The organism is Sorangium sp. So ce887 (assembly GCF_051521455.1).
GTDB lineage: Bacteria > Myxococcota_A > Polyangia > Polyangiales > Polyangiaceae > Sorangium.
Genome location: NZ_CP150354.1, coordinates 5,071,573 through 5,129,243 on the forward strand (window position 1 = coordinate 5,071,573; position 57,671 = coordinate 5,129,243).

Genomic DNA, 57,671 nt, shown 5'->3' on the forward strand with positions numbered 1-57,671 from the left:
CAAGGGGGTGTGACGCCGCAGCGGCCGGCGCGATCCAGCGCGCGGCGCGCCGGTGCCCCGCGCCCGCCGGCCTCAGCGCGTCAGGATCTCGCAGCCGTCCCGCGTGACGAGCACGGTGTGCTCGAACTGCGCCGAGAGGCTGCCGTCCTCCGTGACGATGGTCCACCCGTCGTCGAGCGTGCGGATGTTGTGCGACCCCAGGTTGACCATCGGCTCGATCGTGATGGCCATCCCGGCGCGGAGCCGCATGCCCGCCCCGCGCACGCCGGTGTGCGCGACGTGCGGCGGCAGGTGCATCTTCCGCCCGATGCCGTGCCCGCCGACCTCGCGGACCACGCTGCACCCCTCCGCCCGCGCGAGCTCCTCGATCGCCGCGCCGATGTCGCCGAGCCGCGCCCCGTCGCGCACGACCGCGATCCCCGCGTCCCGGCACCGCCGGGCGACGTCCACCACGTGCCGCGCCTCGGCGCTCGGCTCCCCGAGGAAGAACGTCGCCGAGGTGTCGCCGTGGTAGCCGTCGAGCTCCGTGGTCACGTCGACGTTGACGATGTCGCCCGGCAGGAGCACCTCGTCGCGCCGCGGGATCCCGTGACAGACGACGTGGTTCCGGCTGGTGCACACCGCCGCAGGGAAGCCCTTGTATCCGAGCTGACTCGGGCGGCCGCCTCGCTGCGCCGTGTCCTCGCGCACCCACCGGTCGATGTCCGCGGTCGTCACGAAGGGCTGGAGCCGCGCCCCGACGGCGGCCAGCGTCGCCGCGGCCGCGCGCCCGGCGCGCCGCATCGCCTCGCACGCGTGAGGCCGGAGGATGTCCACGTTCATGCGAGGCGTATGCGCGCGCAGCGCGCGCCCATCCAATACCGTTTTGATCTCGGGCGCCCGCGCGCGGCTCCTCGCCCGGGCGGCGTTCGAGTAGAATCGGTCGCGTGAGCCTGTCGCAGATCCGCTACTTCATCGCCGTCGCCGAGGAAGGCCACGTCGGCCGCGCCGCGCGCCGGCTCCACATCGCGCAGCCGCCCCTCAGCCGGCAGATCCGCGGCCTGGAGGACGAGCTCGGCGCGCAGCTGTTCGAGCGCACCGCGCGCGGCATGCGCCTCTTGCCGGCCGGCGCGGCGTTCCTCGACCACGCCCGCACCATCGTCGCGCAGGTCGACGCGGCCGTCGCCGACCTGCGCAGCTACGGCGCCCCGCCTCCGGGAGACGCGCTCGACGCCGGCCGGTGCCGGCGCTCCGAGCTGGCCTAGGCTGCCTCGCGTGGAGCCACGGGACCGGCATGGGCTACGACGCTGAGCTCGCGCTAGCCGTCGAGGCGGCGCGCCGCGCGGGCTCGCTCCTCCGCGCGGAGTTCCACCGCCCCGGGGGCCCCCGCGGCGCCGGGACGCACGCCGACGCCGACGTGGAGGTCGAGCTCCTGCTGCGCGCCGCGCTCACCCGCGCCACCCCCTACGCGTTCCTCGGCGAGGAGACCGGCGCCCTGGACGGCGCGGACCCGTCGCACCGCTGGATCGTGGATCCGAACGATGGCACCGCGTCGTTCCTGCACGGCTACCGCGGCGCCTCGGTCTCCATCGGCCTCCTGCGCGAGGGCGCGCCGGTGCTCGGCGTCGTCTTCGCGTACGCCTACCCCGACGACCGCGGCGACCTCATCGCCTGGGCGGAGGGCACCGGGCCGATCCGGCGCAACGGCGCCCCCGTCTCGTCGTCGCTCGCCGGCGCTACGCTCGATCGCTACGCCGTCGTGCTGCTCTCGCAGTCGGCGGACTACCTCCCGGCCCGCAACGCCCGGTGCGTCGCCCCCGCGCGGTTCCTCTCGCTCCCGAGCCTCGCCTACCGGCTCGCGCTGGCGGCGGTCGGCGAGGGGGTCGCCGCGGTCTCGCTGAGCCGGCCTCGCAGCTGGGACTACGCGGCAGGCCACGCGCTCGTGCGCGCCGCGGGGGGCGAGCTCGTCGACGACGACGGCGCGCCCATCGCGTACACCGCGCAGGGCGAGGGCGACATCTGCCGCCTGTTCGGCGGCGCCCCCGCGGTCGTCCAGGAGCTCGCGCGGCGCCCGTGGAACGCCGTCATCCACGGCCGCATCCCGGCGCCGCAGGGGACGTACGGCCTCCTGCGCCCGTCCCGCAGCCTGCTCATCGAGGGCGCCGGCGCGCTCTCCCGGGCCCAGGGCTGCCTGCTCGGCCAGCTCGCGGGCGACGCGCTCGGCGCGCTCGTCGAGTTCCGGACCGCGGAGCAGATCGAGCTCCTGTATCCGGGCGGGGTCCAGGATCTCGCCGACGGCGGGACGTGGAACACCCTCGCCGGGCAGCCGACCGACGACTCCGAGATGGCGCTCATGCTGGCGCGGTCGATCGTCCGCAAGCGCGGCTTCGTCGCCGAGGCCGCGCTCGACGCCTACGTGCACTGGTACGGCTCCCGCCCGTTCGACATCGGCAACACCACCGCGGCCGCCCTCTCCGCCGCCGCGGCCGCGCCCTCGCCCGGCGCGCGCCGCGACCGCGCGAGGGCGGCCGCGAGCCTGACCAGCGAGGCGAACGGCTCGGTGATGCGCGCCGCGCCGCTCGGCATCCTCGGCGCGGGCCGCCCGCAGGAGGCCGCGGCCTGGGCGCGCGACGACAGCGCGCTCACGCACCCCCACCCGGTCTGCTGCGCCGCCTCCGCCGCGTTCGTCGCCGCCATCGCCGCCGCCGTGGGGGGCGCCGGCGTCGAGGGCGCCTTCGCGACCGGCCGCGCCGAGGCGGAGCGGAGCGGAGAGCGCGCGGTCCTCGCCGCGCTGGAGGCCGCGCGCGGCGCGCCGCCCCGGAGCTTCTCGCACCAGGCCGGCTGGGTCCTCATCGCCCTGCAGAACGCCTTCTACCAGCTCCTCCACGCGCCCTCGCTCGAGCAGGGGCTCATCGCGACGGTGATGGCCGGCGGCGACACCGACACGAACGCCGCGATCGCCGGCGCGCTGCTCGGGGCGGCGCACGGCCGGGACGCGGTCCCGGATCGCTTCCGCCGCCTCGTGCTCACCTGCCGCCCGCTCCCCGAGGCAGGGGCGAAGCACCGGCGCCCGCCCGAGCTCTGGCCGGTCGACGCGATGCTCCTGGCCGAGGCGCTCCTCGCCTCGGGGCAGCGAGCGCAGCCCGAGGAGAGCGATCTACCGGAGAGCTTCCGGACCGGTGATACCGGTTAAAACAGAATCATTTCAATAATTTACAACCATTTTGTGAGCCTCTCCAGGAGGATGAGAGGTTCCCGGGCGGAGCGACGCGCCCGGGCGCACGGGGAGCGCGCCCCCGGCTCGTCGCTCGAACGGCGGCCGGGAGCGCCGCTCAGCCCCCCGTCGGGCGCTCCAGGTGCCCGCCGAACTTGTGGCGCATCGCCGACAGGACCTTCTCGGCGAAGGTGTGATCGTGGCGGGAGCGGAAGCGCGCGTAGAGCGCCGAGGAGAGCACCTCGGCGGGCACCGCCTCCTCGATCGCCGCCATCACGGTCCAGCGCCCCTCGCCGGAGTCCTGCACGAAGCCGCTGTACCCGCCGAGCTCCGGGCTCTCGGCGAGGGCGATCGCCGTGAGATCGAGCAGCCACGAGCCCACCACGCTGCCCCGCCGCCAGACCTCGGCGATCTCGCCGAGGTCGAGCGCGTACCGGTGCTCCTCGGGCAGGCGCTCGGTGGCCGCGTTCTTCAGGATGTCGAACCCCTCCGCGTACGCCTGCATGAGGCCGTACTCGATGCCGTTGTGGACCATCTTCACGAAGTGGCCGGCGCCGACCGGGCCGCAGTGGAGGAAGCCCTCCTCCGACGTGCTCTGCGCCGCGCGCCGGCCCGGCGTGCGCGGGATGTCTCCCGGCCCGGGCGCGAGCGTCCGCAGGATCGGCTCGACGAGGGCGAACGTCTCGGGGGCGCCGCCGACCATGAGGCAGTAGCCGCGCTCGATCCCCCACACGCCGCCGCTCGTCCCCACGTCGACGTAGCGGATGCCCTTCGGGGCGAGCGCCGCGGCGCGGCGGACGTCGTCCTTGAAGTAGGTGTTGCCCCCGTCGATGATCACGTCGCCCGCGCCGAGCTTCTCGCCGAGCTCCTGGATGACGTGCTCGGTCGGGGCGCCCGCGGGGAGCATGACCCAGACCACGCGCGGCGATGCGAGCTGCGCCACCACCTCGCCGAGCGAGGAGGCCGTCCCTGCGCCCTCCTCGCCGAGCTGCTTCACGCTGTCCTGGTTCAGATCGAACGCCACGACCTCGTGGCCGCCGCGCATGAGCCGGCGCGCCATGTTGGCGCCCATCCTTCCGAGTCCGATCATTGCGAGCTTCATCTGTCACGCTCCTGTGTGCGACGGCGGGCCTATCACGGGGAGCTACGCGCCGCGCGCGGCAGGCGCCGCTCCGATCCGGGCGCTCTTGCCGCAGGCGGCCGGAGGCGGCTACCGCGGCTTCGGCCGGAGGGCGCCCATCACGTGCTCGAGCGCGCTCTTCAGCGTGCTGAACACCGGGATCCCGTCCAGGCTGCCGCCGGCCTCCACGATGTGCTCGACCATCCCCGCCGGGACGCCGGAGACGATGCACTGGCTGCCGAGCAGCCTCGTCGCCGCGAAGAGCCGGAGGAGGTGCTCGATCGTCGAGGCGTCGGTCGCGTGCGCGCCGGTGAGATCGACGATCATGAAGCGGGCGGCGTGCTGGACGACCGCGCCGAGGACCTCTTCCATCATGCGCGCCGCCCTCACGCCGTCGATCGTGCCGATCACGGGCAGCGTGAGCACGCTGTCCCACACCTGGATGAGCGGCGTCGACATCTCGAGCATCGCCTCGTGCTGCGCGCGGGCCCGGTCGAGCTGCCGCCTGAGCTCGAGCTGGACGCGCTCGAGCTCCTCGTTCTGCGCGCGCAGCTGCGCGCTCGCGGCGGCGAGGTCGAGCGAGTTCTTGAGCATCGTGTAGGTCGCCCCGACGTAGAGCGCGTACGTGGTCGCGCTCGCCAGCGCCTTGCGGTCGATCTGGCGCTGGTCTTCCAGGGCGAAGAGCATCGTGCCGATCGTCTTCTTGTAGACCTGGATCGGGACGTGGAAGACGACGTCGGGGTCGTCGGCGAGGAGCCACGCGCGCGCGCTGTCCGCCTCCCGCGCCTCGGCCCACGGCCCCTTGAACCACGCGGCGCGCTGCGCCTCCAGCGCCGCGACCATCCATGCGTCCACGACGACGCCTCCGCCCTCGGGCGCGCCGTACTCGAAGTTGTCGCGCTCGTACCGCGCCGCGATCCGCGCGCCGCCGCCGTCGTTGCCGAGCACGACGCAGAGCCGCTGGGACGGGACGATCCAGCGCGCGCTCGAGCAGACCTCTTCCCAGAGCGATCTCAGATCCGGCTGGCTCGCGAGCTTGAGGAGGATCTCGTTCAGGACGCCGAGGACGATCCACCCGCCGCCGGCCTCCGGGGGCTGGCCAGACTCTGGCATCGGCATCAGCAATCGACGTCGAGCGCGGGGCCCGCTGCGTAGGTCCGTGGTTCGGTGCGCTGCGAGGAGGCCGCGGTCATGACGCTCCCCCGGGACGCTTCCGCGCAGAGCCCCGCCTCGCCGATGCGAGCGACGGGATCAGGACCAGTTCGAATCTCGGCACGGTGCATACTCCTCGCGCGCGGCGCGGTCGCATCCTACCGCGCAACCCGCCCGCGGTGGAGGGTCTCTCGCCCCGCCGGCCGTCGGGGACGCTGCCGCGCTCGCACGCCGCGGCGCGGTGTGCGCCGCGCGCGGCCGTCGCGTGCTACCGCTAGGGCATGAAGATCAAGGCACGTGACGGCAAGGTCTACGAGGTCGCCCCCGCTCCGCCCGGAGGGAGCCACGAGGTGCGGCTCGACGGCAAGGTGGTCGGCTCGTTCGTGCTCCTGGCCGACGAGACGCAGGTCACCGTGAAGAGCAAGCCCGCCACCGACGCGCTCCTCGTGGACATCGCCGATCGGTTCGTCGCCGAGGGCGGCGCGCCCATGGGCATCAGCTGATCCTGGCCGCGCGTCGTTTCCGAGACCGCGCGGTCGCTCTGCCCGGAACCCATCAACGACGTCGACCCGCTGCCCCGCAGCGGCAGCCTGCGCGCAATCTCGCGCGCCGCTCTCCGGCGTCCTCTGGATGTCCTTTCATGGCAACGACATCTCGGAACCTGTGGCAACTGGGCTTCGCGAACCTGGTTCGCGCCCGCGCGCCCTCGAACATCTCCGTCCAGCTCGAGGTTCAGCTCACGGTCGAGCCGCAGCGCGCGGACATGCTGCTGCTGCGAAAAGAGGGTTCGCCGCACGAGGGAGGCGAGGCCAGGGTGCTGCGCGGGCTGTGGCCTCTGCTCGGAACGGACACGCTGCTCGAGTACAAGAGCCCTGCCCGATCCGCATTTCGCCGCGGTGATCTCCTGCGCCTGTGGGGCTACGGCGTGCAGCATCATGTGGCTCAGATCGAGCGGCTGTCGGGCTATCGCGAGCTCACGCTGGTCCTCGTGGTCGCGAGCGTTACGCGCACGCTGGTCCGGGAGCTCGCCGAAATGGACTGGTCGCTGGCGCGCCTGGGCGGAGGTTACGGCCGGATCGACGGCGCGGTGTACGCGACCTATCTTGTCGTCACGGACGAGGTGGCGGAGGCGGAGCAGGACGACTTCTTGAGGATTTTCAGCCATCGGCCGGTGCTCAGCGTGGAGGCGCGGCGGTGGCTGCAGCAGTGGGTGAAACCGGCGAAGGAGGGTACGATGCAAGATGTGAAGGAGCTGGAAGGCTACGATGAGATGCTGCAGAAGCTGCTCGACTCGCTGCCGATCGAGCGGCGGCTGGCCGGGCTGACGCCGGAGGAGCGGCTGGCCGGGCTGGCTCCGGAGGAGCGGCTGGCCGGGCTGACGCCCGCGCATCAGCTGCTGGCGCTCTCCGACGAAGCGCTGCGCGCCTTCCCGGACGAGTACCTGCGCTCGCTTCCGGGCGAGATCCAGGACGCGATCCGGCACCGCATCGGGCGGCCCTCGCGCTGATCGCTGCCAGCGTCTCGGAGGGCTTCCTACGCCTGAGGCCGACCGTCGAGCGCCTCGTCCGGACGTCGGATGTCATCGACGACTCCGCGCCTGCGGAGTCGCTGATCTACGCCGTGTACATCGGCTTCAGCCCGGAGCAAGCGCTCACCAGGTCGCAGCCGGACGCGTGGCTGGAAGGCGACTCGATGTCCCTCTACGTGGACGAGGACCACGTGGGGCGCGACGTGTACATCGCTGAACGCGCGCCACGCCCACACGAAAGAGGCATCATCGCAAAGCCGCGACGCACATGCCCCGCGCGCGACCGGCACCCCCGGACCCCGACCCAACCCCCCCGCGCCCGACGCGTGAACACGCGCACGCCTGGCCCAGCCAGGAGCATTGTATACCGTGAAAAGGAGGGATATAAGGTTGATCATGCGACACATCCGTACAAGCGCCGCTCGCGCTTGCCTCTCCCTCCTCGTGCTTGCTGCGTTACCCGGGACGGCGTCCGGGGCGACGACCGCGATCACGCTCATCATCAACCACGCCGATTGCGGCGACGCCGAGTTCTCGCTGTACCTGAACGGGGTCCACCTCGACACGATCCCGAGCGTCAACGGCTGTGAATGCGGCACAACGACGCTCCAGAGGAGGTTCACCGAGCCCGAGGTGCTCGCCCTCTACAATCCGGCGACGTGCAACGATGTCCGGGTCGATATCGCCGGGGGCCAGAATCTGCTCGTCGGCTTCGCGCGCATCCACCTCGATGGGACCGAAGGCTCGTCGTTCATGTGCCTGCACGACGCGGTCTCCGGTACGTTTCCGTGCGGCGATCGTGACGTCTGCGACGGCTACAACCGCGGGCTGACGTCGCTCGGGAGCCACGACGGGGACGGCGTCGCGCCGGGCCTGGGCACGGGCTGCGACAACTGCGCCAACGTGAACAACCCGGACCAGGCCGACAGCGACGCCGACGGCATCGGCGACGCCTGCGACCCGTGTCCGCGCGGCGACAGCGACGGCGATGCCGTCTGCGACGCTGTCGACAACTGCGGCGCGGCCGCGAACCCGGACCAGACCGACAGCGACAGCGACGGCATCGGCGACGCCTGCGACAACTGCCCGGCCGCCGCGAACCCGGACCAGACCGACAGCGACGGCGACGGCACCGGCGACGCGTGCGTGGACGCGTGCGTCACCGTGCAGCGAGGCACCGCCGGCGAGGTCGCGGACGCCGATATCTGGGAAGCGTTCCCCGACTATGGCGACGGCCGCATCCCCTACAACGACTCGGGCTCCGCACACGGCCTCCGAAAGCAGGCGCTCTACAGGTTCGGGCTCGACAGCATCCCCGCCGGCGCCACCGTCACCTCGGCCGACTTCGGCGTTGTCGCCTACGGCGCCGGCGATCAGCGCGTCCGTATCCACCGGATCACCGCGCCCTGGAGCGAGGACGCCGTCACCTGGAACCGCTTCGCCGCGAGCTACGACGAGGCCGTCGAGGCCGACCTGACCTGGGCCGGCCCCTATGAAATGACCGCCGATCTGACCGGCCTCGTCCAGACGTGGGTCGATGGCTCCGCCCCGAACCACGGCTTCCTCGTCGAGGAGGATCCGCACGGGCGCACGTCGTACAGGTCGAGCGACCACCCCCTCCAGAGCGACCGACCCTGGCTCGAGATCTGCTACTTCGTTCCTTGATCCGCGCCGCGCGGCCTCTCCTCCGCGCCGGCCGCCGCCGCCGGGTAGGGCTTCCCGAGCGCCGCGGGGGGCGTTGCGTCGAACGCGCGCAGGAGCGGGCGGCGCGCCGCGTCGGGCAGCAGCGCGCCGAGGCGCTCCAGGAGCCCGCTCGAGGTGAGCACCAGGACCACGATCATCAGCGCGAACGGCGCCACGCTGAAGACCTGCGCCGGCACCGACGGCAGCGCGCTCTGGCCGAGGCTCGCCATCGACGAGAGCACGCCGAAGAGGCACGCGCCGAGCGCCGCACGCACCGGATCGAAGCCGCCGAAGATCACGATCGCCAGCGCGATCCAGCCGTAACCCGCCGTGTGGCGGTGGCTCCAGCCCGCCTTGAAGTCGAGCGAGTACGCCGCGCCGCCGATGCCCACCAGCGCCCCGCCGACGAGCGTCGCCGCCGTGCGCACCCGCGTCACATGCGCCCCGCGCGCGTGCGCCGCCGCGGGCTGCTCGCCCACGGCCCGGACCAGGAGCCCCGCGCGCGTGCGGTACAGGAATACCCAGGCGCAGGCGACGAGCAGGTAGCTCGCGTACACGAGAGGGTCGCTCCGGAAGAACAGCGGCCCGAGGATCGGCACGTCCCGCAGCACCGGGATCGACATCGCCGGCACCGTCGGCCCGGGCACGCGCACGAACGGGCCCCCGAGCACCGACGAGAGATCCGCGCAGAGCATCGCCAGCACGAAGCCGATCGCGATCTGCGAGCGGCGAAGATGGATCCCGCCGATCGCCACGACCAGCGCGACGAGCGCCCCGGTCGCGGCCGCGGCCGCGAAGCCGGCGAGGACGCTCCCGGTCGTCAGCGCGGCCGCGAAGCCCACCATCGCCGAGAGCATCATCGACCCCTCGGCCGAGAGGTTGATGACCCCGGCCCGCTCGGTCAGCGTCTCGCCGACCGCCGCGTACACGAGCGGGGTCGACGCCGCGAGCGCTGTCGCCAGGAGCGAGAGGAGCTCGCCGCCGTCGTCCATCAGGCCTCCTCCGGCCGGCCGCCGCCGCGCCCCACGCGCGCTTTCCAGGGCGACAGCAGCGCGAGCAGCACGAGCACGCCCTGGAGCACGCCCGAGAGCGAGGACTCCAGGCCGAGCGTCATCGGGAGCTTCAGGCTGCCGACGTTGAGCGCGCTGAAGAACAGGGCGATCGGCGCGACCAGCGCCGCGCGCCGGCCGGCGAGCATCACCACGAGCAGCGCCAGGAAGCCGAGATTGCTCGAGACGTTCGGGAGGAGCCGGTGGAACGTCCCGAGCACCTGCAGCGCGCCGGCGACGCCAGCGAGCGCGCCCGAGATCGCGAACGCGGCGAGCATCTCCCGCGCCGCCGGGACGCCGAGCACCCGCGCGGCCTCCGGGCTCAGCCCCACCGCCCGCAACCGGAGCCCGAAGTGGGTCCGCCCGAGCACCAACGCCGTCCCGACGAGCGCGAGCGCCGCGAGCAGGAGCGCGGCCGGGCTCAGCTCGGTGCCGCCCAGCGTGGAGAGCCAGAGCGCGCTGTCCAGCGGCTCGGTGCCGGCCATGGACGCGACGCCGGGCCGCTTCCACGGCCCGAAGACGAGGTAGAGGACCACCCCCTGGGCGACGAAGTTCATGCCGAGGCCCGCGAAGATCTCGCTCACCCGGCCGCGCGTGTGCAGCGCGCCCGTGAGCGCGCCCCAGAGCACCCCGCCGAGCGCCCCCGCGGCGACGCAGAGCGCGACAACGAGCCCCGCGGGGAGGCCCGGCCACAGCGCGCGCGCCGCGCCCGTGGCGCAGAGGGCGCCGAGGACGAGCTGCCCCTCGACCCCGAGGTGGTACAGCCCAGCGCGAAATGTGAACAGCAGGCCGCTGCCGCAGAGGAGCAGCGGCGCCAGGGTGGCGAGCACCCGCGCCGCCTGATCCGCCGAGCCGAACGCGCCCTCCCACAGGGCCGCGGCCACCGCCGCCGGCGAGGCGCCCAGGAGCGCGCACAGGCCCGCCACGAGCGCGAGCGCCAGGGCGAGCGGCGCGAGGCGGGAGACGACCTCGCCGGGCCACGCCGCCCGCGCGCGCCGCACCCCTGGGGAGCGCGGCGCGCTGGACCCGGAACGGTCGGCGGGCTCGGGGCTCATGGATCGGACCTCGCAGGCGCCGCGGGCTCCGCCGGGGCCGGCGTGGGCTCGTCGAGCTCGCCGCCGATCATCCGGCCGAGCCGGTCCAGGGTGAGATCGGCCACGCTGACGGGCGGCGAGACGCGCCCGCCGCTGAACACGAGGATCCGGTCGCTGTAGCGCATGAGCTCGTCGAGCTCGGACGACGCGAACAGGAGCGCCGTGCCGGCCCGGCACCGCGCGAGGAGCTGCTCCCAGACCCAGCGCGCCGACGCGATGTCGAGCCCCCGGGTCGGCTGCTCCAGGAGAAGCAGCGCGAGGTCGCCGGGGAGGAGCGCGAGCTGGGCGCGCTGCTGGTTGCCGCCGGAGAGCGCCTCCACGAGGGTCTCGGGCCGCCCGTGGATCCGGAACGCCTCGATGGCCCGCTCGGCCGCGCGGCGGATCTCGCGCGGGCGGAGGAACACGCCCGGCCGGGGCGCGCGCAGCGCGACGTGCTCCTCGATGGAGAGGCCCGCGATGAGGCCCTCTCGCCGGCGATCCGCGGGCAGGTAGCCCGCGCCGGCGCGCAGGAAGGCCGGGTAGGGGCGGCCGGTCAGGTCGGCCCCGCCGATCGCGACGCGGCCCCGCCGCACCCCGAGCAGGCCCGCGCAGGCGCGCAGCAGGAGGCGCTGGCCGCTCCCCTCGAGGCCCGCGAGCCCGATCACCTCCCCGCGGCGGACGGCCAGGCGGGCGAGGCGCAGGTCGAGCCGGTGATCGCCGAAGCCGACGTCCTCGAGGGCGAGAGCGACCCCGTCGCCGGCCGTCGGGAGCCGCTCCGGGAGCGCGAGCGCCTTGCCGAACATGAGCGCGACGAGGCGCGCGGCCCCGGCCGGCATCTCCGCCTCGCCCGCCACCTTGCCGTGCCGCAGCACCGTCACGCGGTCGCAGAGCGCCTCGACGTCCGAGAGCTTGTGCGACACGAGCACGATCGCCTTGCCGTCCTGCTTGAGCCGCCGCAGCGCGGAGAACAGGGCCTCCTGCTGCGCCCCGGAGATCCCCGTCGTGGGCTCGTCCAGGAGGAGCGCGCGGGCGCCCAGCGAGAGGAGCCGCAGGAGCTCGAGCTGCTGGCGCTCTCCCAGGGTGAGCCGGGCGACCTGCTCGTCCGGGTCGACGGAGAAGCCGAACCGCGCCGCGAGCGCGAGCAGCTCCTCGCGCGCCGCGCGGCGGGGGAGGAAGACGCCGGCGGCGCGGCCGCGGCCCGGGAGGAGCGAGCGCGCGCCGCCGCCCGCGCGCGCGGCGCGAGGCCGGGCGACGAGGAAGCTCTCCAGGACGGTGAGAGGCGGGAAGTCGAGCGGCTCCTGGTGGAGGACGCCGACGCCGGCGGCGAGGGCGTCGGCCGGGCTCTCGAGCGCCATCGGGCGGCCGTCGAAGCGAAGGCGACCGGCGTCCGGGCGGAGGAGCCCGCCGAGGATGCGAAGCAGCGTGCTCTTGCCGGCGCCGTTCTCGCCGAGCAGCCCGTGGACGGCGCCCGCCTGGATCGTCAGCGACACGTCGTCGTTGGCGTTGACGGGGCCGAACCGCTTCGCGACGCGCTCGATCTCGATCCGCATGGAAGCACCGCGCGGTGGCGGCTACTTGCTCGGACCGGTGATCCCCCGGACCAGCTGAGGCAGATACCAGATCTGCTGGGGCGTCGCGGTCTCGCCGTCCTTGAGGAAGTCGGTGCCGTCCTGGAACTTGAGCGGCCCCTTGAAGAGGTCGAGCCCGTTGGCGAGCGAGAGGACGAACGCGCCGAGCTGCGCCTTCCGCTCGCCCAGCGCGGCGCCGGGCAGGAAGCCGACGACCGACGCCTCGCCGTTCAGATCGCGGAAGTCCGGCCCTTCCCAGACGAACTCGCTCGTGTACTTGCCCGCGCGCGCCTTCTCGATGGCGCTGCGGTAGAGCGGCGCCCAGTTGTAGTAGGCGACGCCGAGGCAGATCCCGGGCGCCAGGTCGCAGCCGGCCTTGTGGTCGTAATGGACGTACTTGACCCGCTTGCCGGCGCCGCTCGCCTTCTTGGCCTGCAGCGCGGCCTCGGGCGTGTCGAGCCCTGTCATCAGCACGTCGAACCCGCTGCTGTAGAAGTCGTCGGCCACCTTGGTGGGGTCGAGGGTGACGCCCGGGATGTTGAACCAGAAGCCGATCCACGTGACCTTGAAGGTGAGCTGCTCCGGCTTCTTCTTCTCGTAGGTCTCCCAGCAGTACCGCGCGCCGAGGTACGCGGCGGTGACGAGCCTCCGGGTCTCGTCGTTCACGAGCGGGCCGAGATACCCGATCTTGCCCGTCTCGGTGCCGAGCGCCGCGGCGCACCCGGCGATGTGCTGAGCGGTCTCGATACGGCCCATGAGGTTGCCGAGGTTCGGCTGGGGCTTGTGGTTCTTGCCCTCTTTCCAGGCGTAGTCGCCGGAGACGTGGAGGACGGTGACCTGCGGGTGCTTGCGCGCTGTCTCGAGGGCGTCGTCCTTGTAATCGTCGGAGTTGTAGACGACGAGCTTCGCGCCGCGCGAGATGAGGTCGTCCGCGACCTGGGAGCCCTTCACGTTGGGGCGATCGGCCGGGTTCACCTTGTCGACATACTCGAAGCTGACCTCCGGCATGCCGGCGAGGACCGACCGGATGCCGTCGTAATGGGCCTGGTTCCACCCCTTGTCGTTGTAGGGGCCGACCAGCACCATGCCGACCTTGTACGCCGCGGCCGGCGGGGCGGACGGCGCGCTCGCCGAGGCCGCGGCGCCGGGGGCGGCGGTCTTCTCCGCGGGCGGGCTCGTGCTCGTTGACGAGCTCTGGCACGCGCCGGCGAGCAGCGACAGCGCGACGGCCAGAACGGAGGGGGCGGAGGGGCGGGGAACCGCGGATGCCGCGGGCGACTTCGGCGGGCGAGGGATCACGCGGTCATCGTGGGCGGGAATGTCGCAGAGTGTCAAGAACCTGCGGTGGCGTCGGCCGGGCCGCCCCGGCGGCGGAGCGCGGGGCGGCGTCCGGCGTTTGCCCTGAAATCACCGCGGAATCGTGATCACGTCCTCGCAGGTGAAATCGACCCCCAGGGCCGCCTTCGGGTCGGCCTGGATCGTGGCGCACGTGCTGTCGCAGAGCACGATCTGCGCCGGGTTCTCGGCGCTGTCGTACCGCCAGGCGTCCTCGGTCGCGCACTCCTGGTCGTAGGTGAGCGCGGTCGGCTCGCCGTCGCCGCTCGTGGTCGTCACGCGGACCTTCTGCGCGTCGAAGCTCCTTCCGTCGGGCGCGGGCGGGATCCCGACCGTGCAGGAGACGGACGCGCCGCGGATCGCGTCGACGGCGGCCTTGAAGGCCGCCGTGGTCGCCGCGGGGTTGCCGGTGTCGATCAGGTAGGCGTGGTCGGTCCCGCCCGCCACGGCGACGTCGTCCATGCCTTCCACGGTCTCCGGCGCGCCCTCGATGGGCGGGTTGGCGACCCCGATGACGTACGTCGGGACGCCGTCATCGAGCGCGCTCGCGGCCTCGTCCGCGACGAGATCGACCTTGTTGTAGCGCGAGCCGCAGCCCTGCGGATACCCGTCCGTGACGAGGACGATGGCGTATCTCCCGGGCGTGTCCATCCGCTGCGTGGCGACGTACGAGATCGTCCCTTGCATCACGAACAGCGTGGGCGTGCCGCCGCGCCAGTCGTTGGTGGTCTCCGGCGTGACGGCGTCGATCGCCTCGGCGAAGGCGGGCGAGGGCAGCGGCGTCATCGTGACCTCCGGTGTCAAGTAGGTGTCGGCCGTGCACTTGGTGTCGGTGTCGCCCTCGCTCGGAAAGAACCTGAGCGACGCGTTGAGCCCCTGGGACAGGGGATCGTCGAAGAACTGCTTCGTCGCCGCGACGACCGGATCCCACTTGAGCGACTTGTCGTGCCAGGGGTCGTCGCCCATGCCCATGCTGCCGGACACGTCGAACGCGAAGGCCAGGTAGACGGGCTCGATATCGGCCTTGGCCGTCTCGGTGGCGCACGCCCCGCCTTCGCCCGAGGAGCCGCCGTTGCTCGTGCCGCCCGGGCTGAGATTGCCGCCGAAGCCCGGTAAGCCCCCGAAGCCCGCGCCCCCTTCGCCCGCGCCCCCTTCGCCCGTGCCGCCGTTCGTGCCCGAGCTCGAGCTCCCGTTCCCGGAGCCGGCCTGCGAGCTCCCGTCGCCGGCGCCATTGCCCCCACATGCGACACCGATCGCACCCACTGTCAGCAACACAATGGTCATCGTGGGTAATTTCATCAGCTGGATCCTCCATGAGCGCGGTCCGGCGCGGTGTGGCGCGCCGGAGCCGTCAATGGTGCGTGAGATATACAAAGCAGACGCGGCCGCGAAGCTGGCTTCGTGATGCCGTGGCCCGGGCAGCATAGCTGACGGAGCTGCCCGCTGGCCTGCGTCTGGTGGGGAAATGATGCTCCCCGGCAATGCGGCCCGGCAATGGGGTTACCGCGGCCCAGCATTCCTTGAAGTGTGGTTTCTTGTCTCACTGTCGCTCAGTGGACGGCGCCGGGTGCGGTGGCGAGGGGACGGTCGAGCGCAATCGCCTGCATCGTGCTGTGCGTCGGTTGTCCCAGGGGTGACCTCCCGGGAGGTGAGCGGCTCCGATCGCCCGAGGATCTCAGGACACCGCCGCCGCTGCCGCAGCCGGCGGCGCCTCGACCGCGGCGCGCGCGGGGCGGAGCGGGTGCGTCTCGACGCGCCAGATGCCCTCGTCCGTCAGCCGGATGGCCGCGAACCGCGCGACGCCGTCGAGGTGGCCGTCCGTCTCGTGGCCCAGCGTCGACGAGGGGTGCGCGTAGACGCTGACGCGACCGCCGCTCTTCGAGCGGTAATGGCCGAAGAACGCGAGGTGCTTGTGCCCGTGCAGCACGAGCGCGCTGTTCTTCTTCGGGTTCTTCTGCTGATACGCCGCGAGCATCTCGAGCAGGCGCGGGCCATCCATCGCGATCATGAACGTGTCGTTGAGCGAGATCGGCCCCGCGAGGCGCGCCACGTGGTGGTGCAGGAGCACGACGACCGGGCCGGAGCCCCGCCTGAGCGCGCGGGCCAGGCGCCGGAGCTGACCGCCGCCGATCTGCCCGATCGCGTTCGACCCCACGAAGCGCGAGCGGTAACGGTTCGAGTTGAGACCGAAGATCCGGATACCCCCCTCGAGATCGAGCCGCCTCGGATACAGGCCGGCGATCGCGCGCAGCCGGCGCCGCGCGCGCTTGCGGGCCGGGATGTGCAAGGGGGGCTGGAAGGAGCCGCGCTCGACCCGGGTGAGCACCTCGATGAAGCGCTGCTCGCGCTCGGCCCGCTTCGTGAGGTACGGATCGGGCGACGTGCCGATGTTGATGGCGATATCATGGTTGCCAGGCACCATGAGCACCTGCGTGGAGGCAGGGATGCCGGCGAGCGCCGCCTCGAGCTCGGCCCACTGCGCCTCTTCTCCCAGGTCGGTCATGTCGCCCGTCAGCGCGACGAGCGGCGGCCTCATGGCCGCGATCTCCGCGACGAGCCGCCGGAGACGGCCTCTCAGATCGGCGGTGTCGGGGCGAGCGAGCCCCTCGGGCCACGCGGCCGAGCTCTCCTCGATCTCGTACGGCTCGCGGCCGTTCGCCGTGAGGTGCAGATCGGAGAGCTGGCAGAGCACGAGCCGCCCGCCGGGGATCGCGTCCCCGGGGTCGGGGAAGAGCGTCGCCGCGCCGCCATAGCGCAGGATCACCCGGGTCGCCTCGCCCATGGCGAACGCGAGCCAGGCATAGAGCGAGATCCCGAGGGCGAGCAGGGCGAGCGCGACGCAGCCGACCAGGACGAGCACCGCGCCGCCCCCGAAGGAGAGCCTGCCGCCCGCAGGGAACCACGCGCGATCGGACCCGACGGACGAGGCGAAAGGCCCGTCCGGCCGCGCAGAGACCCAGCTCGGGACCCCGATCTCCAGGAGATGCACGATGAGCCCGCCGGCGAGACTGATCGCGGCGACGAGGAGAACCAGCAGGATCACGCGATCGCGGACGACGTCGATGACGTCGACGACCTCGCCGAGCCGCCCCCGAAACGACGATCCGAAGTACCGGCTCCCGTAGGAGATCTTCTTCCACGTCTCGGGCCGCCACACGCGGCCGCGGCTCGCGATGCGCGAGACGACCACGGCGGGGGCGACGATCAGCGCGAACAGGATGAGCGCCGGCAGGAGCGCCAGGTAGAGAATTCGGAGGGCCGCCCTGCGCACGATGCCCCATTTGACGTGCCCCGGGCAGGACCGTCAAGGCGTCGCTCGGGCCGGCAGGCGATCGCGCGCGCTCTGAAGTTGCCGAAATCGACGGATGTCCGTAGCAGTAAGCGCGAGGTCGCACGCCGATGTCCTGCCCCGAGACGCCGAACGATCCGGCCTCCGCGCCGCGACCGCCCGCGCCGAGCGAGCCGCCGCCGGCGCTCTCGACGGGCGTGCGCGCCGACAGGGCGCGCGGGTGCGGCCGCGGAAAGACAGCGGCCCTCGTTGCCGCGGGCGCGCTCGTCGCGGGCGCCGCCGTGTGGACCGGCGCAGCCGCCGCCGTGTGGACCGGGGCACGCGCGCGCCTGTCGAGAGCGCCGGCGGCGCGCGCCACAGCGCCGCTCCTCGCAGGCGCGCTACCGGAGCGCCCGCCCGCCGCGTCGGCCGCGTCGGCGGAGCGCGTGGCGCCCACCATGGATGACGAGGACATCGCGCCTGCCACGCTGGACGAGCAGCGCGCCCGGCTCTTCGCGCGGATGCGGCGCGAGCTCGCGCTCTCCGACGAGGCGAGGCGGCAGGTCGAGGCGATCTTCGCAGCGTCGCCGGTGCTCGGCCAGGGCAACCCCGCGCTCACGCGCCACCCGATGTCGCGCTCGGAGTGCCGCCGCATCCGGGAGATCGCGGGCGTCGAGCGGGCGCGCGAGCCGGCCTGCGGCGCGCCCGGGATGGTGCCGCTCTTCGACCCCACGCGCGGGCAGACGGCGGAGAACGCCCCTGTCTGCATCGATCAGCTCGAGTTCCCGAACATCCCCTGCGAGTACCCCGTGGTGCACGTCCGGGCGCGCGAAGCGGCGCTCCTGTGCAGGGCGATCGGAAAGCGGATCTGCGATGCGCACGAGTGGGAGGGGGCGTGCGCCGGCGCCCTGAGGAAGCCTGACGTCGAGTACGAGTGGGAGAGGCCCCGGAGCGAGGCGAGCTGGCATCACAACCTCCTGCGCGAGAAGGTGTGGAGCTACGGTCCCGAGAAGAACCACGCGCTCTGCGGCACGGAGAGCTCCCGCACGCCGGGATGCCCGGGCGGCGGGTGGGACCGCTGCGGCTCCAACACGTATCCGGCGGGCGCCTTCCCCGCGTGCCGGAGCAGCCTCGGGGTCTTCGATCTGCACGGCAACGTGGCCGAGCACATGAGCCTGCCCATCCTGCCCGGGGAGCTCGCGCGGCGCGGCGATCGGGGCTTCACCGAGATGAAGGGCAGCTGGTTCGCGTTCTCGTCGATGGAGGTCCACGCCGACGACTGCCGCTTTCGCGCGCCCGACTGGCACGCGACGCGGCTCATGAGCAAGGGCAGCCACGCGAACTACCACCTTGGATTCCGCTGCTGCAAGGACATCGCGCCGCCATAGAGCCCGGGCGGGTCGACGGCCAAGGCGCCGAGGACGGCAGAGAGGAAGAAGAGGCGAAGAAGAGATGGAGCGTGGAGGGGCGCCGTTCAGGCCTTGAACGTGTCGTAACGACCGGCTCGGGGCGCGACGCGCGCCTCGAGCGCGCCGCGCTCGGCGGGCGGCATGGGGAAGGGCAGGGCCCTCGCGCCGAGGTTCTCGCGCACCTCGGCGATCGAGGAACAGCCGATGATCACCGTGTCGGCGTGGCTCGCGGCGTAGCGGATGAGCTCGCCCGGGCTCGCGGCGCGATCCTGGAGCAGGCGGCCCGCGGCCATGATCTTCATGCCGATGACGCCGACGCCTCGCCGCCGCGCCTCCTCGACCACCGTCGTCAGGAAGGGGAGCCGCGCCGGATCCGCGGGGTTGATCGCGCACAGCACGGTGTCGACCGGATAGCGCCGCATCGCCTCGACGAGGATCTGCGGGTCGTGGTGCCCGGTGATCCCCACGTGGCGCACGCGACCGTCCGCCCTGGCCTGCTCGACGGCCTCGATCGCGCCCCCCTTGCCGAAGATCGCGTCGAGCTCGTCGCTCTCGCGCAGATCGTGCAACTGCCACAGATCGAGGTGGTCTGTCCCGAGGCGGCGCAGGCTGTCGTCGAGCAGCCTGAGCGCGCCGTCGCGATCGCGCGCGTGCGTCTTGGAGGCGAGGAATACCTGCTCGCGGGCCCCCGGTCCGGCGGCGCGGAAGGCCTCACCATAGTAGTCCTGGCTCTGCTGGTACGCAGGCGCAGTGTCGCAGTACCGGACCCCGAGGCGCAGCGCCTCCAGGATCACCGGCACCGCCTCGCGGTGGCGACCGGTCGTCCGGAGGATCCCCTCTCCGCCGAGCGACACCGGCTCCACCCGCGCGCCGGTCCGCCCGAGCATGCGCAGCGGCGCCGCCGCCGCGGCATCTCGCGGGGGGGCAGGCGCCCCGGGCGGCGCGCACCCGACAGCCCCGCCCGCCATGGCCGCCTCGGTCGTGGCGGCCGCTCGCAACACCCCGCGACGACCCGTGTCTGCCCCTTCCGTCTCGCTCGGCTCGTTGTTCATGCGTCCTCCGGAGAAAAGTTCTACCAACCCGCCGGCCATACGTAAACGGCGCCTGGATCCACCGAACGCATATTTGCTCACATGAGCTCACTTGCGCGCATCTGGTGGTCTACCGGCGCAGGTGCGCGCCGGCGGGGCTCGTTTCGAGCGCCCATCGCGGAGCTGCGGTGACGGAGGCGGATGGTTACGGCCCGAGTCGATCGATTCTCGTGCTCTGCCTTCATTGGTCACAAACGGCGCATCCTGAGCAGGTCAGGCGCAGAAGGGTCGATATCTCCGGGGCGGTACGGGCGGGTTCTGGCCGGGTCATACGAGCGGCGGAGAGGCGGCGCGCGGCGGCCGTCGGCGCGTCGCCGGAGGGGCCGAGCTGCTCTCGTTCGCGACGGCCGCGGCGCGGGCGAGAGCGCACGTGATCTGCTCGAATGCCCGCGAGAGATGGGTTTGCGCGCCCCGCTCGAGCGCCGGCCGCCGAGGCGGTGAGTTCGCCATCTCCAGCGGATGCACGCAGCCCGCGCGCTGGGGCCGCGGCGCGGGGGGCCGTCCGGCCGGTCCTCGCGTTGAGATATCGGAAAACCAGAGCCGGCGCTGATCCAGAGAATGTCTTTTCGCCGATGCGGCGAGGCCGGCGACGCGAGCTCGCAGCGGCAGTGTCTGCACACGAGCGCTGAGGCACACAGCCTGCTCTTCGGTGAACCCAAGATGGCTCGGGGCTTCCGGCCATCACGGGATATTGAGGAGGACAACACATGCTCTCGATTCATGGCAAGGTGATGGGACTCGCGATGGTGATGGCGGCGCTGGGCACGGGGTGCGCCGTCGATTCGGCGGGCGCCGCGGACCTCGACGAGGCCGGTCTCGACGAGATCGAGCTGGTCGACTCGACTGCCGAGGCCCTCGAGGGGGACGAGGAGGCGAGGGGCGGGTTCCAGGCGCCGAGCAAGGGGCCGCTCGGGCCTAGCAAGGGGGGGCCGCTCGGGCCTGGCAAGGGGGGGCCGCTCGACATCGGCTCGCAGATGCCCACCGATCTCGGCCAAGCGCCGGTCGGCGGGCAGGCGCCGGTGGGTCCGGGCCTGCAGGGGCCGACTGGCCAGATCGGCCAGGCGCCGATTGGCCAGGTCGGCCAGGCGCCGATTGGTCAGGTCGGCCAGGCGCCGATTGGCCAGGTCGGCCAGGCGCCCATGGGCGTGCCGGGTGGCGTGCCGGGTGGCGTGCCGGGGGTCGGTGTGCCGGGCTTCGGCGGAGCGGGCTTCGGCGGAGCGGGCTTCGGCGGGGTGGGCTTCGGCGGGGTGGGCTCGCGCTTCGTCGGCGGCGGCTTCCCCTGCTGCCCCTCCATCAACATCATCAACAACAACCTGTTCTTCGACGACCGCTTCGACCACTGCCGTGACCGCTTCCCGCACTTCGACGACTGCCATAACCGCTTCCCGCACTTCGACGACTGCCATAACCGCTTCCCGCACTTCGACGACTGCCATCGTCACGGCCACCACTCGTCCTTCGGCAACCGCTTCGACGACCGCTTCGACAACCACTTCAACCCCTTCTGCCCGCACCGCCACCACCACCACGACTGCGGTAGGCGTCCGGGCAGCGATTTCGGCTGGTAACGGGCCTTCGGGCTTCGGCAGCTGCTAGCGCCACGCCCGCTCACGCGGCTGGCGGCGCCCTCGACCGCCTGACGGCATGCCTCCGCGGGTGCACGGGCGGTCACGGGAGCGCGCGAGTCGCCCGTCCTCGAGGACCGTGCGGGCGCCGCCCCCTCCGTCGCCAGCCCTCGCGCAGACATCCCCTCGGCCGCCTGGGGTCCACCCCCCAGGCGGCCGGCGGCGCCGGGGACGTGACGGCGGCGGAGGCGGGCGGCCGGCGCCTCGACCTGACGGGGCGCGGCCGCCCCGTTTCAGGGGTGGGCTCCCCTCAGGAGCGCGACCTGTCCCGCCGAGCTGTACGCGAATCCGCGACAGGTCGAGCCGCGAGCGCGCGCGCGTTCGCGGACATTGCTCCCCCGTGCGCAATCCCCTAGAGTGCTCCTAACGCTGTGATCGGCACGATCATCGACGGCAAATATCAGATTCGCAAGCTGCTCGGAGAGGGCGCCATGGGCTCGGTCTACGAGGCCGAGCACACGGGGACCGGTCGTCGCTGCGCCGTCAAGGTGATCAGCTCGGCCGATCTCACCCGCGATCCGAAGGTGGTCAGCCGCTTTCAGCGCGAGGCGCGCGCGGCGGGCGCGATCGACACGCAGCACATCACCCAGGTGCTCGACGCCGGCGTCGATCGCGGCTCGAACCTGCCTTTCCTCGCGATGGAGTTCCTCGCCGGCGAGGACGTCCACCAGCTCATCAAGCGCGTCGGGCCGCTCGCGCCCGACCTCGCGCTGCGCATCGTCGCGCAGTCGTGCCTCGGGCTCCAGAAGGCGCACGAGGCGAGCGTCGTCCACCGCGACATCAAGCCGCACAACCTGTTCCTCGCGCGGCGCGACGCCGGCGAGATCCTCGTCAAGCTGCTCGATTTCGGCATCGCCAAGGTCAAGATGGACCGGGCGAACGAGACCGAGGGCGCCGATCTCACGCGCACCGGGAACCTCATCGGCTCGCCGCTCTACATGTCGCCCGAGCAGGCGCGCGGCCAGAAGGAGATCGACCACCGCACCGACATCTGGTCGCTCGGCGCCGTGCTCTACCAGGCGCTCACCGGGCGAACCCCGTACCATCACATCACCGCGCTCGGCGAGCTCATCATCTCCATCTGCTCGGATCCCCCGCCGCCGGTGCAGGACTTCGCGCCGTGGGTGCCGCCGGAGGTCGCGGCGATCGTGCACCGCTGCCTGCTGCAAGCGCCCGGGCAGCGCTACCAGAGCGCGCAGGAGATGTTCGGCGCCATCCGGCCGCTGCTCCCCTACGGCTGGGGCATCCACGAGAGCATGCTCGTGCCGCTGCCGAAGGCCGTGCACAGGCAGTCCGCGCCGCGGTTCTCGGTGAACGTCAGCATCCCACCGGCGAACCAGAGCGGCGCGTATGCCGCCGTATCGCCCGCGAACCAGAGCGGCGGCTACCCGGCGCTCGCGGCCTCGCCCGCGAATCAGAGCGGCGGCTACCCGGCGCTCGCGGCCTCGCCCGCGAACCCGAGCGGCGGCTACCCCGCGGCCCCGCACGAGCACCGCGGCGGATCGCACCCGTCGTTCGCGCCGCCGGCGAACCAGAGCGGGCCGTTCGGCGCGGTCGTCCCGGCCGGCAACCACGCCGGCGCGGCGACGACCGGGGCGCTCACGCAGTCGCATCGCGGCACGCAGCCCGGCGCGTCGCGGGTGCCGGTCGTGGCCGGCGCCGCGCTGCTCGCCGCGGTCATCGCGGCCGGCGTGTACTTCGTCAGCAGCCGGCGGTCGCCCGAGCCCGTCGCGCCGCCGGTGGCGCAGGCGACCGCCGAGGCGCTCCCGACGCCGGTGTCCACCCCGGCGCCGGCGCCGATGCCGCCGCCGGCCGCGACGGGGACGTCGGAGGTCGTCGAGGCCGCCGAGTCGCAGCCGAGGCGCGTTCAGGTGGTCATCCTGCCTGCCGACGCCTCGGTCGAGATCGAAGGCGCGCGCGCGAAGACCAGGAACGGGATCCTCGAGATCACCGGGCCGCTCGGGAGCGAGCACAGGGTGCGCGTGTTCAAGGGGGCGAACGAGGTGGTGACCGACGTGTTCGTGACCACCAGCGGCGCGCGGCCGCTCAAGATCGAGCTCACGCCGCCTCCCGCGAAGGGCGCTCCGGCGAAGAGCGTCTCCGCCGCGCCGCCGCCGCCTCCCGCGCCGACGACCCCCAAGGGGATCATCGACAACACCGAAGAGTTCGGAAAATAGCAGCAGAAGAACAGGCTGAGTACGGTGCTCGATCGAATGGATCTGCGTACGCGGCGCGGCGGCTCGTGCCCCCTCTCTCTCGTGCGGCATCCGCGGACGGCGCGGCGGCTGCCCGCGCTCTCGGCCGCGCTCGCCATCGCGGTCGCCGCGGGATCGGCGCTCGCGCAGCCGGCGCCGGCTGACGCGGAGGGCGTCGCGCCGGCCGAGGAGGCGCCCGTCTCCGAGACGGACCGGCAGGTCGCGCGGCTCCACTTCGAGAAGGGGCTCGCCCTGCTGCGCGAGGAGGCCTGGAGCCCCGCGCTTGCCGAGTTCCTCCTCTCGCGCAAGCTCTACCCGACGCGCGTGGCCACGAACAACGCAGCGATCGCGCTGCGCAAGCTCCAGCGCTACGACGAGGCGCTCGAGATGTTCGAGACGTTCCTGCGCGACTTCACCATGTCGGCCGCCGAGCGCGCGGTCGCGCAGCGCGAGATCGCCGAGCTGCGCGCGCTGGTGGGGACGCTCGACATCACGAGCGCCGAGCCCGGGGCGTCCATCGTGGTGAGCGGCGAGGAGCGCGGGCAGTACCCGCCCGTCAAGCCGATCCGCGTCGCCGCGGGCGCGCACGTCGTCCGCGTCTTCAAGGAGGGCTACGAGCCGGTGGAGACGCGCGTCGACGTCGCCGGGGGCCAGACGGTCACGGTGAACGCGAAGCTCCGCAGGCTGGTCCGCTCCGGTCGGCTGCGCGTGGTGGAGCGGGCCGGCAAGACGGTCGACGTGCTCGTGGACAACGTGGTCGTGGGGCAGACCCCGTGGATCGGCACGCTGTCGGTCGGCGACCACATGGTGGCGCTGCGCGGCGAGGGGAAGCTCGGGACGCAGCCGACCGCGGCGCCCGTGAAGCCGCAGGACCTCACCACGCTGTCGCTCCTCGCCGAGGACCTCGACGCGTCGCTCCGGGTCGACCCGACGCCGCCCGGGGCGAGCGTCTGGATCAACTCGGTCAACGTGGGCAACGGCGTCTGGCTCGGCCGGCTCAAGGCCGGCGCGCACCGGGTCGAGGTGAAGGCGGACGGGTTCGTCACCGAGGCGCGCACGGTGACGCTGCAGAAGGGCCAGCGCCAGGGCCTGAGCCTCCCGCTCGAGCGCGACGAGGACGCGGAGATCTGGCGCAAGCCGCCGAAGTTCACGCTCGACGCGAGCGCCTCGTTCCTTGTGGCGCCGACGCTCGGCGGCGAGATCGCGAGCGGCTGTCGCTCGGGCTGCTCGAGCTCGATCGGCCTCGGCGGGCTCGGCATGATCCACGGCGGCTACGAGCTCGGCTCGGGGATCGGCGTGGGGATCGAGATCGGCGGCCTCGTCGCGACGCAGCAGCTCGAGGAGCGCCCGGCGGAGCTCAGGCCGATCGGCTACCGGGATCCGCTCGGCGGCACGGCGAGCGACGCGCTCCGCCTGGGCGGCTTTCTGGCCGGCGCGACGTTCGGATACCACTTCGGCGAGGACTTCCCCGCGCTGCTGCGGCTCGGCGCCGGGGTGCTGGTGGGCGAGATCCGCGACGAGCGGACCGGCAGGTTCAGGACGACCGAGGGGGCGTCGTTCAACACGTACCCCGTGGTCGACTTCGCCTCGGCGACGTACTTCTACGTGGATCCGGAGGTGAGGCTGGGTCTGCGGCTCGGGGAGCGGTGGGAGCTCTCCGCCAGCGCGAAGCTGCTGCTCCTGATCGGCCTCAGCAAGCCTGCGTGGGACAGGACGATCGAGCTCGCGGCGGAGAGCGACGGGATCGGCACCTACGCGCCGGAGTCGCTCATGGGGGACGTCGTCCTGATGATCGCGCCCGGGGCGAGCCTGCGGTACCAGTTCTGAGGAGACCGGCGCCGGCGCTCCGATCCGGAGCGCCGGGAGCGTGCAGGACGGAGCGCTTACCGGTCGCGCCGCCGGCGGCGCAGCCCGGCCAGCGCCGCCGCGGCGCCGAGAAGGACGGAGGCGAGCGCGGGGTCGCGCTCGGTGGAGGCGCCGACGACGCCGCAGGAGCAGGACGGGACCGGAGACGGATCGATCTGCGGGACGCACTGGTTCGCCAGGTTGCACACCGTGCCATCGACGCAGTCGGCCACCGACCTGCACGGTGAGGCGCAGGCGTTGCCGCCCGGGGGGCAGCTGTAGGGGGTGCAATCCGTGTCGGCGCCCGCGGCTCGAAGCGTGTGCTCGCCGTCGCAGCTCGGTCCTACCTCCTCGAGGTCGTCACAGACGCCGTCGCGGCAGATGAAGTCCTCGATGCAGTCGGCGTCGGAGGCGCAGGAGGTCTTGCAGGCGCTCTCGTCCTCGCACTTGAAGCCGCCGCAGCGCTCGACCGCAGGCGCCTTCTCCTGGCCATCTCCATCGCAGAAGAAGCGCGTGAGCGTGGCGGGGCCGACGGCGCAGCCCTCGTCCGCGCAGGCGCACACGGAGGTCCTCGCGACCGCTCCTTCCGCGGGGAACCTGCACGTCGCGTCGGCGGCGCCGCCGCAGTAGCCGGCGCACGCGCCCTCGCCGGGGCAGGCCTCGCGCCGGAAAGAGCCGCCGTCGTTGGGATGTGGGGACGCGTGATCGAGGTCGGTCCCGACCGGCGTGCACTTGCCGATGTTGTTCACCACGTCACACGCCTGGCACTGGCCATCGCACCGGTAGTCGCAGCAGACGCCGTCGACGCAGTGGCCCGAATCGCACTGGCGGTCGCGGGTGCACTCGGCGCCGACGGCGAGTCGATCGACGCAGAGGCCCGACCCCGGAGGCGCACCGCCGGCTCCGGCCGACGCGCCACCCGCGCCACCGCCGCCCGCTCCTGCGGATGCGCCGCCTGCACCCGCGCCGCCCGCTCCTGCGGATGCGCCGCCTGCACCCGCGCCGCCCGCTCCTGCGGATGCGCCGCCTGCACCCGCGCCGCCCGCTCCTGCGGATGCGCCGCCTGCACCCGCGCCGCCCGCTCCTGCGGATGCGCCGCCTGCACCCGCGCCACCGCCGCCCGCTCCTGCGGACGCGCCGCCTGCACCCGCGCCGCCCGCTCCTGCGGATGCGCCGCCTGCACCCGCGCCGCCCGCTCCTGCGGATGCGCCGCCTGCACCCGCGCCGCCGGTGCCGGTGGACACGCCGCCCGCGCCACCACCCCCCGTCCCGGGCGATGCCCCTCCGGCGCCGCCGGGCTGGTCGCAGGCGTTCGGATCGCCGACGCCGGCCTCGCACCAGCCGCTCTCGTCACAACCGCAGTCGTCCAGGCAATAGAGAATGCACCTGTTGTTGGTGCCGCAGCGGCCCGGCTTGCAGTCCTTCGTGGATTCGTGAGCCGCCGCGTGACCCAGGCCATCGCACCGGTTGTGCACCTCGATCTGGTTGACGCAGACGATGGGAAGCTCCGTGTCGAGCTTCGCGGGACCGCAGGTGCCATCGCTGCCTGTCCCTTTGCCCGACGCCGTACACGAGAAGCACTCCTGATCGCATGCCTCGTTGCAGCACACGTTCTCCGTATCGGAGCAGTGCCCCGATGCGCACTCCTGACCGCTCGCGCACGGCTCGCCGTTCGCCTTGATGAGCAACTGGGCGCTGGAAAGCACCTGACCGCTCGACGCCCCGAGGCCTCCCGCGACGAGCACAGCCCGGCCCGCACCGAGGTCGGCGCCGGCGTTGACCAGGACCGCCGCGTGCTCCCGCCGAGCTTCCTGACCAAGGGATCCGCCCGCGAGGCTGAGACGGGTGAAGCTCCTGGTCAGCGGATCATAGATCTCGGCGGTGGAGCGCGTGGTCGTACCGTCGAAACCGCCGGCAACGAGGACGTTGCCGGTCGGCAGGAGGCTCGCCGTGTGGAACGCGCGCGCGTCCGCCATCGAGATGGGCCTCGGCTGGAGCTCGAACCCCCGCCGGGTCGGATCGGTCACGCCGTCGTGGTAGATTTCGACGGTGCTGAGGTAAGATCCTCCGGCGAGCCGGGTGCTGCCGCCGACGAGGATCACCTCGCCCGAGTCGAGCGACGTGGCCACACGGTCGATCAGCGTCGCGGTATGGAATCCGCGGAGGGTGTTCATCTGCGTCGTCATCGGCCTCGCGGGGGGCGAGATCACGGAAATTGCCTGGAAAGTTCCCGTGTCCGCGTCGAAGATCTCGGCCGAGGTGAGCGCGGTGCCCGAGAGAACGAAGCCTCCAGCGATGAGCACATCGCCGGCCTTCAGACGGACGGCCGTGTGCGCATGTCGCGACGTCACCATGCTGCCGACGGTGGCGAGCGTGCTCGTGACGGGTGCGCCGCCGCTCGATCCGAAGGAGCCGAACGTGTAGAGGGAGGCGGTGCTCGTGGGCTGGTTCAGCGGCTCCGCCAGGCCGCCGGCGACCAGGACCACGCCCCGGTCGAGGAGGGTGGCGGTGTGGTTGACCCGGCCTATCGAGGCGACCGAGTCCCTGACGAACTGCCCCGTGGTCGGGTTGTAGACCTCGATGGCGGCGACCGGCACACCGCTGGCGCGATGGGTGCTGCCGCCCACGACGACGACGGCCGGCGGAGGGGGCGCTGGGTCCGACGGCGCCGGCCGGGCGAGCGTCGTGGTCGTCGTGGCGGTGTGGGCGCCGCGCGCCTCTTCCATCGCATCGGTGCTCGCGAAGGTGCGATCGAGGGGGAAGTACAGCTCCGCCGTCCGCAGCGCGGCGCCGGACGCATCGAAGCCGCCGGCGAGCAGCACAGGGCTCGCGGGGTTCGCCGGGTCGACCACGGTGGCGGTGTGGCGGGAGCGCGGCGCGATCATCTGGTTCGACGTCGCGATCCACTGCGGGTCGACGAGCGTCGGGTACTGAACGCCGGTGGAAGGCCATCCGACGATCACGGTGCACGCCGGCGCCCCCGGCGGGGTGACCGGCCGGCCCCAGGGGGCGCGAGGGTTCGTGTCCACGGCGCAGCTTTCGACGGAGAGCGAGGCCGGAAGGCGTGCGCCGGTCGCGTCGATGAGATAGGGGGGCGCGACGCGCAGGCGAGGGGAGCCGGCGGCGTCGAGGAACTCGAGCGTGCGCTCCACGAGGCGGAGGCCTGAGACCGCGGTGACGTCGACGCGGTAGCGGAGCTCTTTGCGCGCTGGCTCGCGGTCGAAGACGACGAAGTCCTCGGTGCCGTTCGGGAGGACGCGGTGCAGGACGTCGTGGGCGCTGCCGTCCTCGGTGCGGAGCGCGCCGGCGTAGAGGACCAAGCCGCCGTCGACGGCCGCAGGCACGTCGGCGGCGTCGACGAGGGAGAAGGCGATCGAGACGCCTGACGCGGTGTCGGCGAGGCGCACGGGTCGGGCGGCGCGCAGCGGGAGCTCGGCGGACGCCGCGGCATCCTGGCCGGCGGCGCGCAAGGCGCCGGCCGGGGTCGGCGCGACGGTCTTGACGGGGCCGGGGGAGATGGTGTTGGCGAAGCGCGCGCGGATCGCGGCAATGCGGGCGCGCGCTCCGGGGGACGCCTCGTGGGGCGACGCGGCGCCGGGCGGAGGGGAGCGGCGCGGGGCGCTCTCGTCGGAGCAGCCGAGCACCTGGGGAAGAACGGCGCACGCCGAGAGCAGCGCAGCCGTTCGCAGCCAGAAGCCGAGTCGCAGCACGCGGAGGTTGTTCAAGGGATCGTTCCGGGGTCGGCGCGGCGCGCACGACATGAGGGGGACGGGTTGGGCCATCCTAACAGAAGGCGGCCGAACAGGTGGCGGCGCCCGACCGACGCCGCGGGTGCCTCTCCCGGGGGGCGGCGGTCGCTCCCCGCCGCTCGAGCGCGCGGAGGAGGAAAACCCCCCAGGAGGGGAGCAAAACTGGATAAGCTGATCGGGGCGCTGTCGTATACGGCGCGACCCGTCTGCTGGAGGAGCCGCGATGATCTTCCCCGCCTCGCCTTGGAAGCCCCGACACCACGCGCACGCCGCCGCCGCACGGCGCGGCATCTTGCCGCTGCTCGCGGGCCTGCTGGCGCTCGTGGTGCTCGCCCCGCTGCCGGCGCGCGCGACGGTGTGGGACACCGACAACGACCAGGTCGCGAACGGGATCGACAACTGCCCTCAGATCAGCAATCCGAGCCAGTACGACGGCGACGGCGATGGCTCTGGAGACGCCTGCGACGACGACGACGACGACGACGGCTCCCCGGATGACGCGGACCTCGACGACGACGAGGATGGCATTCCGGACGCGGATGACGGCTGTCCGACGATAGCCACCCCCATGGGAGCGGACCCAGACTTCGATGGCGACGGCGACGGCGTGCCGAACGTCTGCGACAACTGCGACTCGTCCAGCAACGAGGATCAGCTCGACAGCGACGGCGACGGGGCGGGGAACATCTGCGAGCTCGACAACGACGGCGACGGTCACAACGACTTCGCTGACAACTGCATCAACGTTCCGAATGCCGATCAGCGCAGCTCCGATAGCGACGAGTACGGCGATGCCTGCGACAACTGCCCAAGGTCGAGCAACAACGATCAGCGGGACAGCGACAATGATGGCGTCGGAGACAGGTGCGACAACTGCAGAGACGCCCCGAATACAAATCAGAGCAACGTCGACGACGATGACTTCGGCGACGCCTGCGACAACTGCCCATCTCACGCCGACCCTTCTTTTGCCGACAGCGACGGCGATGGCGTGGGGAACGCCTGCGATAACTGCCCCGGGAGGCCGAACTCCGACCAGATTGACCGCGACAATGACGAGATCGGCGACGCCTGCGACAACTGCGCTGACACGTCCAACACCAGCCAGGCAGACATTGACAACGACAGTGTGGGCGACGCCTGCGACAACTGTCGCGCGATCGGGAACGTGGGCCAGCAGAACAACGACAGCGATGCCTTCGGCAACGCCTGTGACAGCTGCCCCGGCACCCCGAGCTTGAACCAGAATGATGCCGACGGGGACACGCTCGGCGACGTCTGCGACAACTGTCCATCCCTCGTCAATGTGAATCAGGCGGACGGTGACGATGACGCCGTCGGCAACGCCTGCGACAACTGCCCTGATATCGCCAACGTGAGCCAGATCGACGGCGACGGCGATGGGCTCGGAAACGACTGCGACAACTGCCCCAACATCGCCAACGCGGGCCAGCTCGATGCCGACGGCGATGGCATCGGCGACGCCTGCGACAATTGCATTTCTGTCGCAAACGCGAGCCAGATCGATGCCGACACCGACACGAGAGGCGACGCATGCGACAACTGCCCGGCGGCTCGGAACGTGGACCAGACGAACACGGACGGCAGTTATTCGACCGGCGATGAGCTGGGAGACGCCTGCGATGACGACGACGACGCCGACGGCGTGCTCGACGACGACGACAACTGTCCCCTCGCTGCGAACACGAGCCAGTGGAACACGGATTCTAGTTTTCCGGGCGGAGACCGGCTCGGCGACGCCTGCGACGCCGACGACGACGCCGACGGCGTGCTCGACGGCGGCGACAACTGCCCGCTCACACCGAACTCGGGCCAGACGAACACCGACCTGAACCTCCCGGCCGGCGACGGCTTCGGCGATGTCTGCGACGACGACGACGACGCCGACGGCGTGCCGGATGTCAACGACAATTGCGTCTTCGCGCCGAACGCTGCCCAGGCGAACACCGACCTGAACCTCCCGGCCGGCGACGGGCTCGGCGACCTCTGCGATGACGACGACGACGCTGACGGCGTGCTCGACGAAGACGATAACTGCCCGTTCAATCCGAACGCGAGCCAGACCAACACAGATCGGGAGTTCGCCGGCGGCGACGCGCTGGGCGACGCCTGCGACAACGACGACGACGCCGACGGGGTACCGGACGGCTCCGACAATTGCGTCACCACGCCGAACCCAGACCAGGAGAACAACCCGAAGAACGGGCCTGAAGATGGGCTCGGTGACGCCTGCGACGACGACGACGACAACGACCGCGTCCTCGACGCGGACGGCGACAACTGCCCCTACGACGTCAACACCAACCAGCTCGATACCGATCGCGACGGCGACGGGGATGTTTGCGACGACGACGACGACAACGACGGCCTCACAGATGCCCAGGAGGCGGCGCTCCAGACCGACCCGACCAGCATAGACTCCGACGGCGACACCATCGGGGACATCGAGGAGGTGGCGAACCCCGACGATCCTGCCGATCCGGCCAACAGCGCCGACGACGATGTGGCCATCGACGCGGTGGATCCGGACAGCGACAGCGACGAGGTGCTCGATGCCGACGAGGCCGGAGATGCCCTGCTGAATACGCCGGCGGTCGACACGGATGGTGATGGGATTCCGGACTACCGGGATACCGACTCGGACAACGATGGCGTGCTCGATGGCCCGGACAACTGCCGGCTCCTGAGCAACCCGCCGCCGGGTCCGGGCGATCGGCAGACCGACACCGACGGCGACGGCAAGGGCGACGTATGCGACGGCGACTCGGACAACGACGGCGTGCTCGACGTCGACGACAACTGCCCACTGCTGCCGAACGCCGGGCAGCAAGACGCCGACGGCGATGGCACCGGGGACACGTGCGATCCGGACGCCGATCCGGACGGCGACGGGGTCGTCAACGAGGACGACAACTGCGACTTCGACGCGAATCCGCCGCCCGAGGTGGGCGAGCCGCAGGCCGACCTCGACGAAGACGGCATCGGCGATGCCTGCGACGATGACACCGACGGCGACACGATACCGGACGCGGTCGACAACTGCCCGCAGATCGTGAATGCCGGCCAGGAAGACGTCGACGGTGACCGCGACGGCGACGTCTGCGACAACTGCCCGCTCCTCGCGAACGCCGGCCAGGAGGACCGAAACGGCGACGGCATCGGCGACATCTGCGATCCCGACGGCGACGGGGTGGTCACCGATTCCGACAATTGCCCGAGCGTCGCGAACCCCGAACAGGACGACGCCGATGAGGATGGCGTGGGTGACGCCTGCGAAATGCCGGAGACGACCGGTGGCGGCGGCGGCGGTATGGGTGGCGCGGGCGGCGCAGGTGGCGTGGGCGGCACCGGTGGTGAAGCCGCGACCACCACGACGACCAGCGGTGGTGGGGAGGCCCCGGATTTCGAGGGTGGCTGCGACTGCCGCATGGGCCATGCCCCGATGCCCCGGGAGGCGTGGGGGGTGCTGCTGATCGTCCTCGCCACGCTTCGGCGGCATCGGCGGCAGTCCCCACGGCGGGCGGCGTGACTGCACACCGCAGCGGCTGGATCACAGGAAATCGATGTTCCGCGATCGCGACAGCGTCTCCTCGACGCAGCGGTCCGGTGATGTAAGTTTATTCACAAAATTTCAAGGAGGACCCTGATGCACGCATCTCGGTGGATCGCTGTGTGGATGGCGTTGGGCGTGTTCGGAAGCGCCGGCACGGGTGTGGGCTGCGGCGACGGCGACACATCGAGCGGCACCACCTACGACTCGACGACGACGACCACCACAGGTGAGGGCAGCACGAGCAGCTCGAGCAGCGGGGGGACGGGCGGTGCCGGCGGCACAGGGACGGGCGGCGCCGGCGGCACAGGGACGGGCGGCGCCGGCGGCACAGGGACGGGTGGCGCCGGCGGCACAGGGACGGGCGGCGCTGGAGGGGAGGGGACCGGCGGCTCCGGCGGCATGATGGATCCGATGTTCGCCTTCACCCTGAACGGTATCAACTACACTGGCGTCACGTACGCGAGCAAGACGGTGTACGTGACCCTGAGCAGCGCGGACGAGACCACGGCGGCGTTGGATGAATCGGTGGCGATCGCGGACGACGGAACATTCACCATCACGGGGCACGTGCTTGGAGGCAGGCCATACACCATGCGATGGTACGTAGATGTGAATGACAACGGTGTCTGTGATGCAGTTCCCAACGATCGCGTGTGGATGGAGGATATACCCGCCGTCGCGGCGGATGTCATACGCAGCGTTGAGCCGAATACCGACTTTTCCGCCTGCCCATAGCGCGCCACGGCGGCGCGTCATCGTCGTTGTCGAGCTCACGCCTTCAACCAGGCGCCTGAATTGCTCGCCACTGCCATGTTTTGGATGAGATCCGAGCTGCCGTGACGTTTGTAGATCTGGATAATATAGCACCCATGGTGCTACGCCCCCGGGGGAGCCCTCTCCTCCCTTGTCTTGGCGGAAGCCGCGCAGCCCCGGTCCGGTCAGAACAACCGCCGTTGCTACCCGTCCCAGCACCCGGGCCCCCCGTCATGGAGTCCGGATGTTGCCCCCCGCCTCACCCCCCAGCTATCGTGGCCAGCCGATGAGGTCTTCCTCCGTCGCAGCGGCAGCGTCCGCGGCCGTCCTCGTGACGCTCGCCAGCGCCTCGCGCGGTCAATCCACCGGCGGCTTCTCCCTCGACCGGTTCGAGCCGGCGCCCGCCGGAGACGTCTTCTTCGGCGTGCCCTCTCCGGCCGCTCCCGGCCACCTCGAACCGCGCGTCCACGCGATGCTCGATTACGCCTACCGCCCCATCCACAGCGGCGGCGACACCCCCATCGACCTCGTCTCTTCGCAGGCGTTCCTCCGCCTCGATGCCTCGCTCGCGCTGTGGGATCGCCTGCTGCTCTCGGTCGACGCGCCGCTCGCCGTCTCCCAGGGTGGTGACGATCCGGGCATCCCCGGCGTCGAGTTCACCGAGCTCGCGGCGCCCGAGCTGGGCGACCTCCGCTTCGGCGCGCGGGTCCGTCTGCTCGGCAGGGACGCGGGCCCGTTCCAGCTCGGGCTCGGCGGCTATCTCTTCGTACCCACGGGATCGCCGGCGCAGTACACCGGCGACGCGGAAGCCCGCGGTGCCTTCCACGCGAGCCTCGGCGGGCGCCTCGGGACGGCGCGCTCCTCGCTCGGCTTCCTGTGGAACGCGAGCGGCGGCGTCGACTTCGGGGGCGGCCCGAACCAGCCGCAGCAGGCCACCTTCGGCGGCGCCGCGGCGCTCCTGTTCGGCGGCGACCTCCTCCAGCTCGGCGCCGAGGTGTACGCCGCTGCGCCGCTCGGCGACGAGCTCCTGCTCTCGAGCACGCCGGTGCAGCGCGAGGACGCGAGCGTCAACGCCGAGCTGCTCCTCGGCGCCAAGCTGCGCGTCCTCGGCGGCCTCACGTTCGGCGCCGCGGTCGGCCCCGGCCTCACGAACGCGATCGGCACGCCGCCCGTCCGCGCCGTCGGCATGGTGGGCTGGGCGCCGCTCCCGGCGCCGGCCCCGGAGCGCGCGCAGGCCTCCGCCGTCGCGGGCGACAAGGACGACGACGGCATCGACGACCACATCGACGCCTGCCCGGACGTCAAGGGCGACCCGTCGCCCGACCCCGCGAAGGACGGCTGCCCTCCGGCGGATCGCGACGGCGACGCCGTGCTCGACATCGACGACGCGTGCCCGTCCACCCCGGGCGCTCGCAGCGCCGAGCCCACGGAGAACGGCTGCCCGGACGACTCGGACGACGACGGCTTCCACGACGGCATCGACGCTTGCCCCAGCGTGCGCGGCGGCCCGAGCGACGACCCGAAGAAGGTGGGCTGCCCGGGCGACGCGGACGGCGACGGCATCGCCGACGCCTCGGACGCCTGCCCGAAGCTCAAGGGGCCAGCGAGCAAGAACCCGAAGCAGAACGGCTGCCCGGACGATCCGGACGGCGACGGCGTCCGCGGCGCCGCGGACGCCTGCCCGAACGAGCGGGGGCACTCCGATCCCGATCCACGGCAGAACGGCTGCCCGAAGTTCGTCCGCGTGAGCGCCGACGAGATCACGACGTCGAGGCCGGTGCAGTTCGTCGTCTACGGCAAGACGCGCACCCAGACGGTCGATCCTGTCTCCGACGAGATCCTGGTCGAGGTGCGCGACGCCATCCAGCAGAACCCGGATATCGAGCTCGTCGAGGTGCAAGGCCACACGGACGACAGCGGGACCGAGGGGTACAACCTGCGCTTGTCCCAGCAGCGCGCGGAGGCCGTCCTCTCGTGGCTCGTCGCCGCCGGGGTGCCGCGGGAGAAGCTCGTCGCCAGGGGCTACGGCTTCGAGCAGCCGCTCGGGGACAACCGCGTCAAGACAGGGCGCCAGAAGAACCGCCGCGTGCAGTTCATGATCATCAAGCGCAAGGGACAGCCGTAGCGAGCAGGCGTCGTCGTCATAACGACGGCCGCGGACGACACAGCGCCCAAGACGCCACACTCCCCGACAGCCGCCACCCGAGGGGCGCCCGAGGATCAAGCCCTCGCAGCCTAGCCAGGAGCCTAGGACGATGCAGCAGCGCCGCGTCCGCACGCGCCCTCCGCGCCCTACGCGACGCCTGACACCCAGTCGTGACCATTCCCTGACAGGCCGTGGACAGGCGCGTGTGTCACCTTGACGAGATGCTCCATACGGTGGCAATCTCAGATATCCATCTTTGTGAGCTCGAGCCGGGTGACGGTCTGTGGATGCGTTACCGTCAGGCTCCGTATTCCCCCGACAGCGAAGTCGCGGCGATGCTGGACGCGCTTCGGGACGAGATGAAGCAAGGCACGGCGCGCGACGCCGGGCGGCATGAGCTCACGCTGGTGCTCAACGGCGATGTGTTCGACTTCGACGCGCCGCGCGTGATCGACCAGCAGAGCGTCTTTCACGACCTCCCGCGCAGCGCCGAGCACGCGGTCCCGGCGATGGCGGCGATCCTCGCGGATCACCCGGTGTTCATCGAGGCGCTGGGCCGCGTCGTCGCGGATGGACACACCGTCGTGTTCATCTCGGGCAACCACGACGTCCAGCTCACGTTGCCCGAGGTGCGCGACCTGGTCCGGGCCCGCGTGGTCGAGGCGGCGCTCGCCGCGCTGGCCGACGCCTCGCACCCCGGCTCGATCTCGCGCGCCGCGCTGGGCGCTCGCGTCGTGTTCCGCGCCTGGTTCCACAAGACGCCGGACGGCATCATCGTGGAGCACGGCAACCAGTACGACGCCTACTGCAGCTACCGCTACCCGATGGTCCCGTTCGGACGGAAGCCGGGCGAGATCCAGCCGACCATGGGCTCGCTCGTGTGCCGGTTGCTCGTCTCACGGATGGGCTACTTCAACCCGCACGTGGACTCCTCGTTCATGCTGTCCGCGTTCGGCTACCTCGCGCACTGGGCGCGCTACTACATGTTCTCGCGCCGCACGCTCGCGGGGGCCTGGGCGCTCGGCGCGCTCCGCACCGTCGTCGAGCTCGTGCGCCGGCGCGAGCCGGAGCGGCGGGCCCGCCTGCGCGAGTGCCTTGCGGCCGCCGCGCAGGAGACGGGCGCCCCGCTCCGCGCCGTCGCCCGCCACGCCCGCCTGTTCGCGCGGCCGGCCGAGGACCGGCTGGGGCTCGTCGCGCGCGAGCTCTGGCTCGACCGGGCCGCCCTGGGGCTGCTCGCGGTCGCGGTCGCCCTCGTGTGGCTGCTGCTCGTGCCGGGCTGGCTCACGCCGGCGGCGCTCGTCGCGCCGGCGGGGCTCGTCGTCTACGAGCGCCTCGTTCCGAAGCTCCCGCTCGACGCGACCTGGCAGCGGGTCAGCCGCGCCGCGCGCCAGGTCGCCCGCGCTCACCGCGCCAGGGCGGTCATCTTCGGCCACACGCACACGCCCGAGGGCACCTGGGAGGGCGGGCTGTTCTTCGGCAACTCCGGCTCGTGGTCCGCCGCCTTCGAGGACATCGCCTGCACCAAGCCGGTCTTCGCCGCGCGCCCCCTGGTCTGGCTGAGGTCCGAGCCGGGCTCGGGCAGCTCCGCGCGCCTCTCGGGCGGGCTCGTGACCTGGAAGAACGGCCGCTTCGAGGTCCGCACGGCGAGCGTCCCGCCCCCTGCCGAGCCGCTCCGCGGGCCGCAGGGCGCCCACCCGCCGCTCCGGTCGCCCGCGACCGCCGCGCTGCGCACGTAGCCTGGCCACGCCAGCCCGAGCGGCCCGGCGCTCTCCGCTCGAATTGAGCCCCTTCCTGACTTGCGCAAGGCGTCCGGCCGCTGGATGCTGCCCGGAGTCGACACGCGTGTCACCGACGAGGAAGCTCCGTGAACTCCACGCTCCGCATCGAAGCCGCCGGTGACAGCCACGTTGGCCGCCAGCGCGAGCACAACGAGGACAGCTTCGCCGTCGATCTGGATCTCGGCCTCTTCGTCGTCGCCGACGGCATCGGCGGCGCCGCCGGCGGCGAGATCGCGTCGCGGATGGCGGTCGACATCGTGCAGTCGTGCTGCAAGGACGGCGAGGGCGAGATCACGCAGCCCACGGGGTACGACGAGCTGACGGCGCCCCTCGAGTTCCGCCTGGTCTCGTCCATCTGGCGCGCCAACGAGCAGATCTTCGACGTCGGGCAGCGCGATCCGCGCTTCTACGGGATGGGGACGACGTTCGCGGGCGTCTACGCCGACGCGACCTCGGCGTGCATCGCGCACGTCGGCGACAGCCGGGTCTACCGTTACCGCCAGCACCGGCTCGAGCGGCTCACCGAGGACCACTCGCTCTGGAACGAGCACCTGCGCAGCGGCGAGGAGCTGCCCGACGACGTGGATCCCCTGCTCGCCCGCAACGTCGTGACGCGCGCGCTCGGGATGGGAAAGACCGTCGACGTCGCCACGCGCATCGAGCGGCCCGAGGCCGGCGATCTCCTGCTCATCTGCTCGGACGGCCTCTCCGGCCCGGTCCCCGAGCCGGAGATCGTCGAGGTGCTCGCGCAGGGCGACGACCTCGCCGCGACGGCGCGCTCGCTCGTCGACCGCGCCAACCTGCACGGCGGCCCCGACAACGTGACCTGCGTGCTCGTGCGCTGGAACGCCGCCGGCTGACGCGCCCCCCTGACGCGCCCTCCCTGACGCGTGATTGCCTTCAGGGCAGCTCGTCGATCCCGAGGAGATCCGCGGATCGCGTCATGTCGTGCGCGAGCGTGCCCGGCATCGCGTCGTCGCTCTCGCGCTCCACGAGCGAGAACAGCACGCCGAACGGGGTCGCGAGCTGCTCTTCGGTCGGCGCCTCGTCGCTCCACCCCTCGGGCAGCGGCGGCAGCGCGTCGCCTTCGATCGCGTCGTACGCGCTCGACAGCCGGTCGAAGCCGGCGACCACCGCCTTGTCGACGTCCGCGCCCTCGGCCCCCTTGGTGAGCAGCCACGGCTGGAAGGCGGCGTAGGTCTCCACGCCGGCCGCGACGTTCGCGCGCATGTCGGCGAGGGTGTACTGCGCGTAACGCGACTCCTCCTCTCCGGTCGCCGCTTTGCTCGTCTTCTCGACCTGCTCCAGGATGGAGCTGATGACCCCGCGGTACGCGGACGGCGCGTCGAGCGCGAGGCCCTCGAAATCGGTCTGCATCTTCTCCGCGTCGGCCCTGAGCCGCTCGCAGAGCTCGTCCTTGAACGCGGCCGCCTCGGCCTCGGTGGCCGGGGAGGCGGCGGGGCTGTAGTTCAGGAGCGGCGACTCGAAGTCGAGGACGGGCTGCGGGATCTCGTCCGCCCAGAGGATGCGCTCGACGGCGTGCACGCCGGTCACCCCCTCGCCGTCGAAGAGGTCGTCGTCGGCCTTGGCCTCGATGAAAGCGTCGTAGCGGGCGTCCGTCGAGGTGTCGAGATCCGGAAAGACGACCGCGATGGCCCCCTCGACGCGCTCGTAGGACTGCCGCGCCTTCTTCCACTCGGCCTTCATGGCGTCGACGGCTTCCTTGTCGCTCGTCGCGCTCCACCCGTCCTCGTCCGGCTCGGGCGCGGCCGCCTGGAGCGCGACCGTGGCGGCGGCGAACTGGTCGAGGTTGTCCTGGATGAATGTCTTCACGTCGACCACTGCCCGCCGCTCGTAATCCGCGTCGGTGTACAGCGTCTTGTTGTCGCTTCCGCACGCGGGAAGCGAGAGGGCGGCGGCGGCGATGGCCAGACCGGACCGCAGGCAGGCGGGGAGTTGCATGGATCTTCGAGCTCCTTGCCGCGGCTCGCCCGGAGCGAGCGCGCGAGGTGGAATGGGCGCGAGCGCGCGCCCTCGAACGTCGTTCAGAGTGAGCGGACGAAGTCGATGAGGGCCTCGCGATCCTCGCGGGAGAGCGCGCGGAACGCGGCGACCGAAGCGGCCGCCTCCGAGCCCGGGCCGTCGTGGAGCAAGATGGCCTGCTCGATGGTCATGGCGCGGCCGTCGTGCAGGTACGAGGTGCTGTGACGCATGCCGATGAGCGGCGCCGTCCGCCAGGAAGCGGAGCTCGCCGACTCGTCGGCCAGCCCGTCGGCGAGGTCCGGGCCGAGGTCGTGCAGGAGGAAATCGGTGTAGACGAGGGCGTCGATGTCGGCGAGCTGCGCGATCGGGTAGTCGGCGCGCGTCCTCAGCGAGGGGACGTGGCAGCCGGCGCAGTCGACCTCGGCGAACAGCGCCTGACCGTGCTCGTCGGCGGGCGCGCGCTTCGGGATCTCCAGCAAGCGCATGTAGTCGGCGACGGCGTTCACCGTGTCGATGGCCACGTCCTCGCCTGGCTTGGCGTCGTCCGTGAGCCCGTCGGGGTTCGGCAGCTCCTCCGGGCGGAGCGGCGAGGTGATGCCCATGTCGCCCTGGTAGGCGTCGGCCGTGAAGTCGTCGAGCGTGGCCACCCGCGCCTTGAACCCGAAGCGGCCGATGAGGTTCTCGTCGCCCTCGGCGAAGGTGTGGAACGACTCGTCCGCGTTCTTCTTCGAGTGGAACACCACGCGGTTGACGCGCCCGCGGATCGCGTCGCCCCGCGCGGCCTGCTCGGACGCGACCCGCTCGATCTCGGCGTCGTCGACCGCCTCCATGTAACCGCGCCCGAACACCGGCGGGCCGAGGCGCTGCGAGAGCTTGATCGTCCCCTCGATCTCGGGTCGCGAGAGCGTCGTCGCCCCGCCGACCGCGTAGGGCCGCATCGTGTGCCCGTAGGGGAGCCCCGCCTGATCCACCGCCGGCGTCACGCCGTCGTCGTCGACGAGGGCCATCTTCTGGACGGCGCCCGGGCCGCGCGCGGCCCCCTCGTGGCACCCCGCGCACGAGGTGCGGATGTAGAGCGGCCCGAGCCCGTCGCGCTCCCGAAACACGAAGTCGAAGAGCGCGTCGCCCTCCTTGAACCGGTCTACCTGCTCCGCCGAGGCGCCGTGCAAAGGGATGTCGCTGAGGTCATCGCCGATCAGCTGGACGCCCGCCAGCGGGTCGCTGGGCGCAGGCTCTCCGCCGCAACCGGCGTTGTTGAAGAGCAGCGGAAGCACGAGAACTGAGGCAAATCGCGACATCTTGTCGACGCATAGCGCAACGGCAAATGAAAGTCAATGTCAACAACGTGGCGTTGTGTGTGCCCGGCGACGCGCCTGACGCCGTCGCGAGGAGATCGCGTGCGGGCGGTTCGTGTCGCCTCGCGAAGCGCGGTGGAGGCCCAGGCGTTACACTGCCGGGCCGGCGCGGACAGGGCTCACGCTGGAGGACAGCGGATGACGCAGCGAGATGACGAGCGGCGCGCGGCCACGAGGGCCCTTCAGGACGGGCTGCGGGAGATCGCGTGGAACGAGGAGCGCCGCGCGGCTCACCAGCAGCTCAGCGCCGGCTGGCTCCGGTACATGGGCCCTGGCTACGGCAACGACATCTGCTCGATGTGCGGCGCGCTCCTCGAGCGGGGCACGGGGTACATGCACTGCGCGCGCTGCCTGGCGACGCGCGGGATCGACGAGCAGGCGCTGCTCCGTGCCTGCGCGGAGGCGACGGCCGGGGACTGGCCGTTCCAGGACCGCCGGCTCGACGGCAGGCGCTGGGCGCACGCGCTGATCGCGTTCTGGCGGAACCACGTCGATCCGATGGAGTCGAGGGCGGTCCCGTACCGGAACAACACGCTCGAGTCCGCCTTCTCCTACATGAAGCGGCGCCTCGCCGAGGCGGGGGTCGCCGAGGTCTGGACGGTCTCTGACGAGAGCCAGCGCGGGCTTGATCCGGCGATGGTCGTGCGCGCCCGCGGCGACGCGCTGGCGATCGGCGTCGCCACGCAGCGGCGCATCGCGACGGCCGAGGACGGGGCGCGCGGCGGGCACGTCGCGCTGTTCGACGAGTTCCTCCGCCTCGCGGGCGAGCGGGAGGGGTTTCTGGTGGTCGAGAAGCTGAGCCGGCGCGCGCGGCGCGACGCGCCCGTCCGGGAGATCGCGGTGAGCACCGCGGAGGGACGGCGCGTGACGCAGCTCCGCTGCATGCAGGAGGATCGGAGCTGGCCCTCGCCGCCGCCGCCGCCGGATTAGGCCCTATCCGTTACTGCCCGAGTTCCTGCTCGATATCGTAGATCTCGGCCGCCACGCCGTCCGCCCCGTTGTACGCCGTCGCGGCCCCGAGCCCTCCGGTCCCGACCTCGCCGATCTCGATGGTCGTGTTCTTGAGGAGAGGCTTACTGACCGCATAGGCGATGGCGATCGAGTGGCCGCCGAGCCCGCCGCCGCCGCGGCCCCCCTGACCGCCCTGACCGCCCGGGCCGCCGACGCAGGCGAAGTTCAGCGCGGTGGCCTTGCCCAGGATGCCGCCTGGCCCGCCCTGGCCGCCCTGACCGCCGTCCTGGCCCTTGCCCCCGTCTCCGCCGTCGCCGCCGCGGCCGGTCTTCAGCACCACGTCGGTGAGCTCGACCGAGGCGCTCCCCGCGAACAGGGCGATGCTCGCCCCGCCGGCGCCTCCGCCGTTGCCGCCGAGCCCGCCGCAGCCGCCTGCGCCGCCGGAGCCCCCGCCGGCGCCGCCCGCCGAGCTCGCGAAAGGACACATCAGCGTGCCCGTGCCGCCCTTTCCGCCGCCGCCTCCGCCGCCGCCCTGGCCCGGCAACCCCGGCAACCCGTTGCCGGCGAGCGGGCCGGTGTACCCGTCCAGGAAGAGCGAGCCGAAGCCGGTCGCCCCCGCGCCCGGAAGCCCGGCGGCGCCATCCGCGCCCACCTCGCCTGGCGTGCAGGTCCTGGAGCTTGTCTCGCCCGTTCCGCCGTTCGCCGCGCCGGTCGGGACCCCATCGCCCCCGTCGGCGCCCGACGCGACCCGACCCGTCCCCCCGGTGCCGCTGCGCGAGTCGTCCGCACGGTCGTCGGGCGTACCGCAGGTGTTGCTCACCGGGACCGCGCCGGCGACCGTCGCAGACGTGCACGCGGCGTTGCCGAAGGTGCCGGACGCCCCCGCCTCGGCAGGGTCGTTCACGAGCGCGTCTCCCGAGGCGCCCGGCGCCGCGTCGCCCGCCTCGAGGATGCACCGGTTGAAGTCGACCGCGATCCCCGAGGTGTTCGCGGCGATCGACGAGCGGCCGGCCAGCCCGGTGTGGGTCGGCAGGATCGAGCGCGCGATGACGTGGATGTCCTCGATCACCGCCACGCCGCTGCCGCCGTGGAACTTGAGCGGCGTCTCGCCCTCGGGAGCGGTAAGCGTGGTCTTCTTCTTGTCGCCTATCCAGCGCCAGTCGTCGCGGCAATCGAGCCCACCGAAGATCCTGTGTCCCCCGGGCACGAGCAGCGGCTCGTCGAACTCTTGGGCGCAGACATAGACGCGCTTTCCCTGGTGCCAGACGAGCTGGAGCGCCTTCGAGATCGTCCGCAGGGGCGCCCCCGAGGTCCCCGCGTTGCCGTCGTTCCCCGTGCTCGAGACCCACAGCCCGCACGACGAAGCGACCTTTTTCTTGTTCTTGCTCGGGACGCAGGCGTCTTCCGACGGGCGTTCGTCGACCGGCATCTCCACGGTGTCGCCCCCCAATACGCAACCGCTGCTCGTCGCCGCGGCAGCCGAAATGAACCCAAGCAGTACCAGTGCATCAACTTTGAATTGAATCCCCATACTATTCTTATTCCGGCCAACCCGACGTGTTTTCCAAGCAAAGCGACATGGCGCGTCCGCGCGGCGCGCTCTCCTCGTCTTTCCTTGTCGTTCCTCGTCACGGCCGCAGTCGCCGCGAATTGTCACCGCCGCGCGCGTCGGGGGCGGCAAGCGCGGCCGCGCGTCCGGAAGGGGGCGTGTCGGGGTCTGCCGAATTGCCCACCGCCGGGGTTTCCGTGCGAACATCGGCCCATGAGCGCGAACCTGAAGGACCTCGTGCGCGAGCTGCTCGAGGCCGGCGGCGGGGAGCCGCTCGAAGGCGGTCGTTTCCTGCCGCTCGTCACGCTCGAGTCGGGCGCGCGGGTGGGGCTCGACACCTCGGCGACCTGGGTCTTCGCGCCCGAGGGCGGCGGGGCGGCTCAGGCCCTGGCGCCCGACCGCGGGCGCGCCTTCTTCGAGGTGCTGGAGTCGAAGCGGGACGACTTCGACGCGAGCATCGAGGCGGCAGCGAAGGCCGCGGGCTTGCCTCCCGAGGAGGTGGCCTTCTCGTTCCCCGCCGCCGACGTCGTCCGTACGGTGCTCGCGAGGGGGCTGCCGAGCATGACGCGGCTCGCGCTCTCGTGGCTCCGGTTGACGGAGGTGCGCGCGCTCCGCGCCGACATCATGGCCGTGTCGCGCGACCCGACGATGCCGGTGCCCGTCCGGAACCTGGCGGAGCGGCTCACGGTCCCGGAGTGAGCCCGCCCCGCGCGGCCGAGACCCCGCCCGGAGGCGGGGTCGGCGCGGGAGGAGGCGAGGTCAGCGCGGAGGGGGAGAGGTCAGACGGCCGCGAGCGCCTCGACCGGGAGGAGGGAGATCAGACGGTCGCGAACGCGTCGACAGGGATGTCGAGGGCGGACGAGTCCTCGCGGCCGAGGAGCTCGGCGGAGAACTTCGCGTGCGGCAGCACGTTGGCCGCGAAGTAGAGGGCCGCGTGCTTCTTGCCCTCGTAGAAGGCGCGGTCCTTCGCGCCGGCGTCGCCCGGCGGCAGGGCTTCCAGCGCCTTGAGCGCGATGACCGCGCCGTCGAGCAGGAGCCAGCCGATCGCGAGCTCGCTCATCATCTCGAGGAAGCGGTTCGCCGAGAGCGGCACCATCGGCATCTTGCCCATCTGGAACCACGAGAGCAGCCGCATCGCGGAGCCGGCGACGGCCTCGTGCGCCTCGCGCAGCTCCTTGACGCTCGCGGCGAGGACGGGGTGCTTGTCGTTCGCCTTCACGAACTCGGCCACGTCGTTCAGGAAGGCCTGCAGGTTGACCCCGCCGGCCTGGCCGAGCTTGCGCCCGACGAGGTCCATCGCCTGGATGTGGTTCGTGCCCTCGTAGATCGAGAAGACCTTCGCGTCGCGGCAGTACTGCTCGACCGGGTAGTCCTTCGTGTACCCGGCGCCGCCGAAGGTCTGGATCGCCGTCTCGCAGATGCGGAACGCCTGATCGGACGAGTAGGACTTCACGAGCGGCACGAGCAGGTCGACCTGGCCCTGGTTGTACGCGGCCGCGCGGTCGTCCTTGCCCTGGTAGACGGCGACCGCGTCCTGGTGGCGCGCGAGCTTGATGATGAGCGCGCGGATGCCCTCCACGCGGCTCTTCATGTCGAGCAGCATCCGCCGCACGTCCGGGTGCTCGACGATCGGCACGCGCGGCGCGGTCGCGTCCTTCCACTGGAGGATCGACGAGCCCTGCTTGCGGTCCTTCGCGTACTCGAGCGCGTTCAGGTACGCCGACGACGCGACCGACACGCCCTGCAGGCCGACCGAGATGCGCGCGCCGTTCATCATCCGGAACATCTGCGGCATGCCCTGGTGCTCGACGGTGCCGACGAGCTCCCCGAGGCAGGCGTCGTTCTCGCCGAAGTTGAGCACGCACGTCGACGACCCGTTGATGCCCATCTTGTGCTCGATGTTGCCGACGAGGACGTCGTTCGGCTCGCCGAGCGCGCCGTCGTCGTCCACCCGGAGCTTCGGCACGACGAACAGGCTGAGCCCCTTCGTGCCCGGCGGAGCGCCCTCGGCGCGGGCGAGCACGAGGTGCACGACGTTCTCGGTGAGATCCTGGTCGCCGCCGGAGATGAAGATCTTCGTGCCGCGGATGAGGTACTTGCCGTCCTTCTGCTTCACCGCGGTCGTCCGCGACGAGCCGACGTCCGAGCCCGCCTGGGGCTCGGTCAGGCACATCGTCCCGCTCCACTGCCCGCCGTACATCCGCTTCAGGTAGATGTCGCGCTGCCGCGGCGTCCCGAAGTGCTCGATCAACTCCGCCGCGCCGTACGTCAGCCCGGGGTACATGTTGAGCGCCGCGTTCGCGCCGCAGAGGAACTCCTCGACCACCGTGTAGAGCGTGAACGGGCCGCCCTGGCCGTCGTAGGCGGGCGAGACGGAGACCGACTTCCACCCGGCCTCGTACAGCTTGTCCCACGCCCCCTTGAACCCCGGCGGGGTCTTGACCTGCCCCGCCTCGATGCGACAGCCGACCCGATCGCCGACCGCGTTCAGCGGGCCAAAGACATCGCACGCGAACTTGTACGCCTCGTCGACGACCATCGAGACCTCGTCGCGCCCCCACGCGTCGTACGGCGCGCTGCCGAGCAGCTCGTCCAGGCGGAATTGCTCGAACAGGAGGAAGCGGATCTCGCGGAGGTCAGCCTTGTAGCGGTTCTGGTGGGTTTGGGCATTCGACATGGGAGACCTCCTCGTTGCCGCGGCGAGGGGCGCTGGCAGCCGGTTCCCTTCCCGGTCTTCCGCGCAGCTGCGGCACAGTTCTTCATTCGCCTAGCATGCCGCCGCGCCGCGTCAACAACCGTCCGTGACAGGGAGGCCATCTTGTGGAAATCAAAGGTGATCAGGGGCTCCGACGGGGGTGTTTTTGGGGACTCCGCACCGGGCGCAACGGTGGTGGATCTGGCGGGCGGCGCGGCGTAGGCTCCGTCGCGATCGAACCATGTCCGACCCGGCTTACATCACGCCCGGCGGGGCGAGGAAGCTGTCCGAGGAGCTCGCGCGGCTCCGCTCCGTGGAGCGGCCGCGCATCGTCCAGGAGGTCGCCGAAGCGGCGGCGCAGGGCGACCGGTCCGAGAACGCCGAGTACATCTACGGCAAGAAGAAGCTGCGCGAGATCGACCGGCGGATGCACTTCCTGACCAAGCGGCTGGAGAAGGCCGTGGTGGTCGACCCGGCGGAGCAGCGCGGCGACAAGGTCTTCTTCGGCGCGAAGGTCGAGATCGAGGACGAGGACGGCGCGCGCCACACCTACCAGATCGTGGGCGAGGACGAGATCGACAGCGCGGTCGGGCGCATCAGCTGGCGCTCGCCGGTCGGTCGATCGCTCCTCGGCAAGCGCGCGGGCGACGTGATCACCGTGCGCCGCCCGGCGGGCGAGACGGAGATGGAGATCATCTCGGTGCGGTACGGCTGAGCGCCGCGCCGGCGTGGACGCGCGGACACCGGAAGAGAGGGAGCAGGAGTCGGCATGAGGATCTTGCACACGATGCTGCGGGTCGGCGATCTCGAGCGCTCGATCGGCTTCTACAGGGACGTGCTCGGGATGCAGCTCCTGTCGCGGCAGGACTACCCGGAGGGCAAGTTCACGCTGTGCTTCCTCGGCTACGGGAAGAACCCGGAGCACGCGGAGCTCGAGCTCACGCACAACTGGGGCGTGGAGAAATACGAGCTCGGCACGGCGTACGGGCACATCGCGCTCGGGGTGGACGACATCCGCGCGGCCTGCGACCGCATCCGCGCGGCGGGCGGGAAGATCACGCGCGAGCCGGGCCCGATGAAGCACGGCAAGACGGTGATCGCGTTCGTCGAGGATCCGGACGGCTACAAGGTCGAGCTCATCGAGGAGTCGAGCCGCAGCCGGTAGCCCTCGGATCGCGGGCGGGCGGGTCGAGATCGCGGAGAGAGCGCCGGAGGGGAGCGGGCGCGGAGCGGCGCGGAGGCTTGAGGGCCCCCGCGCCCTTCTTCGTCGCGCTCGCGAGGCGCTGGCGCTCAGGCGCTGGCGATCGGCGCGGCGTCGTTCGCCGGCTCGGTGGACGAGAGCGCGTCGCCTTCCGCGGCGGCCGCCTCGTCGGCGGCTGCCTTCGCCGACGCCTCGGAGGACGCGCCGCTCGCGGCCGCGGCGGCCTTCTCGGCGTTCGGCCGGCGGCCGCGCGGCTTCTGCAGGAGCGACGGGGCCAGGTCGCCGTCGCCGCCCTCGTGCCAGCGCAGGTAGGCGACGGCGCGGCGGCACTCCTCGTAGGCCTTGGCGACCAGCGAGATCGATCGCGCGCGGCGATCGCTCGCGTCGGTGATCTTCGGCGCCGCCGACGAGCCCTTGCCGGGCTTCGCGGCGAGCGCGGCGAGGAGGCGCACGCCGAGATCCGCGGCGCGCTCGAGCTCCTCGTCCTCGACCGCCGTCTTCGCGCGGACCTTGTCCCAGGAGCTGCGGAACAGCTCGACCAGGGCGATGAGATCGCTCGCGAGATCCGTGTGGCCCTTGCCCTTGCGAATGTCGGCGATGCGCTGCTTGTCGAGCAGGTTCCTGTACGCGAGCGCCTCGGCCGCGACGAGGAGCCCCTCGCGCACGGCGCCGGCATCGTCGGTGAGCTTCTTCGCGTCGAGCTCGCTCGCCGGCGTGCTGTAGAGCAGGTCGGAGTACCACGCCGCGAGGGCGTAGTCCTCGAGCTCGTCCAGCATCTCGATCGGGTGGTTCGGGAGATCGCGGACGATCTCGTCGCGGAGCTCGCGCAGGTGGGGCAGGGCGGAGAGCACGGAGCTCACGGCCCTGGGGACCTCGACGTAGACGGTCACGAGGTCGTCGGGGCCGAGCTCGAGGAGCTTCGGCTCAACACGGCCGTACGCCGCGAGCGCGGCGGCAGGCGAGGAAGGGAGAATGGGAGCAGGTGCTGCTTTCGGGGGTCGCGCCATACAGATGTCTCCAGCGGAGGGCGCGCACACTGCCAGACGCGAGAGCGAAGGGAAAGGGGGGCGTGCGACCGCGCGGGATCCGCCACGCCGCCGCGCTTCCGCATGACGGGCCGCCAAGTCAAGCCTGGAGATCGCGATGGCGACACATTCCGGTGATGCGATGGTTTTTCTCGCTGCCCGTCGCGGCGAGCCCGCTGGCGCGCGTTCGCGCCCTACGCGGCCGCGCGATCTCCTCCGGACGGCGGCCTGGCAGGAACAGGCTCGGCCGAACGCTGCGCTCTGGTAGATTGCGGCCCGAGGAATCGAGACATCATGTACGCGATTGCGATCATCCGTTACCGGCGACCGCTCGACGAGGTGCTGAAGGTCGTCGACGACCACCGCGCTTATCTGAAGAGGCTGATGGAGCAGGGGCTGCTGCTCGCGTCAGGGCCGCTCGATCCGCGTTCTGGCGGGGTGGTCCTGCTCCGGGTGCCGGACGAGGCGGTCGGGGCGACGCTGGATCAGATCCGGGACGGCGATCCTTTCACGAAGCACGGGCTGGCGCAGTACGAGCTCCTGCCCTGGGCGCCGGTGTTCGGGAAAGAGGAGCTCGACAGGGTCTTCTCCGCGAAGCCCTGAAGGCAGCGCCGCGCCGGGCCCCGCCGCACCGCCCTGCGCGGGCCGCGCGTCACGGCGCGCCGAACGTCAGCACGCCCGCGTCGTCGGTCGTGTAGGCCCTGCCCGGCGTGACGCGGACCACGAGCTCCGCCCCCCGCGGGACGACGGCCACGTCGTAGCCGGCCTTCGGCTGAAGGCCGGTGATCACGTGCCTGCGCGTCGTGCCGGGCACCTGATAGGACACGGGCCCCGGGGTCGCTTGCAGGTCGGAGCGGAAGAGGACGGCCCTGCCCGCCACCAGGGCGCCCTCGAAGCCGGAGCCCTGGGCGCCCTCGATCCGCGCGGCCGCGTCCATCCTCGCGCCCGCGTCCGCGCCTTGCAGCACGTGGAGGAAGCGGACGTCCGCGGGGCCGGCCGGGTCCTCCACGACGAGGCGGTGGGTCGTCGGCTCCATCTGCGCCGCGTCGTCGACATCCTCGACCGGCACGGCCGTCATGCGGGCGCTCAGCGGCAGGAGGCTCTGGACGAACAGCGTCTGCCCCTTCGGCGTCACGGCGCTGGCCGTCCGGCCCGAGAGCTGCGGCGCCGCGGTCGTCATCAGGTTGAACCGCTTGAACCGGCCGGCGGTGCGCGACGCCGCGCGGTCGTAGACGACCACGTGATCGGGCTCCAACCAGACGACCGACCGGCTCGCGTGGACGATGTCGAGGGCGGCGTCCGATGGGGTCCAGGCGTTCGGGCGGGTGTTGTACAGATCCGTCGCGATCCCCTCGGCGAACACGTAGCCTGCGCCCCGGCTCATGCGCGCGGTCGGATCGCCGGCGGCGCGCCCCTCGCGCCACTGGCCGCCTCGCGGGGCGAGCTCCTTCTCGAACCAGCGCAGCCGCGACGGCTGGTCGTTCTGCAGGGAGAGGGTGTTGTGGTAGTCGACCGTGGTCCCGATGAGGTTGTTCGAGTAACTCGTGTGCTCCTTGGTCAGCCACTCTCCCTTCCGGTAGAGCTCGATCTGATTGCAGTCGCCGAGCTGGTGGTTGATGGTGACCCAGCCGCACCGCCAGGTGAACCACGTCGCGCTCTTCGTCCAGTCCGAGCGCGCGAGGACGGCGCCGCGGCCCGGCGCCCGCTCGAAGAAGGCGGTGGGCATCGCGGGCCGAGGATCCGCCGGGAGGGGCGCGGCCGGATCGAAGAGCATGAAGCTCAGGATGGCCCGGCTCGGGGCCGGCGAGCCCCAGACCTTGGACGTGCGCGCATAGAGGGCTGGCGCGCCGCCCTCGATCGCGTTGGCCACGATCCAGCGCGCCTTCTTCAAGCGCGCGGTGTTGCCCGTGAGGTGGTCGTAGACGCCCAGCGAGCCGAACACCTCGGCGAAGCGCGGCTCGACCCAGAGCCGCAACGTGTCGCCGTAGTTCGCCGCCTCGTAGACCGGCCCGAGGTCGGGCATCGACGGGTACGTGACCGGGCCCGGCGCGATCGAGTGCAGGAACCCGTCCGTGAACCGGTCCCAGTACCCGCTGCCCAGCAGGCCGATCGGAGGGCCTGAGAGGGCGCGGGTGCCGTAACCGGCCGTGTGGAGCCCGAGGAGCGCCTGGTGGAGGCTCGCGAGGCCCCCGCCGTAGAGAAAGCCCTCCACGGGCAGGCCGCCGCTGGCCACGCCGAGGCCGTCGGACGAGACCCCGAGGTGCTTGGCCGCGATCTCGGGGGCCTCGAAGACGGCGAAGGCCTGGTAGAGCCAGGCGCCGGTCGCGTCGGCGCGGTAGCTGCGCAGCGTGTTGCCGAGCGCCTCGGGCGGGGCGTTCGGATCGAGCGGGCGGTCGTCCGCCTCGTCCATCGCGAGCGACATCAGCGTGACCTGGCGCAGGTGGCCGAGATAGAAGTTGTTCGCCGCCCACCGGAGCTGGAGCGGATCGCGGAGCAGCGCCGGATCGTTCATGACGCCGACCGGGTGGGGGTGCTCGTTGCCCGCCGTGGCGGCGTGGAGGTTGTCGTCAGCCCACCTGAGGAAGACCTGCCGTATCTTGGCCTTGTCCCCGGCGGTGAGCAGGGGGCGGCCGCCCGCGTCGGTCGCGCCGTAGATCCAGTCCACCGTCAGCGGGAACCCTTCACCCCACCAGCGCGAGCGGTCGCCGGTCGCGAACCCCGGGGCGCGGAAGGGCTTGCCGGCGGCTCGCCCCTTGCTCGCCTCCTCGATGGCGTACATCAGCAGGTTGCGCGCCCTGACGGCGTGCACCGGACGGGCCGCGACGTCCGGATCGATGAGCGACATGAAGGCGAAGAACTCCGCATACGCTTCGGTCGGATACTGCACGTAGGCGTTGGTGCCGCCGTCCGGCCACGCCGGGTTCGGCCGACCGTTCGGGTAGAAGCGGCCCTCGTAACATGCGATCGCGCCCTGGAGCGCGGGCAGCAGGGCCTCCTTGTACATGCGGTTGCGGCTGTCGGCCGCCCAGCCGCGCAGCCTGGGGAGGTGGTCTTTCGTGAGCCAGAGTCGCGGGTGACCGGCGACGGGCGCCGCGTCGGCGCGCGCCGCGCCGCCGACAAGGCACAAAGAGAGCACCGCGGCGGTGAGGATGTGGTGAATCGGTCGCATGCGCTCCTCGGTGTTGCTCGGCGCGAACCGCCGCGCCGGCCAGCGTCGATCAACGCCGAACAGCACGCGTCATGCCGGGTACAAGCGTGCACGCCGCGCGTCACCCGGAAAGACGGCGCGCGACGCGAATCCGTCGCACATCGGAGCGGATCTGTCGCTATACTACGAGAAGATGGGAGCGCTCCGTAGTATGCTGGCGCCAGAATTCGCCCCCTTCCTCGGCGATCCTCGGATCCTCGGCGAGGGCAATCTCGTGAAAGGCACCCTGATCGGCTCGCGCGCCCAGGCGCTGCGGCAGAGCTACGGCGAGCGGTTCGTGGCGGATCTGAGCCGTCGGCTCTCGCCGCAGGCGGCCCGCTACCTCGGCGAACCGCCGATCCCTTCGACCTGGAACGAGCTGGCGCCGCTCATCGAGATCGACTGCGCGCTCCTGCACGGGCTCTTTGCCGGCAGGATGGAGAAGATGCGCCATTTCGGCGCGGACGTCGCCCGGAACGATCTGACGACGATCTACAAGACGATGGCGCAGGGGGGCTCGCCGTCGATGCTCTTCAAGCGCTTTGGCCTCGTGTACAGGACTTACTTCAAATACGGCGATTTCAGCGTGCGGGTCGTCAGCGAGGTCTCGGGGACGGCGACGCTCGCGGGCGGCGGCCTGCCGCTCTACATGTGCAGTCAGGCCATCTCGGGCTGGGTCGAGGCAGGCCTCGCGCTCTCGGGCAGCCGGCGCATCGCGGTCGAGCACACGACATGCAGGCACCGCGGGGCGCTGCGGTGCACCTGGTCGATCTCGTGGGGATGAGCGGCGAGAGGAGGGGGCCATCGGCCTCTACGACGAGAGCCAGCTCCACCGCCATTTCCGGTGGATCCTCCGTACGACGCCGGGCCGTTGCCGGCGCAAGCGCCCTCCACTTCAGGCGGCGACCCGCCCGCCTCCCCCGAACGCCGCCCGCGCGAGCAGCCGCCGCAGCGCCTCCGCGCTCTCCTCCCAGGACGGGGGCGCCGCGTCGGCGAACGCGCCGTCGTCCCAGGTCCGCGCGAGCGCGTCGCGGAGCGCCTGGGCGAGCGCTCCGGCGTCGCGCGGCGGGACGAGCAGCCCGGTGCGCCCCGGCGTCACAACGTCCGGAATGCCCCCCACGCGCGTCGCCACCACGGGCCGCGCGGAAGCGAGCGCCTCGAGCACCACGTTCGGGGTGCCCTCCGCCCAGCTCGGGAGCGCCAGCAGATCCGTCGCGGCGAGGTGGCGGGCAACCTGGGAGAGCGGCCGCGCCCCGACCGCGAGGATCCGGCCGCGCCCGTCGCGCAGGTCCGCCGGCCCGCGCTCACGATCGCGCCGCAGCGCGGCCTGCTCGACCGCCTCCCGCTCCGGGCCGTCGCCGACGACCACGAGGTGGACCGGCTCGCCTCCGTCGCAGCCGTCCCTGCCGAGCGCCTCGAACGCGCGCAGCAGCTCGTGGATGCCCTTCTCCCGGCTGACGTTCCCGACGAACGTCACGACGCGCCCGCGCTCCGGGAGCCCGAGCTCGCGCCGGGCGGCGCCCCGGTCGGCCGGGTGGAAGAGCGCGCGGTCGACCCCGTTGCGGACGAGGACCGCGCGCGCCTTCGGGGCGCCGAGCGCCACGAGCGCCTCGACCATCGGCCGGCTCACGCCGATGGCGTACGCGGCGGACCGGAGCGCGCTGGCGACGAGCGGGCGCACCGAGCGCCAGCGGGCGACGACGTTCACGTCCGTGCCATGGGCCTTCACCACATAGGGGAGGCCGAGCATCCGGGCGAGCAGCGCCGCGGCGCAGGCGTCGGGGTAGAGCCACGCCCCCAGCACGACGTCAAACCGCCCGCGGAGCCCCGGGACGTGCGGCAGGAGCCCCGCCAGGTAAAGCGGCGCGTTCACGGGCGCCAGCACGCGGCCCGCCCCCGGGAGGTACGGCGCGCGCGGGTGCACCACCGAGACGCCGTCGATCTCGTCGCGCTCAGGCACCGCCGTCAGGCGGCCCGGACGCGTGCGCTCGCCCAGGAGCGATACGCCCGGGTGGTACGGGATCGCCGCGAGCACCTCCACCACGCAGCGCCGCGACAGCGCCGCGAGCTGCTGCCGCTGGAACGCGCACGACAGCGGCTCAACCCGGTTCGGAAAGATGCGCGTCACCCAGAGAACGCGCAGCGACCTCGACCTGCCTTCCTCCCCCACGCCCGCTTCCGCGCCAGACTTCATGATGTAATATATATTACACATTACGCTTCCGCCCTCAGCAGGGTAGGGGAGGACTCCGAGGTACGTGCCGCCCTGCCTGCGCACGTCCACACCGCGAGAGCGCGCCCCGCGCCGCGGCCGCGACCTGTCGAGACCAGATTTGTAATGTTGCAAACATCGACGAACGTGGGACGCTCCGGGCGCCGGGCGTGCTGCCGGGGAGGTGCGGGCGGCCGATCCGGGTCGCTCCGCGCCGCGGGGCCTGCCGCTCGACAGCGAGGGGGCGCGTGTTCTCGTTCGTCTTGCCGATGTGGGACTCCGACGTGACGGCGCGGGCCGCGGTGGAGCAGAGCGTGGCGTCGAACGTCGGGGACGTGGGCTCCGGCGCGCTGATGGCGGGCGTCGGGGGCTCGGTCGAGGGCGCGCTGCGCGGCGAGAGCTCGCGCTATGGATTCAGCGTCGACGGGAGCTACGAGCGGGTCTTTCAGATCTCGCTCGACGCGGCGCGATCCTCGCCGTCCGACAGCGCCTCGGCGCGCCTCGGCGGGGGAGCGGGCTGGGCGCTCTCGCCGCGCGCGGATCTCTCGATGGCGACGGCCGGCTACCTCGCGACCCGCCTCGGCGTGCGCGCCGCCGATGCGCTCGCCACGCGCGATCCGTTCCTGTCCGGCAATCGCCTGCAATACACGCTCTCCGGCGGACCGACCCTGTCGATCACCACGTCGCGGCGGTCCGCGGCGCGCCTCGACCTCGGGTACGAGCAGGCGGGCGCGCTCTCGGCCGACGACCCCGCCGCGGTCGGGATCGACGCGCACACGGGGCGCGCCCAGGTGAGCACAGCGATCGAGCTCGGCGCGCTGGACACGTTGACCCCCGAGCTCCGGTACGAGCTCACCCAGTACCACCACGCGCTGCTCGACACCGAGCTCACGCGCGGCGAGGCCCGCGTCCACGCCGGCGTTGCGCTCCTCTCCGCGTCTCACGAGCTCACGCGGAACGCCTCGACGCGCATCGAAGGCGGCGTGACCGTCGCGAGCCCGCCGCCCGTGCTGTCGTCGCGCGACGCGGTGGTCGCGCCGACGGCGCGTGTCGGGCTCACCTACGTGCAGGAGCGCTACCGGCTGACAGCGGGTTATGCCTATGCCTACACGTCGCTCGGGCCGAGGATCGGATTCGGCCACGAGCACGAGGCGTCCCTCGAAGCGAGCTTCCGGCCCGCGCGGGGCGGCGCGACCCGCGACCTCATCGTGACCGGCGTCGCCCGCTTCTCGACCGGCAGCGCCCCGGTCGCCGCGAATCCGCCGCTCCACCTCGCCCCCGGCGCGCCGGCGCCCTCCAGGGAAGGGTCGCTGTCCACGACGACGGCGCTCGCCGGCGCGGAGATCGCCTACCCCCTGGCGCGCGGGATCGCGCTGCGCGGCGGCGTCGATCTGGAGTACGTGCGCGCCGCGCTCGACCCGGCCCCGAGCGCAGGCGAGGCCGGCGGCTCGCTGAGGAGCATCGTCATGGCCGGGATCTCGGGGACGCTGTCGACGGATCGCCACCGGACGGTGCGCCGCGACCCCGACAGCGCATGGGACGACGAGCGCCGCACCGCGATGATCCAGGGGATGCCGTCCGGCCGCTGGCAGCCGCCCGAGCCGGGCCGAGAGCGCGACGACCGCGACGGCGCCCCCGGCGAGACCCCGGGCGAGACGCCGCCCGCGCGCGCCGGTGAAGCCGGCACGGCCGCGACGCGCCAAGCGCGATAATCCGCCTCGACACGTCGGCTTCGACACACCCGAGCCAAGCGCGCCCCGGCCGGGAGCGACGCGCCCGCCGCGCGGCGGATCCTCCAAAGCCCCCAGCGCGCACCCCGGACGCGACGTATGCAGTCCGTCGACGGTGTTCTTCCGTCGCAACCCCTCTCGACTGCCTGTACATCACCAGCGCAATCGCCCGCGATGAGGTCAATTGCGCCGTGCTCGGCTTCGCGCGGGGCGGCTCAGTCCGCCGCCGATGAACGAGATTCGTCGGAGGCATCTGGCGATCTGCCCCGGTCTGCTCTACTGTGGGCTCAACTACGACCGTGTGTGCCCCGCCGGAGGCGATGCGCTGTGACGCGCGACCGCCCGGGGCCGACGAGTGGAGGGATGATGCTGGAGCTGTTCCGGTCGCCGCGCCGGGCCATGGTGTGGTTTGTCGAGGCCAGCCTGCTCTCGCTTCTGGTGTGTTGCGCGCCGGGCGTGCTCGTGGGCTGGGAGCACGCGCTCGACGGAGCGCGCTTCGGGCAGACGTTGAGCATCTCGCTTGTCGCGCTGACGTCGCTCTACTATCACGGCCTTTATGGGCCCGAGCCGCCCAGGGCACGCGCGCTGTTCCTGACGACGTTCCGGGCGCTCGGCCTGGCGGCGGCGGTGCTGTGGCTCGCGTTCTGGCTCGTGCCGGACGCCGAGGTCGGCGATCGGGTGCTCCTGACATCGCTCGGGGCGGCGGCGATCGTGCTCCCGGCGTGGCGCGCGGCGTGCAATCGGGTGCTGAGCAGCGAGAGCTTCTCCAAGGTGGCGGTCGTGCTGGGGTCGGGCGAGCTCGCCCGCGCCTGCGCGGCCCTCATCCGGAAGGACGGAGACGTCCTCGGGCTGCGCCTCGCCGGCCGGGTGGTCAGGGACGAGGAGCCGATCGATGAGCCCGAGATCGCGGGGAGGTACCGGGATCTCCGGCGCCTCGTCGAGCAGCGCGGCGTCGCGGCGGTGATCGTGGCGACCTCCGAGCGCCGCGCGGCGTTCCCGCTGGAGGAGCTGCTCGATCTGAAGTTCCGCGGCGTCCAGATCGAGGAGGGCATGGACTTCTACGAGCGCGTGACCGGCAAGATCTGCGTGCGCGAGCTGAAGCCGAGCCAGATCATCTTCTCTCACGGGTTCAGCGTGCGGCGGCGAACGCTCGTCGCGAAGCGGATCTTCGACGTCGTGTGCGCGACCGCCGGGCTCGTGATCGCATTGCCGCTGATGGCGCTCACGGCCATCGCGGTGAAGCTCGATTCCAGCGGTCCGGCGCTCTATTCGCAGATCCGGACAGGCGCACTCGGGAAGCCGTTCAGGATCCACAAGTTCCGGTCGATGCGCACCGACGCCGAGAAGAACGGGGCCGCGTGGGCCATCGAGAACGATCCGCGCGTGACCCGCGTCGGGCGGTTCATCCGGAGGACGCGGCTCGACGAGCTGCCGCAGCTCTGGAACGTGCTCGTCGGGGAGATGAGCATGGTGGGGCCGCGGCCCGAGCGCCCCGAGTTCATCGAGGCGCTGGAGAAGCAGATCCCCTTTTTCCGGCAGCGGCTCTGCGTGAAGCCGGGAGTGACGGGGCACGCGCAGGTGCGCTGCCGCTACGGCGCGTCCGCCGAGGACGCGCTGGAGAAGCTCCAGTACGATCTCTATTACATGAAGAGCTTCTCGCTCTGGTTCGATATCTCCATCCTCATCGACACCGTGAAGGTCGTGCTCTGGCGCATCGGCGCGCGGTGAATGCTCGGGCTGCCGCCGCGTGCAATGGCTGCGCTCTTTACCGCCGAGGCCGGTGGCGCGGCCTCTGCAGAGAACACTCGCGGGATCGGCGAGCGTCGATCTGCGGGGGGATCAGCGATGAAGACGCAGATGAAGGCGAGCCTCGTGAGCTCGGTATTCCTGGTCCTGGGCTGCGCGGAACTCGACCGCGCGCCGGAGGAGAGCGTCGCCGTCGCGGCGAGCAGCCTGAACGGCGCGACCTTCCGGTTCATCGAGGGTGGGCCCGTGCCCTACGTGCTTGGTTACTCGCCCGAGACCGGCCAGATCCTCGGCGGCTCCCACCAGCTCCTCCTCCCCGGGCGCGGCGCCCGCGAGGCGATCGACGGCGCCAACCTGCCCTTGCACCTGCACCCCGAGCTCCAGGGCGCCCGGCTCCGGCTCGACTCGACGCTGCTGGGAGGCGAGGCGCAGACAAACGCGTTCGCATCGAACTGGTGGCCCCAGCGGCAGAACGGCATCGCCGACCGCTGGAACTCGACCATCAAGAACTACTCGGATCGGACCTCCGACCCGGACAACCTCTCTCCCGTCGAGAAATACGACGTCCTCTTCCACTCGGGGCAGACTGAGTCGCTCGCGAGCATCGCCACGTGGAGCACGGACGATCTCCGGAGGCCCCAGTACCTGCGCAACCCTCCTTATATCCAGCCGGCGGTGGTCGTGGCCGGTCCGGCCACGCGCTGGGAGCTGCAGCATCACGGGCTCTACCAGGGCGTCTATCCGGAGTACTGGTGGGGACACTGCAACGGGTGGTCGGCCTACGTCGCCGCCGAGGACGCCGTGCCGCGCCGCGACGTCCGCGTGAAGCTCGTTCGCTCCAAGGTGACCGAGTGCGCCGCGGCGGAGACCGACTGCGTCCTGTTTCGCATGGCGGACATCGAG

General features: G+C 72.0%; 42 protein-coding genes (2 of these 42 only partly in view). 24 read left to right on the forward strand and 18 right to left on the reverse strand.

Annotated features, from left to right (window positions below; translation table 11 throughout):
• On the forward strand, positions 1-13 hold the 3' end of the coding sequence (locus WMF36_RS18845; protein WP_437581002.1) for a hotdog fold domain-containing protein. Its footprint begins 482 nt before the window's first position; 13 of the gene's 495 nt are visible here — the last part of the coding sequence; its start codon lies beyond the left edge, outside the window; its stop codon occupies positions 11-13.
• 59 nt (positions 14-72) lie between these two features.
• On the opposite strand, the gene map is transcribed toward WMF36_RS18845, so the two are convergent.
• On the reverse strand, positions 73-822 hold the full coding sequence (map, locus tag WMF36_RS18850; RefSeq protein ID WP_437581003.1) for a type I methionyl aminopeptidase: 750 nt from the start codon (positions 820-822) through the stop codon (positions 73-75).
• 104 nt (positions 823-926) lie between these two features.
• Here map and WMF36_RS18855 point away from each other — a divergent pair, with 104 nt between their 5' ends.
• A complete protein-coding gene (locus tag WMF36_RS18855) occupies positions 927-1,244 on the forward strand; it encodes a LysR family transcriptional regulator (protein WP_437581004.1) in 318 nt (105 codons plus the stop codon).
• Positions 1,245-1,273: 29 nt separating this feature from the next.
• Complete coding sequence (locus WMF36_RS18860; RefSeq protein WP_437581005.1) at positions 1,274-3,172, forward strand: inositol monophosphatase family protein; 1,899 nt, start codon at positions 1,274-1,276, stop codon at positions 3,170-3,172.
• Between the two features lie 139 nt (positions 3,173-3,311).
• On the opposite strand, the gene gnd is transcribed toward WMF36_RS18860, so the two are convergent.
• Together gnd and WMF36_RS18870 are read right to left on the reverse strand one after the other, a co-directional pair.
• Complete coding sequence (gnd, locus tag WMF36_RS18865) at positions 3,312-4,295, reverse strand: phosphogluconate dehydrogenase (NAD(+)-dependent, decarboxylating) (protein ID WP_437581006.1); 984 nt, start codon at positions 4,293-4,295, stop codon at positions 3,312-3,314.
• Positions 4,296-4,403: 108 nt separating this feature from the next.
• Positions 4,404-5,432, reverse strand: coding sequence for an STAS domain-containing protein (locus WMF36_RS18870; RefSeq protein ID WP_437581007.1), 1,029 nt, complete (start codon positions 5,430-5,432; stop codon positions 4,404-4,406).
• A 314-nt stretch (positions 5,433-5,746) separates the two neighbouring features.
• Between WMF36_RS18870 and WMF36_RS18875 the strand changes: the two genes are divergently transcribed.
• The 3 genes from WMF36_RS18875 to WMF36_RS18885 all read left to right on the forward strand — a co-directional run bounded on the left by WMF36_RS18875 (position 5,747) and on the right by WMF36_RS18885 (position 8,658).
• Complete coding sequence (locus WMF36_RS18875; protein ID WP_437492658.1) at positions 5,747-5,968, forward strand: hypothetical protein; 222 nt, start codon at positions 5,747-5,749, stop codon at positions 5,966-5,968.
• A gap of 260 nt (positions 5,969-6,228) precedes the next feature.
• Positions 6,229-6,972 carry a hypothetical protein gene (locus tag WMF36_RS18880; protein WP_437581008.1) on the forward strand — a complete coding sequence of 248 codons (744 nt, stop codon included), beginning with the start codon at positions 6,229-6,231 and terminating at the stop codon, positions 6,970-6,972.
• Between the two features lie 417 nt (positions 6,973-7,389).
• On the forward strand, positions 7,390-8,658 hold the full coding sequence (locus WMF36_RS18885) for a DNRLRE domain-containing protein (RefSeq protein WP_437581009.1): 1,269 nt from the start codon (positions 7,390-7,392) through the stop codon (positions 8,656-8,658).
• Here the strand turns inward: WMF36_RS18885 and WMF36_RS18890 are convergent.
• The 6 genes from WMF36_RS18890 to WMF36_RS18915 form a co-directional block, all read right to left on the reverse strand.
• Positions 8,643-9,668, reverse strand: a complete 1,026-nt coding sequence (locus tag WMF36_RS18890; protein ID WP_437581010.1) for an ABC transporter permease — start codon at positions 9,666-9,668, stop codon at positions 8,643-8,645. The genes WMF36_RS18885 and WMF36_RS18890 overlap by 16 nt on opposite strands.
• Positions 9,668-10,780 (reverse strand): ABC transporter permease, encoded by a 1,113-nt coding sequence (locus tag WMF36_RS18895; RefSeq protein ID WP_437581011.1) that lies wholly within the window; start codon positions 10,778-10,780, stop codon positions 9,668-9,670. The genes WMF36_RS18890 and WMF36_RS18895 overlap by 1 nt, the downstream gene beginning before the upstream one ends.
• Entirely contained in the window at positions 10,777-12,348 is a 1,572-nt protein-coding gene (locus WMF36_RS18900; protein WP_437581012.1) for an ATP-binding cassette domain-containing protein, read from the reverse strand. The genes WMF36_RS18895 and WMF36_RS18900 overlap by 4 nt, the downstream gene beginning before the upstream one ends.
• A gap of 21 nt (positions 12,349-12,369) precedes the next feature.
• Positions 12,370-13,665, reverse strand: a complete 1,296-nt coding sequence (locus WMF36_RS18905; RefSeq protein WP_437581013.1) for a BMP family lipoprotein — start codon at positions 13,663-13,665, stop codon at positions 12,370-12,372.
• Between the two features lie 108 nt (positions 13,666-13,773).
• Positions 13,774-15,000, reverse strand: a complete 1,227-nt coding sequence (locus tag WMF36_RS18910; protein ID WP_437581014.1) for a vWA domain-containing protein — start codon at positions 14,998-15,000, stop codon at positions 13,774-13,776.
• 376 nt (positions 15,001-15,376) lie between these two features.
• Positions 15,377-16,972 (reverse strand): metallophosphoesterase family protein, encoded by a 1,596-nt coding sequence (locus WMF36_RS18915; RefSeq protein ID WP_437581015.1) that lies wholly within the window; start codon positions 16,970-16,972, stop codon positions 15,377-15,379.
• A gap of 128 nt (positions 16,973-17,100) precedes the next feature.
• Here WMF36_RS18915 and WMF36_RS18920 point away from each other — a divergent pair, with 128 nt between their 5' ends.
• Positions 17,101-18,357 carry an SUMF1/EgtB/PvdO family nonheme iron enzyme gene (locus WMF36_RS18920; protein ID WP_437581016.1) on the forward strand — a complete coding sequence of 419 codons (1,257 nt, stop codon included), beginning with the start codon at positions 17,101-17,103 and terminating at the stop codon, positions 18,355-18,357.
• 86 nt (positions 18,358-18,443) lie between these two features.
• Here WMF36_RS18920 and WMF36_RS18925 read toward each other — a convergent pair whose 3' ends face one another.
• Positions 18,444-19,430, reverse strand: coding sequence for an aldo/keto reductase (locus WMF36_RS18925; protein ID WP_437581017.1), 987 nt, complete (start codon positions 19,428-19,430; stop codon positions 18,444-18,446).
• Positions 19,431-20,176: 746 nt separating this feature from the next.
• Between WMF36_RS18925 and WMF36_RS18930 the strand changes: the two genes are divergently transcribed.
• From WMF36_RS18930 to WMF36_RS18940, 3 genes are all read left to right on the forward strand, one after another.
• Positions 20,177-21,037, forward strand: a complete 861-nt coding sequence (locus tag WMF36_RS18930; protein ID WP_437581018.1) for a hypothetical protein — start codon at positions 20,177-20,179, stop codon at positions 21,035-21,037.
• Between the two features lie 428 nt (positions 21,038-21,465).
• Complete coding sequence (locus tag WMF36_RS18935) at positions 21,466-23,271, forward strand: serine/threonine protein kinase (protein WP_437581019.1); 1,806 nt, start codon at positions 21,466-21,468, stop codon at positions 23,269-23,271.
• Positions 23,272-23,307: 36 nt separating this feature from the next.
• Positions 23,308-25,116, forward strand: a complete 1,809-nt coding sequence (locus tag WMF36_RS18940) for a PEGA domain-containing protein (RefSeq protein ID WP_437581020.1) — start codon at positions 23,308-23,310, stop codon at positions 25,114-25,116.
• A gap of 56 nt (positions 25,117-25,172) precedes the next feature.
• Here the strand turns inward: WMF36_RS18940 and WMF36_RS18945 are convergent, their stop codons facing one another.
• Positions 25,173-28,859, reverse strand: coding sequence for a Kelch repeat-containing protein (locus WMF36_RS18945; RefSeq protein ID WP_437581021.1), 3,687 nt, complete (start codon positions 28,857-28,859; stop codon positions 25,173-25,175).
• A 247-nt stretch (positions 28,860-29,106) separates the two neighbouring features.
• On the opposite strand from WMF36_RS18945, the gene WMF36_RS18950 reads away from it, so the two are divergent.
• The 5 genes from WMF36_RS18950 (at position 29,107) to WMF36_RS18970 (ending at position 37,994) form a co-directional block, all read left to right on the forward strand.
• On the forward strand, positions 29,107-32,433 hold the full coding sequence (locus tag WMF36_RS18950) for a thrombospondin type 3 repeat-containing protein (protein WP_437581022.1): 3,327 nt from the start codon (positions 29,107-29,109) through the stop codon (positions 32,431-32,433).
• 117 nt (positions 32,434-32,550) lie between these two features.
• Complete coding sequence (locus WMF36_RS18955; RefSeq protein WP_437581023.1) at positions 32,551-33,192, forward strand: hypothetical protein; 642 nt, start codon at positions 32,551-32,553, stop codon at positions 33,190-33,192.
• Positions 33,193-33,496: 304 nt separating this feature from the next.
• Positions 33,497-35,335 carry an OmpA family protein gene (locus tag WMF36_RS18960; protein ID WP_437581024.1) on the forward strand — a complete coding sequence of 613 codons (1,839 nt, stop codon included), beginning with the start codon at positions 33,497-33,499 and terminating at the stop codon, positions 35,333-35,335.
• A 356-nt stretch (positions 35,336-35,691) separates the two neighbouring features.
• The gene (locus WMF36_RS18965; protein ID WP_437581025.1) at positions 35,692-37,092 is read left to right on the forward strand and encodes a hypothetical protein; all 1,401 of its coding nucleotides are present in this window, start codon (positions 35,692-35,694) and stop codon (positions 37,090-37,092) included.
• 128 nt (positions 37,093-37,220) lie between these two features.
• Positions 37,221-37,994, forward strand: a complete 774-nt coding sequence (locus WMF36_RS18970) for a PP2C family protein-serine/threonine phosphatase (RefSeq protein ID WP_437581026.1) — start codon at positions 37,221-37,223, stop codon at positions 37,992-37,994.
• Positions 37,995-38,034: 40 nt separating this feature from the next.
• On the opposite strand, the gene WMF36_RS18975 is transcribed toward WMF36_RS18970, so the two are convergent.
• Together WMF36_RS18975 and WMF36_RS18980 are read right to left on the reverse strand one after the other, a co-directional pair.
• On the reverse strand, positions 38,035-39,096 hold the full coding sequence (locus tag WMF36_RS18975) for an EfeM/EfeO family lipoprotein (protein ID WP_437581027.1): 1,062 nt from the start codon (positions 39,094-39,096) through the stop codon (positions 38,035-38,037).
• Between the two features lie 83 nt (positions 39,097-39,179).
• Positions 39,180-40,415: a di-heme oxidoredictase family protein gene (locus WMF36_RS18980; protein ID WP_437581028.1), complete on the reverse strand. Its 1,236-nt coding sequence runs from the start codon at positions 40,413-40,415 to the stop codon at positions 39,180-39,182.
• A 195-nt stretch (positions 40,416-40,610) separates the two neighbouring features.
• On the opposite strand from WMF36_RS18980, the gene WMF36_RS18985 reads away from it, so the two are divergent.
• On the forward strand, positions 40,611-41,402 hold the full coding sequence (locus WMF36_RS18985; RefSeq protein WP_437581029.1) for a hypothetical protein: 792 nt from the start codon (positions 40,611-40,613) through the stop codon (positions 41,400-41,402).
• Between the two features lie 10 nt (positions 41,403-41,412).
• Here WMF36_RS18985 and WMF36_RS18990 read toward each other — a convergent pair whose 3' ends face one another.
• Positions 41,413-42,852, reverse strand: a complete 1,440-nt coding sequence (locus WMF36_RS18990; protein WP_437581030.1) for a PGRS family protein — start codon at positions 42,850-42,852, stop codon at positions 41,413-41,415.
• Positions 42,853-43,185: 333 nt separating this feature from the next.
• On the opposite strand from WMF36_RS18990, the gene WMF36_RS18995 reads away from it, so the two are divergent.
• Positions 43,186-43,671, forward strand: a complete 486-nt coding sequence (locus tag WMF36_RS18995; RefSeq protein WP_437581031.1) for a hypothetical protein — start codon at positions 43,186-43,188, stop codon at positions 43,669-43,671.
• A gap of 118 nt (positions 43,672-43,789) precedes the next feature.
• Here WMF36_RS18995 and WMF36_RS19000 read toward each other — a convergent pair whose 3' ends face one another.
• The gene (locus WMF36_RS19000) at positions 43,790-45,649 is read right to left on the reverse strand and encodes an acyl-CoA dehydrogenase (RefSeq protein ID WP_437581032.1); all 1,860 of its coding nucleotides are present in this window, start codon (positions 45,647-45,649) and stop codon (positions 43,790-43,792) included.
• A 259-nt stretch (positions 45,650-45,908) separates the two neighbouring features.
• Between WMF36_RS19000 and greB the strand changes: the two genes are divergently transcribed.
• Positions 45,909-46,382, forward strand: coding sequence for a transcription elongation factor GreB (greB, locus tag WMF36_RS19005; protein WP_437492713.1), 474 nt, complete (start codon positions 45,909-45,911; stop codon positions 46,380-46,382).
• Between the two features lie 54 nt (positions 46,383-46,436).
• Positions 46,437-46,832 carry a lactoylglutathione lyase gene (gene gloA, locus WMF36_RS19010; protein WP_437492715.1) on the forward strand — a complete coding sequence of 132 codons (396 nt, stop codon included), beginning with the start codon at positions 46,437-46,439 and terminating at the stop codon, positions 46,830-46,832.
• Between the two features lie 125 nt (positions 46,833-46,957).
• Here gloA and WMF36_RS19015 read toward each other — a convergent pair whose 3' ends face one another.
• The gene (locus WMF36_RS19015) at positions 46,958-47,875 is read right to left on the reverse strand and encodes a hypothetical protein (RefSeq protein WP_437581033.1); all 918 of its coding nucleotides are present in this window, start codon (positions 47,873-47,875) and stop codon (positions 46,958-46,960) included.
• Between the two features lie 312 nt (positions 47,876-48,187).
• Here WMF36_RS19015 and WMF36_RS19020 point away from each other — a divergent pair, with 312 nt between their 5' ends.
• Positions 48,188-48,496 (forward strand): YciI family protein, encoded by a 309-nt coding sequence (locus WMF36_RS19020; RefSeq protein ID WP_437492719.1) that lies wholly within the window; start codon positions 48,188-48,190, stop codon positions 48,494-48,496.
• Between the two features lie 49 nt (positions 48,497-48,545).
• On the opposite strand, the gene WMF36_RS19025 is transcribed toward WMF36_RS19020, so the two are convergent.
• Positions 48,546-51,062 (reverse strand): hypothetical protein, encoded by a 2,517-nt coding sequence (locus tag WMF36_RS19025; RefSeq protein ID WP_437581034.1) that lies wholly within the window; start codon positions 51,060-51,062, stop codon positions 48,546-48,548.
• Here WMF36_RS19025 and WMF36_RS19030 point away from each other — a divergent pair.
• Positions 51,061-51,864 carry a hypothetical protein gene (locus tag WMF36_RS19030; RefSeq protein WP_437581035.1) on the forward strand — a complete coding sequence of 268 codons (804 nt, stop codon included), beginning with the start codon at positions 51,061-51,063 and terminating at the stop codon, positions 51,862-51,864. The genes WMF36_RS19025 and WMF36_RS19030 overlap by 2 nt on opposite strands.
• Before the next feature lie 111 nt (positions 51,865-51,975).
• On the opposite strand, the gene WMF36_RS19035 is transcribed toward WMF36_RS19030, so the two are convergent.
• Positions 51,976-53,274 (reverse strand): glycosyltransferase family 4 protein, encoded by a 1,299-nt coding sequence (locus WMF36_RS19035; protein WP_437581036.1) that lies wholly within the window; start codon positions 53,272-53,274, stop codon positions 51,976-51,978.
• A 266-nt stretch (positions 53,275-53,540) separates the two neighbouring features.
• Here WMF36_RS19035 and WMF36_RS19040 point away from each other — a divergent pair, with 266 nt between their 5' ends.
• The 3 genes from WMF36_RS19040 to WMF36_RS19050 all read left to right on the forward strand — a co-directional run.
• On the forward strand, positions 53,541-55,004 hold the full coding sequence (locus tag WMF36_RS19040; protein WP_437581037.1) for a hypothetical protein: 1,464 nt from the start codon (positions 53,541-53,543) through the stop codon (positions 55,002-55,004).
• 381 nt (positions 55,005-55,385) lie between these two features.
• Positions 55,386-56,750: a TIGR03013 family XrtA/PEP-CTERM system glycosyltransferase gene (locus tag WMF36_RS19045; RefSeq protein ID WP_437581038.1), complete on the forward strand. Its 1,365-nt coding sequence runs from the start codon at positions 55,386-55,388 to the stop codon at positions 56,748-56,750.
• A 117-nt stretch (positions 56,751-56,867) separates the two neighbouring features.
• Positions 56,868-57,671: the 5' portion of a hypothetical protein gene (locus WMF36_RS19050; RefSeq protein ID WP_437581039.1), read on the forward strand. It continues 735 nt past the right edge of the window; only the first 804 of its 1,539 coding nucleotides appear in the window; the start codon lies at positions 56,868-56,870; its stop codon lies beyond the right edge, outside the window.

Bases quoted from the DNA above. Each gene is read 5' to 3' on its own strand.
- WMF36_RS18965 (WP_437581025.1), top strand. From the start codon at position 35,692: ATGCTGGACGCGCTTCGGGACGAGATGAAGCAAGGCACGGCGCGCGAC.
- WMF36_RS19020 (WP_437492719.1), top strand. From the start codon at position 48,188: ATGTACGCGATTGCGATCATCCGTTACCGGCGACCGCTCGACGAGGTG.
- gnd (WP_437581006.1), bottom strand. From the start codon at position 4,295: ATGAAGCTCGCAATGATCGGACTCGGAAGGATGGGCGCCAACATGGCG.
- WMF36_RS18875 (WP_437492658.1), top strand. From the start codon at position 5,747: ATGAAGATCAAGGCACGTGACGGCAAGGTCTACGAGGTCGCCCCCGCT.
- WMF36_RS18925 (WP_437581017.1), bottom strand. From the start codon at position 19,430: ATGAACAACGAGCCGAGCGAGACGGAAGGGGCAGACACGGGTCGTCGC.
- WMF36_RS18920 (WP_437581016.1), top strand. From the start codon at position 17,101: ATGTCCTGCCCCGAGACGCCGAACGATCCGGCCTCCGCGCCGCGACCG.
- WMF36_RS18940 (WP_437581020.1), top strand. From the start codon at position 23,308: ATGGATCTGCGTACGCGGCGCGGCGGCTCGTGCCCCCTCTCTCTCGTG.
- WMF36_RS18990 (WP_437581030.1), bottom strand. From the start codon at position 42,852: ATGCCGGTCGACGAACGCCCGTCGGAAGACGCCTGCGTCCCGAGCAAG.
- WMF36_RS18960 (WP_437581024.1), top strand. From the start codon at position 33,497: ATGAGGTCTTCCTCCGTCGCAGCGGCAGCGTCCGCGGCCGTCCTCGTG.
- WMF36_RS18890 (WP_437581010.1), bottom strand. From the start codon at position 9,668: ATGGACGACGGCGGCGAGCTCCTCTCGCTCCTGGCGACAGCGCTCGCG.
- WMF36_RS19025 (WP_437581034.1), bottom strand. From the start codon at position 51,062: ATGCGACCGATTCACCACATCCTCACCGCCGCGGTGCTCTCTTTGTGC.
- WMF36_RS18955 (WP_437581023.1), top strand. From the start codon at position 32,551: ATGCACGCATCTCGGTGGATCGCTGTGTGGATGGCGTTGGGCGTGTTC.
- WMF36_RS19015 (WP_437581033.1), bottom strand. From the start codon at position 47,875: ATGGCGCGACCCCCGAAAGCAGCACCTGCTCCCATTCTCCCTTCCTCG.
- WMF36_RS18900 (WP_437581012.1), bottom strand. From the start codon at position 12,348: ATGCGGATCGAGATCGAGCGCGTCGCGAAGCGGTTCGGCCCCGTCAAC.
- WMF36_RS19045 (WP_437581038.1), top strand. From the start codon at position 55,386: ATGATGCTGGAGCTGTTCCGGTCGCCGCGCCGGGCCATGGTGTGGTTT.
- WMF36_RS18980 (WP_437581028.1), bottom strand. From the start codon at position 40,415: ATGTCGCGATTTGCCTCAGTTCTCGTGCTTCCGCTGCTCTTCAACAAC.
- WMF36_RS18885 (WP_437581009.1), top strand. From the start codon at position 7,390: ATGCGACACATCCGTACAAGCGCCGCTCGCGCTTGCCTCTCCCTCCTC.
- WMF36_RS18930 (WP_437581018.1), top strand. From the start codon at position 20,177: ATGCTCTCGATTCATGGCAAGGTGATGGGACTCGCGATGGTGATGGCG.
- WMF36_RS18995 (WP_437581031.1), top strand. From the start codon at position 43,186: ATGAGCGCGAACCTGAAGGACCTCGTGCGCGAGCTGCTCGAGGCCGGC.
- WMF36_RS19000 (WP_437581032.1), bottom strand. From the start codon at position 45,649: ATGTCGAATGCCCAAACCCACCAGAACCGCTACAAGGCTGACCTCCGC.
- WMF36_RS18870 (WP_437581007.1), bottom strand. From the start codon at position 5,432: ATGCCGATGCCAGAGTCTGGCCAGCCCCCGGAGGCCGGCGGCGGGTGG.
- WMF36_RS18860 (WP_437581005.1), top strand. From the start codon at position 1,274: ATGGGCTACGACGCTGAGCTCGCGCTAGCCGTCGAGGCGGCGCGCCGC.
- WMF36_RS18985 (WP_437581029.1), top strand. From the start codon at position 40,611: ATGACGCAGCGAGATGACGAGCGGCGCGCGGCCACGAGGGCCCTTCAG.
- greB (WP_437492713.1), top strand. From the start codon at position 45,909: ATGTCCGACCCGGCTTACATCACGCCCGGCGGGGCGAGGAAGCTGTCC.
- WMF36_RS18895 (WP_437581011.1), bottom strand. From the start codon at position 10,780: ATGAGCCCCGAGCCCGCCGACCGTTCCGGGTCCAGCGCGCCGCGCTCC.
- WMF36_RS18950 (WP_437581022.1), top strand. From the start codon at position 29,107: ATGATCTTCCCCGCCTCGCCTTGGAAGCCCCGACACCACGCGCACGCC.
- gloA (WP_437492715.1), top strand. From the start codon at position 46,437: ATGAGGATCTTGCACACGATGCTGCGGGTCGGCGATCTCGAGCGCTCG.
- WMF36_RS18910 (WP_437581014.1), bottom strand. From the start codon at position 15,000: ATGAAATTACCCACGATGACCATTGTGTTGCTGACAGTGGGTGCGATC.
- WMF36_RS19030 (WP_437581035.1), top strand. From the start codon at position 51,061: ATGCGCTCCTCGGTGTTGCTCGGCGCGAACCGCCGCGCCGGCCAGCGT.
- map (WP_437581003.1), bottom strand. From the start codon at position 822: ATGAACGTGGACATCCTCCGGCCTCACGCGTGCGAGGCGATGCGGCGC.
- WMF36_RS18975 (WP_437581027.1), bottom strand. From the start codon at position 39,096: ATGCAACTCCCCGCCTGCCTGCGGTCCGGTCTGGCCATCGCCGCCGCC.
- WMF36_RS19035 (WP_437581036.1), bottom strand. From the start codon at position 53,274: ATGAAGTCTGGCGCGGAAGCGGGCGTGGGGGAGGAAGGCAGGTCGAGG.
- WMF36_RS18880 (WP_437581008.1), top strand. From the start codon at position 6,229: ATGCTGCTGCTGCGAAAAGAGGGTTCGCCGCACGAGGGAGGCGAGGCC.